Origin of the sequence: Mucilaginibacter sp., assembly GCF_039925265.1 — a bacterium.
GTDB lineage: Bacteria > Bacteroidota > Bacteroidia > Sphingobacteriales > Sphingobacteriaceae > Mucilaginibacter.
The window spans coordinates 114,097-171,767 of record NZ_JBDSZG010000032.1; the positions used below are offsets into that span (position 1 = coordinate 114,097).

The 57,671-nt window shown below is 44.8% G+C and carries 58 protein-coding genes (2 of these 58 only partly in view); 30 read left to right on the forward strand and 28 right to left on the reverse strand.

Annotated elements, in window-relative coordinates:
• Both ABIX36_RS14910 and dapA read left to right on the forward strand, forming a co-directional pair.
• On the forward strand, positions 1-157 hold the end of the coding sequence (locus ABIX36_RS14910) for a GNAT family N-acetyltransferase (protein ID WP_348082957.1). 383 nt of this gene lie to the left of the window's left edge; the window shows 157 of its 540 coding nt (coding positions 384-540); its start codon lies off the left edge, out of view; its stop codon occupies positions 155-157.
• A gap of 162 nt (positions 158-319) precedes the next feature.
• On the forward strand, positions 320-1,198 hold the full coding sequence (gene dapA, locus ABIX36_RS14915) for a 4-hydroxy-tetrahydrodipicolinate synthase (protein WP_348082958.1): 879 nt from the start codon (positions 320-322) through the stop codon (positions 1,196-1,198).
• 229 nt (positions 1,199-1,427) lie between these two features.
• Here the strand turns inward: dapA and ABIX36_RS14920 are convergent, their stop codons facing one another.
• The 15 genes from ABIX36_RS14920 to mraZ all read right to left on the reverse strand — a co-directional run bounded on the left by ABIX36_RS14920 (position 1,428) and on the right by mraZ (position 20,083).
• Positions 1,428-1,604, reverse strand: coding sequence for a histone H1 (locus ABIX36_RS14920; protein WP_128531787.1), 177 nt, complete (start codon positions 1,602-1,604; stop codon positions 1,428-1,430).
• A gap of 350 nt (positions 1,605-1,954) precedes the next feature.
• Complete coding sequence (locus ABIX36_RS14925; protein WP_348082959.1) at positions 1,955-3,199, reverse strand: pyridoxal phosphate-dependent aminotransferase family protein; 1,245 nt, start codon at positions 3,197-3,199, stop codon at positions 1,955-1,957.
• Positions 3,200-3,429: 230 nt separating this feature from the next.
• On the reverse strand, positions 3,430-5,046 hold the full coding sequence (gene ftsZ, locus ABIX36_RS14930) for a cell division protein FtsZ (protein ID WP_348082960.1): 1,617 nt from the start codon (positions 5,044-5,046) through the stop codon (positions 3,430-3,432).
• Positions 5,047-5,210: 164 nt separating this feature from the next.
• Positions 5,211-6,557, reverse strand: a complete 1,347-nt coding sequence (gene ftsA, locus ABIX36_RS14935; protein WP_348082961.1) for a cell division protein FtsA — start codon at positions 6,555-6,557, stop codon at positions 5,211-5,213.
• A 4-nt stretch (positions 6,558-6,561) separates the two neighbouring features.
• Complete coding sequence (locus ABIX36_RS14940; protein WP_348082962.1) at positions 6,562-7,797, reverse strand: cell division protein FtsQ; 1,236 nt, start codon at positions 7,795-7,797, stop codon at positions 6,562-6,564.
• On the reverse strand, positions 7,790-9,145 hold the full coding sequence (gene murC / locus ABIX36_RS14945) for a UDP-N-acetylmuramate--L-alanine ligase (protein ID WP_128531791.1): 1,356 nt from the start codon (positions 9,143-9,145) through the stop codon (positions 7,790-7,792). The genes ABIX36_RS14940 and murC overlap by 8 nt, the downstream gene beginning before the upstream one ends.
• 92 nt (positions 9,146-9,237) lie before the next feature.
• Positions 9,238-10,392, reverse strand: a complete 1,155-nt coding sequence (murG, locus tag ABIX36_RS14950) for an undecaprenyldiphospho-muramoylpentapeptide beta-N-acetylglucosaminyltransferase (RefSeq protein ID WP_348082963.1) — start codon at positions 10,390-10,392, stop codon at positions 9,238-9,240.
• 152 nt (positions 10,393-10,544) lie between these two features.
• Positions 10,545-11,747, reverse strand: a complete 1,203-nt coding sequence (locus tag ABIX36_RS14955) for an FtsW/RodA/SpoVE family cell cycle protein (RefSeq protein ID WP_348082964.1) — start codon at positions 11,745-11,747, stop codon at positions 10,545-10,547.
• 109 nt (positions 11,748-11,856) lie between these two features.
• Complete coding sequence (gene murD / locus ABIX36_RS14960) at positions 11,857-13,251, reverse strand: UDP-N-acetylmuramoyl-L-alanine--D-glutamate ligase (RefSeq protein ID WP_348082965.1); 1,395 nt, start codon at positions 13,249-13,251, stop codon at positions 11,857-11,859.
• 69 nt (positions 13,252-13,320) lie between these two features.
• Positions 13,321-14,562, reverse strand: a complete 1,242-nt coding sequence (gene mraY / locus ABIX36_RS14965) for a phospho-N-acetylmuramoyl-pentapeptide-transferase (RefSeq protein WP_348082966.1) — start codon at positions 14,560-14,562, stop codon at positions 13,321-13,323.
• 195 nt (positions 14,563-14,757) lie between these two features.
• Complete coding sequence (locus ABIX36_RS14970; RefSeq protein WP_348082967.1) at positions 14,758-16,221, reverse strand: UDP-N-acetylmuramoyl-L-alanyl-D-glutamate--2,6-diaminopimelate ligase; 1,464 nt, start codon at positions 16,219-16,221, stop codon at positions 14,758-14,760.
• A complete protein-coding gene (locus ABIX36_RS14975; protein ID WP_348082968.1) occupies positions 16,218-18,320 on the reverse strand; it encodes a penicillin-binding protein in 2,103 nt (700 codons plus the stop codon). The genes ABIX36_RS14970 and ABIX36_RS14975 overlap by 4 nt, the downstream gene beginning before the upstream one ends.
• Complete coding sequence (locus tag ABIX36_RS14980; RefSeq protein WP_348082969.1) at positions 18,317-18,730, reverse strand: FtsL-like putative cell division protein; 414 nt, start codon at positions 18,728-18,730, stop codon at positions 18,317-18,319. Before ABIX36_RS14980 ends, ABIX36_RS14975 begins: the two co-directional genes overlap by 4 nt.
• On the reverse strand, positions 18,727-19,629 hold the full coding sequence (gene rsmH / locus ABIX36_RS14985) for a 16S rRNA (cytosine(1402)-N(4))-methyltransferase RsmH (RefSeq protein ID WP_348082970.1): 903 nt from the start codon (positions 19,627-19,629) through the stop codon (positions 18,727-18,729). The genes ABIX36_RS14980 and rsmH overlap by 4 nt, the downstream gene beginning before the upstream one ends.
• Entirely contained in the window at positions 19,622-20,083 is a 462-nt protein-coding gene (mraZ, locus tag ABIX36_RS14990) for a division/cell wall cluster transcriptional repressor MraZ (protein WP_348082971.1), read from the reverse strand. The genes rsmH and mraZ overlap by 8 nt, the downstream gene beginning before the upstream one ends.
• Positions 20,084-20,218: 135 nt before the next feature.
• Here mraZ and ABIX36_RS14995 point away from each other — a divergent pair, with 135 nt between their 5' ends.
• Both ABIX36_RS14995 and purU read left to right on the forward strand, forming a co-directional pair.
• Positions 20,219-20,662, forward strand: a complete 444-nt coding sequence (locus tag ABIX36_RS14995) for a hypothetical protein (RefSeq protein ID WP_348082972.1) — start codon at positions 20,219-20,221, stop codon at positions 20,660-20,662.
• Positions 20,663-21,177: 515 nt separating this feature from the next.
• Complete coding sequence (gene purU, locus ABIX36_RS15000) at positions 21,178-22,002, forward strand: formyltetrahydrofolate deformylase (protein ID WP_348082973.1); 825 nt, start codon at positions 21,178-21,180, stop codon at positions 22,000-22,002.
• 157 nt (positions 22,003-22,159) lie between these two features.
• Here the strand turns inward: purU and ABIX36_RS15005 are convergent, their stop codons facing one another.
• The 3 genes from ABIX36_RS15005 to ABIX36_RS15015 form a co-directional block, all read right to left on the reverse strand.
• A complete protein-coding gene (locus tag ABIX36_RS15005) occupies positions 22,160-22,594 on the reverse strand; it encodes a hypothetical protein (protein WP_348082974.1) in 435 nt (144 codons plus the stop codon).
• Positions 22,595-22,651: 57 nt separating this feature from the next.
• The gene (locus ABIX36_RS15010; RefSeq protein WP_348082975.1) at positions 22,652-23,074 is read right to left on the reverse strand and encodes a hypothetical protein; all 423 of its coding nucleotides are present in this window, start codon (positions 23,072-23,074) and stop codon (positions 22,652-22,654) included.
• Positions 23,075-23,142: 68 nt separating this feature from the next.
• Positions 23,143-23,565: a VOC family protein gene (locus ABIX36_RS15015; protein WP_348082976.1), complete on the reverse strand. Its 423-nt coding sequence runs from the start codon at positions 23,563-23,565 to the stop codon at positions 23,143-23,145.
• 58 nt (positions 23,566-23,623) lie between these two features.
• Between ABIX36_RS15015 and ABIX36_RS15020 the strand changes: the two genes are divergently transcribed.
• A complete protein-coding gene (locus tag ABIX36_RS15020) occupies positions 23,624-23,989 on the forward strand; it encodes a DUF1304 domain-containing protein (protein WP_348082977.1) in 366 nt (121 codons plus the stop codon).
• 1 nt (position 23,990) lies between these two features.
• Here ABIX36_RS15020 and ABIX36_RS15025 read toward each other — a convergent pair whose 3' ends face one another.
• The 10 genes from ABIX36_RS15025 to ABIX36_RS15070 form a co-directional block, all read right to left on the reverse strand.
• Positions 23,991-25,076: an acyltransferase gene (locus ABIX36_RS15025; RefSeq protein WP_348082978.1), complete on the reverse strand. Its 1,086-nt coding sequence runs from the start codon at positions 25,074-25,076 to the stop codon at positions 23,991-23,993.
• A gap of 93 nt (positions 25,077-25,169) precedes the next feature.
• Entirely contained in the window at positions 25,170-25,547 is a 378-nt protein-coding gene (locus ABIX36_RS15030; protein WP_348082979.1) for a DUF2314 domain-containing protein, read from the reverse strand.
• Positions 25,548-25,630: 83 nt separating this feature from the next.
• Positions 25,631-27,487: a CocE/NonD family hydrolase gene (locus ABIX36_RS15035; RefSeq protein ID WP_348082980.1), complete on the reverse strand. Its 1,857-nt coding sequence runs from the start codon at positions 27,485-27,487 to the stop codon at positions 25,631-25,633.
• 140 nt (positions 27,488-27,627) lie between these two features.
• The gene (locus ABIX36_RS15040) at positions 27,628-28,167 is read right to left on the reverse strand and encodes a hypothetical protein (protein WP_348082981.1); all 540 of its coding nucleotides are present in this window, start codon (positions 28,165-28,167) and stop codon (positions 27,628-27,630) included.
• A gap of 38 nt (positions 28,168-28,205) precedes the next feature.
• A complete protein-coding gene (locus ABIX36_RS15045; protein WP_348082982.1) occupies positions 28,206-28,673 on the reverse strand; it encodes a DUF2314 domain-containing protein in 468 nt (155 codons plus the stop codon).
• 72 nt (positions 28,674-28,745) lie between these two features.
• Positions 28,746-29,936 carry a phosphoglycerate kinase gene (locus ABIX36_RS15050; RefSeq protein ID WP_348082983.1) on the reverse strand — a complete coding sequence of 397 codons (1,191 nt, stop codon included), beginning with the start codon at positions 29,934-29,936 and terminating at the stop codon, positions 28,746-28,748.
• Between the two features lie 97 nt (positions 29,937-30,033).
• Complete coding sequence (locus tag ABIX36_RS15055; protein WP_348082984.1) at positions 30,034-30,468, reverse strand: GNAT family N-acetyltransferase; 435 nt, start codon at positions 30,466-30,468, stop codon at positions 30,034-30,036.
• Positions 30,465-31,463, reverse strand: coding sequence for a type I glyceraldehyde-3-phosphate dehydrogenase (gene gap, locus ABIX36_RS15060; protein WP_348082985.1), 999 nt, complete (start codon positions 31,461-31,463; stop codon positions 30,465-30,467). Before gap ends, ABIX36_RS15055 begins: the two co-directional genes overlap by 4 nt.
• Positions 31,464-31,527: 64 nt before the next feature.
• A complete protein-coding gene (locus tag ABIX36_RS15065; RefSeq protein ID WP_348082986.1) occupies positions 31,528-32,559 on the reverse strand; it encodes an MraY family glycosyltransferase in 1,032 nt (343 codons plus the stop codon).
• A 133-nt stretch (positions 32,560-32,692) separates the two neighbouring features.
• Positions 32,693-33,439 carry a glycosyltransferase family 2 protein gene (locus ABIX36_RS15070; protein ID WP_348082987.1) on the reverse strand — a complete coding sequence of 249 codons (747 nt, stop codon included), beginning with the start codon at positions 33,437-33,439 and terminating at the stop codon, positions 32,693-32,695.
• 165 nt (positions 33,440-33,604) lie between these two features.
• Between ABIX36_RS15070 and ABIX36_RS15075 the strand changes: the two genes are divergently transcribed.
• The 25 genes from ABIX36_RS15075 to ABIX36_RS15195 form a co-directional block, all read left to right on the forward strand.
• Positions 33,605-34,321: a polysaccharide biosynthesis/export family protein gene (locus ABIX36_RS15075; protein ID WP_348082988.1), complete on the forward strand. Its 717-nt coding sequence runs from the start codon at positions 33,605-33,607 to the stop codon at positions 34,319-34,321.
• Positions 34,322-36,748: a polysaccharide biosynthesis tyrosine autokinase gene (locus ABIX36_RS15080; protein ID WP_348082989.1), complete on the forward strand. Its 2,427-nt coding sequence runs from the start codon at positions 34,322-34,324 to the stop codon at positions 36,746-36,748.
• A gap of 16 nt (positions 36,749-36,764) precedes the next feature.
• On the forward strand, positions 36,765-37,280 hold the full coding sequence (locus ABIX36_RS15085; RefSeq protein WP_348082990.1) for a UpxY family transcription antiterminator: 516 nt from the start codon (positions 36,765-36,767) through the stop codon (positions 37,278-37,280).
• 124 nt (positions 37,281-37,404) lie between these two features.
• Positions 37,405-39,189 (forward strand): asparagine synthase (glutamine-hydrolyzing), encoded by a 1,785-nt coding sequence (gene asnB, locus ABIX36_RS15090; RefSeq protein WP_348082991.1) that lies wholly within the window; start codon positions 37,405-37,407, stop codon positions 39,187-39,189.
• Positions 39,182-40,324: a glycosyltransferase family 4 protein gene (locus ABIX36_RS15095; protein ID WP_348082992.1), complete on the forward strand. Its 1,143-nt coding sequence runs from the start codon at positions 39,182-39,184 to the stop codon at positions 40,322-40,324. The genes asnB and ABIX36_RS15095 overlap by 8 nt, the downstream gene beginning before the upstream one ends.
• Positions 40,317-41,603, forward strand: coding sequence for an ABC transporter ATP-binding protein (locus ABIX36_RS15100; protein WP_348082993.1), 1,287 nt, complete (start codon positions 40,317-40,319; stop codon positions 41,601-41,603). Before ABIX36_RS15095 ends, ABIX36_RS15100 begins: the two co-directional genes overlap by 8 nt.
• A complete protein-coding gene (locus ABIX36_RS15105; RefSeq protein WP_348082994.1) occupies positions 41,584-41,994 on the forward strand; it encodes an FdtA/QdtA family cupin domain-containing protein in 411 nt (136 codons plus the stop codon). Before ABIX36_RS15100 ends, ABIX36_RS15105 begins: the two co-directional genes overlap by 20 nt.
• Positions 41,984-42,409, forward strand: coding sequence for an FdtA/QdtA family cupin domain-containing protein (locus ABIX36_RS15110; protein ID WP_348082995.1), 426 nt, complete (start codon positions 41,984-41,986; stop codon positions 42,407-42,409). The genes ABIX36_RS15105 and ABIX36_RS15110 overlap by 11 nt, the downstream gene beginning before the upstream one ends.
• On the forward strand, positions 42,409-42,936 hold the full coding sequence (locus ABIX36_RS15115; protein WP_348082996.1) for a GNAT family N-acetyltransferase: 528 nt from the start codon (positions 42,409-42,411) through the stop codon (positions 42,934-42,936). Before ABIX36_RS15110 ends, ABIX36_RS15115 begins: the two co-directional genes overlap by 1 nt.
• Positions 42,937-42,946: 10 nt before the next feature.
• A complete protein-coding gene (locus ABIX36_RS15120) occupies positions 42,947-43,180 on the forward strand; it encodes an acyl carrier protein (protein WP_348082997.1) in 234 nt (77 codons plus the stop codon).
• Positions 43,181-43,191: 11 nt separating this feature from the next.
• Positions 43,192-44,241: a ketoacyl-ACP synthase III gene (locus ABIX36_RS15125; RefSeq protein ID WP_348082998.1), complete on the forward strand. Its 1,050-nt coding sequence runs from the start codon at positions 43,192-43,194 to the stop codon at positions 44,239-44,241.
• Entirely contained in the window at positions 44,234-44,980 is a 747-nt protein-coding gene (locus tag ABIX36_RS15130; RefSeq protein WP_348082999.1) for an SDR family oxidoreductase, read from the forward strand. The genes ABIX36_RS15125 and ABIX36_RS15130 overlap by 8 nt, the downstream gene beginning before the upstream one ends.
• A gap of 1 nt (position 44,981) precedes the next feature.
• Positions 44,982-45,980, forward strand: a complete 999-nt coding sequence (locus tag ABIX36_RS15135; protein ID WP_348083000.1) for a ketoacyl-ACP synthase III — start codon at positions 44,982-44,984, stop codon at positions 45,978-45,980.
• Positions 45,980-47,092, forward strand: coding sequence for a DegT/DnrJ/EryC1/StrS family aminotransferase (locus tag ABIX36_RS15140; RefSeq protein WP_348083001.1), 1,113 nt, complete (start codon positions 45,980-45,982; stop codon positions 47,090-47,092). Before ABIX36_RS15135 ends, ABIX36_RS15140 begins: the two co-directional genes overlap by 1 nt.
• Positions 47,085-47,624, forward strand: a complete 540-nt coding sequence (locus ABIX36_RS15145; RefSeq protein WP_348083002.1) for a hypothetical protein — start codon at positions 47,085-47,087, stop codon at positions 47,622-47,624. Before ABIX36_RS15140 ends, ABIX36_RS15145 begins: the two co-directional genes overlap by 8 nt.
• Positions 47,621-48,175 carry a hypothetical protein gene (locus ABIX36_RS15150; RefSeq protein ID WP_348083003.1) on the forward strand — a complete coding sequence of 185 codons (555 nt, stop codon included), beginning with the start codon at positions 47,621-47,623 and terminating at the stop codon, positions 48,173-48,175. Before ABIX36_RS15145 ends, ABIX36_RS15150 begins: the two co-directional genes overlap by 4 nt.
• A gap of 294 nt (positions 48,176-48,469) precedes the next feature.
• Positions 48,470-49,312 carry a glycosyltransferase family 4 protein gene (locus ABIX36_RS15155; RefSeq protein WP_348083004.1) on the forward strand — a complete coding sequence of 281 codons (843 nt, stop codon included), beginning with the start codon at positions 48,470-48,472 and terminating at the stop codon, positions 49,310-49,312.
• A gap of 15 nt (positions 49,313-49,327) precedes the next feature.
• On the forward strand, positions 49,328-50,338 hold the full coding sequence (locus ABIX36_RS15160) for a glycosyltransferase (RefSeq protein WP_348083005.1): 1,011 nt from the start codon (positions 49,328-49,330) through the stop codon (positions 50,336-50,338).
• Positions 50,335-51,294, forward strand: coding sequence for a nucleotide-diphospho-sugar transferase (locus ABIX36_RS15165; protein WP_348083006.1), 960 nt, complete (start codon positions 50,335-50,337; stop codon positions 51,292-51,294). Before ABIX36_RS15160 ends, ABIX36_RS15165 begins: the two co-directional genes overlap by 4 nt.
• 20 nt (positions 51,295-51,314) lie before the next feature.
• A complete protein-coding gene (locus tag ABIX36_RS15170) occupies positions 51,315-52,457 on the forward strand; it encodes a glycosyltransferase family 9 protein (RefSeq protein WP_348083007.1) in 1,143 nt (380 codons plus the stop codon).
• 53 nt (positions 52,458-52,510) lie between these two features.
• A complete protein-coding gene (locus ABIX36_RS15175; protein ID WP_348083008.1) occupies positions 52,511-53,368 on the forward strand; it encodes a glycosyltransferase family 2 protein in 858 nt (285 codons plus the stop codon).
• On the forward strand, positions 53,368-54,756 hold the full coding sequence (locus ABIX36_RS15180; RefSeq protein ID WP_348083009.1) for an MBOAT family O-acyltransferase: 1,389 nt from the start codon (positions 53,368-53,370) through the stop codon (positions 54,754-54,756). Before ABIX36_RS15175 ends, ABIX36_RS15180 begins: the two co-directional genes overlap by 1 nt.
• A complete protein-coding gene (locus tag ABIX36_RS15185) occupies positions 54,756-55,832 on the forward strand; it encodes a hypothetical protein (RefSeq protein WP_348083010.1) in 1,077 nt (358 codons plus the stop codon). The genes ABIX36_RS15180 and ABIX36_RS15185 overlap by 1 nt, the downstream gene beginning before the upstream one ends.
• An 18-nt stretch (positions 55,833-55,850) precedes the next feature.
• The gene (locus tag ABIX36_RS15190) at positions 55,851-56,759 is read left to right on the forward strand and encodes an FkbM family methyltransferase (protein WP_348083011.1); all 909 of its coding nucleotides are present in this window, start codon (positions 55,851-55,853) and stop codon (positions 56,757-56,759) included.
• 13 nt (positions 56,760-56,772) lie between these two features.
• Positions 56,773-57,671, forward strand: the 5' portion of a protein-coding gene (locus ABIX36_RS15195; RefSeq protein ID WP_348083012.1) for an FkbM family methyltransferase. Its footprint extends 13 nt past the window's final position; only the first 899 of its 912 coding nucleotides appear in the window; the start codon lies at positions 56,773-56,775; the stop codon falls past the right edge of the window.

Sequence of the window (57,671 nt, forward strand, 5' to 3'; positions counted from 1 at the left end):
GCTATTTCATATCGCGACCACCAATATCCGGTCGCAAAAGGCTACTGAAAAAATTGGGGCAAGCAAAGTAGGCGAGGTAAATTTTGACCATTATGGTACAAAGTTGCTACATTACGAGTACCGGTTAACAAAGGCAGAGTATTATAAGCAGGCTTAGACAAGCTTTTTCTTTGGTATTCATCTGCACATCTGAAATTTGCACATCTGCACATCCTATCGTAGCTACACGTCGCGTCCCCATCTGAAATCTGCACATTTGTACATCTTCCCCCTCTCCATATCCGCACATTTACTATCTTAGCATCCTTTTATTAAAGCTATGAACAGATTTTACGGGACAGGGGTGGCAATGGTAACTCCTTTTCAGGCCGACGGGCAGGTAGATTATCCTGCACTCGAAAGGCTTATCGACCACCTTATTGGGGGTGGTGTTGAATATTTAGTATCGTTAGGTACAACCGGCGAAAGCGCTACTCTGAATAAGGACGAGAAGAAGCAGGTTTTTGCCTTTACCGCCAAAACCGTAAATAAACGCGTGACCCTAATTGCGGGTATAGCAGGTAATAACACTTTAGAGGTTGTTGCCGAAATTAAAGCATTTGATACTACCGGTTACGATGCCATACTATCGGCCAGTCCGCATTATAATAAACCAACCCAGGAGGGAATTTATCAGCATTATAAGGCCATAGCAGAGGCATCGCCCCTGCCGGTTATTTTATATAACGTACCCAGCCGCACGGGTAGCAGCGTAAGCGCTGAAACCACTGTTAGGCTTGCAAAGGATTTCGCGAACATTATAGGCATCAAAGAAGCGTCGGGCAATTTCGACCTGATGAATCAACTGATGCGCGATAAGCCTGCGAATTTCCTGCTGATCTCGGGGGATGATCCTATTACCCTGCCTATGATAGCCATGGGTGCTGTTGGTGTAATATCGGTTACCGGCAATGCGCTACCAAAACAAGTATCGGATACAGTAAGACTATGCCTGCAAGGCGATTTTAAAGCCGCGCAAGCCGGCCACTATGGTTTAATTGAATTTACCAGGCTTATGTTTAGCGAAGGCAGCCCGGCCGGTGTAAAATCGGCCCTGAAAACGCTTGGCGTTTGCGGCGATACTTTGCGCCTGCCGCTGGTGCCGGTGAGCGACGCGACTGTTGATAAGATTAGAGAACAAATGGAGTTGATTGGATAAAAAGGTCATTTTTTTAGCCACCACGTAAAATGACGAAGTCCCCCAAACCATCCTTTTACTGTTCACGACCTGCAGGTGAACACCGTTAACATTTGCACACCGCTCATAATCAGTAGTTTGAAAATTCCGCGTTGGTGTCAATATAGCGCCACCAACTTTGTTAAACAAAAAACCCGGCGTAATTACACCGGGTTTTTTAATGAAGTAAACAATTTTATCCCGGGGGAGATTACTCTTTGTTTTTAGCTTCCTGAACCTCCAAACGAATAGCCTGGGCTAAGTTCTTAAGGTCCTGCATACCTTTACGAACACGAGTGCCTGCCGCGCTGTTACCCTTGTTATAAAATTTGTCGGCATCAGCTTCGAGGGATGCAACCAGCTCTTTTACTTCAGTAAATTTTTTCATTGTGAACTTCTTTTAAATTTTGAGGTTTATTGTTTTAATTAAAGCTAATCTAAAAGGATTTTTTTTAAATAAAAACTTTTAAAGTATAAAAATAGCGCCTTAAAAGTGGTTTTTTTCCACAATTTTATCGCGCAACGATTGCAAAATAAGATAAAGATCACATCAAAAAAAAGCCGGCCCTTGGTTATTAGTTAAAAAATCCGGCCTGCAATTAACCAAAAAATAATTAAATTACCCAACACCATATTCTTCTAAGCGCGCTGGCGAATCCCATCTAAATTATATAAAACAAGAGGCCCCGCAGAACTACGGGGCCTCTTAAATATACAGGGCTAAATAGGGCGTTATGCTTACGCTATAGCCATTTTATTCTCTTTGTAATAACCAGCTTTCAATTTCTCCGCAACTTCGCTGAATGCATCCAGCGTACGCTCCACATCGGCCAGGGTATGCACGGCGGTAGGGATCAAACGCAATTCTATCAAACCTTTAGGTATAACCGGGTAAACTACGATAGAGCAAAAAATGCTATAGTTCTCGCGCAGGTCCATGGTAAGGCTGGTGGCTTCGTTCAGTTCGCCTTTCAGGAAAACCGGGGTCACCATGGTATCGGTGATACCGATATCGAAGCCATGTTCTACCAACCCACTTTGCAGGGCCCGGGCTATTACCCACAGCTGCTCGCGCAGTTCGGGGTTTGATTTCAGCAATTCAAAACGCTTTTTTAGGCCCAGCACCATTGGCATAGGCAATGCCTTTGCAAAGGTTTGCGAGCGCATGTTATAGCGCAGGTAATTGATGATCTCGTTATCAGACGCTACAAAAGCGCCAATGCCTGCCATTGATTTGGCGAAGGTGCCAAAGTATACATCCACACCTTCAATACAATCCTGCTCCTCGTGCGTGCCGGCACCGGTTGGGCCCATGGTACCAAAACCATGCGCGTCATCAATTAGCAAACGGAAGTTATATTTTTCTTTAAGCGCAATAATCTCTTTAAGTTTACCCTGCGCACCCGACATGCCGAAAACCCCTTCGGTGATCAGCAGGATACCGCCACCGGTTTGCTCGGTAAGCTTTGTGGCGCGTTCCAGCTGTTTTTCGCAGCTTTCTATATCGTTATGCTGGTATACAAAACGCTTGCCCATGTGCAGGCGAACGCCGTCTACAATACAGGCGTGAGATTCGGCATCGTAAACAACAACGTCGTTACGGTCTACCAATGCATCTATTATCGATACCATGCCCTGGTAGCCATAGTTCAGTAAAAAAGCTGCATCCTTGCCCACAAACTCAGCAAGGTTATTTTCCAGCTCTTCGTGGTGTTTGGTGTTACCGCTCATCATACGGGCACCCATTGGGTAGGCCATGCCGTAATCAGCAGCGGCTTGCGCATCGGCCTGGCGAACTTCGGGATGGTTGGCCAAACCAAGGTAATTATTAAGGCTCCAAACCAAGTGCTCTTTGCCATTGAACATCATGTGCGGATGTATCTCCCCCTCCAGGCGCGGAAACGAAAAATACCCGTGCGACCATTTCTGATGCTGCCCTATAGGGCCGCCCATGTTTTTATTTATTTTATCAAACAGATCCAAATTGCAAATCCTTTAATGGTAATTATATTTTATTGCAAATATACCCATAAAACGCCCCCTATCAAACGTTATTACTTTTTATGATAGTTTATAACGAAGGGGTTCATGGATGATGGTTCATTGTTCATAGCGAAGAATTATGGTGGATTATTGGGAAAGGCTGGAAAAGGAAAAAGGCCCGAATATCGAGCCTCTTTCCTTATTATGAACTATGATCCATGAACCAAAGACTAATCTACGTTATCGTGCAGGAAAGAATTGTTGTTCTTTATTTCTGTTTTGCCGTCGCTATCGGTCATTAAAGAGAATCGTGAGATCTGGCTTTCGTCAGACTGCGGGGTTTGCTGCAGCGCTACTTCCTTACGTTTGTAAGCGGGTACGTTCTCCATCTCCTGGATGTTGCCGTTACGCAGTTTCATGCTCAGGTCCTTTAAGCGCATGATGCGCTCGCGCGATTTACGCAGCTGCTCCTCTATCGATTCGTCAGTTTTGTTTTCGTCGGCGTTTACAATAGGTTCAGGCTCTGGCTCTGGTTTCCTTTCTTCCATAACAGGCGGCGGGGTAAAATCCATCACCGTTTCGGTTATTTTAAAGGTAAAGCCCGAATCATCCTGTGGCTCATCGGCAATTTCTTCCGGCTCTTCTTCGGTTAGGTTAAAACGTACAACTTCGCGCTGCTCGGCTTTATCCTGCTCTTCTGCTTTCGCAAACAGATCGAACAAGCCGGTTTGCTTAGGTGCGTCCTTCATTTTCATGAAAGGCTGGCCTGCCATTTCAGCATCAGGTTTTACAGCATTGATAAACTCGTTTACCGGCTTCACCATTGGCGCAGGCTCGGGCATTAACATGCTCACTACCTTTTTGTTGCTATGCTCTTTTTCGCGCTCGTCCTTGGTTTGGAAACCGGTTGCAATAATGGTAACCGATAAAGCTTCGCCCAAGTTATCATCCTTACAATTACCCCATATCAGGTCGGCAGCCAAACCGGCTTCTTCCTGTATGTAATCGGTAATTATGGTCACTTCATCCATGGTCACTTCGTTTTCGCCCGAAGTAATATTTAACAGGATGTAGCGTGCGCCTTCAATTTCGTTATCCTTTAACAACGGAGACGCCAAAGCACCTTCAACCGCTTTTAATGCGCGGTTCTCGCCATCGGCAGTACAGCTCCCCATTATGGATACGCCACTGTCTTTCATAACGGTACGCACATCCTTAAAATCCACGTTGATATAACCCGGCAGCGTGATGATCTCGGCAATGCCTTTCGCGGCAGTTGTTAAAATATCATCGGCCTGGCCAAATGCCGAACTCATGGTTAAGTTACCAAAGATCTGGCGCAGCCTGTCGTTAGAGATCACCAGGAACGAATCCACATATTTCTTCAGTTCTTCCATACCCTCTTCGGCCTGCATACGGCGGCGTTTGCCTTCGAATGAGAACGGCGTGGTGATGATGCCTACTGTTAAAATATCCAGTTCGCGCGCGGCTTTGGCAATAATAGGGCTTGCGCCCGTACCGGTACCACCGCCCATACCTGCTGTAATAAACAGCATTTTGGTATTAGAGCCGAGCATCTGTTTAATGTCGTCGATATTCTCGATTGCCGAGTTTTTGCCTACTTCGGGTATTGAGCCCGCGCCCATACCTTCGGTTAAGCTTGCGCCCAATTGTACCTTATTGGGGATGGGGCTAAGCTCCAATGCCTGCGCATCGGTGTTACATATAATGAAGTCGACACCCTTGATACCTTGCCTGTACATGTGGTTAACAGCGTTGCCGCCACCACCGCCAACACCAATTACCTTGATGATCGCCGATTTTTCCTTTAACATCTCAAACTGCATAATCCTTGTTTTTCAGTTGTTTGTGGATTGATGATTAGATAGAATTCCTTAATGTAATGATAGGGGTTTTTCCACAGGGTTTTTCCACAAATGTGCACAATGTGGAAAAGTTAATTATTGTGAATAAAAATTAACTCACTTAGGTAAACCCTCAGGCGCCCTGCCTATTTCAAAAAGTCCTCGTCTTTTATATCATCCTTAATAAATTTCTTACCTGATTCTAATATTTTGCCCAGCAGACCAAATTTGCGGTCGTCGGTATACTTCGCTTTTTCTATTTTGGCTGCTACCGGTGCTGCCTGCGTAATGCTGTTGTACTCCATCTTCTGGATCCCTTTTATCAGCAGGCCTATGCCTGTCGCGAAGGTTGGGCTTTGCAGTTCCTCATATATATTCTTTGGCAGGCTTTCGTTTTTGGCAAGGTGTTCGTTAGGGTAACCTATGCGGCAATCTAACCCGGTTACAAACTCTATCAGCTGGGTTAAGTGCTTTAACTGGGCACCACCACCTGTTACTACTATACCACCAATCAGTTTCTTTTCGTAGCCGGATGATTTTATTTCATAGTAAACATGCTCTATGATCTCTTCCATACGGGCCTGTATCACAAAGGCCAGGTTTTTAACCGAGATCTCTTTTGGTTCGCGGCCGCGTAAACCCGGTACACAAACTATTTCGTTCTCTTTATTCTCCTCTGCCAGTGCCGAACCAAACCTTACTTTTAGTTGCTCTGCGATGTTGCGCATAACCGAGCAGCCTTCGCGGATGTCTTCGGTAACGCTGTTACCACCGAATGGAATAACTGCGGTATGGCGAATGATGCCTTCGTGGAAGATAGCCACATCGGTAGTACCACCACCAATATCAACCAATACAATGCCGGCCTCTTTTTCCTCGTCGCTCAAAACCGATTCCGAAGATGCCAATGGCTCCAGGATCAGTTCCTGGCTTTCCAGCTGTGCCTTGGTAACACACTTTACAATGTTTTTAATTGCCGTAACCTGGCCAGAGATGATGTGGAAGTTTGCTTCCAAACGCACGCCTGCCATGCCAATCGGGTCTTTGATACCCGGCTCGCTGTCTACCGTAAATTCCTGCGGCAACACGTGGATGATCTCCTCGCCCGGGGGCATCACCAGGTTGTACATGTCCTCAACCAGTTTATCTATATCCTTACGGCCAATTTCGGTGTTCAGGTCCTTACGGGTTATCAGCCCGCGGTGTTGTAAGCTTTTTATATGCTGCCCCGCAATACCCACGTTCACTATCCTTATCTCCACGTTTGATTGCGCGCCGGCCACATCTACTGCCTGGGTAATACCCTGCACCGTTTTATCGATGTTTGATACCACGCCGCGCGTAACCCCCGCCGATTCGGCTTTGCCTATACCCAGCACTTCAATTTTGCCGTTTTTACTGCGGCGACCAACAATAGCACAAATTTTAGTAGTGCCAATATCCAGCCCCACTACAATTGGCGAACTTTTTTCTTGCGTTGAACTTTTGTCCATATTGTTATTTTTTAATAGATGTCTTTTTATCGGTTTTCTTCTCTGCGGCTTTCTTTACCACCGGTTTGCTTGTTGCCGGTTTCTTGTCTGCCTTTTTTTTGTTCTCTGCCGGCTTATCCGCTTTTGTTGTGGCGGGCTTACGTGCCGGCTTTTTACTTGCCACGTAACTGGCAATTACGTCCTCCGCTGCCGGGGGCGTATGTGCAACGGGTTTTGGCGTTACCGGTTTTGGCGTTACGGCCCGGTGTACAACAGGCTTTGGTTCCGCTGTTTTATGTTCTGCCGGCTTTACCGCAACAGGTTTAGCTTCGGCAGGTTTTTCGTCTGTAACGTTATCCGCCTTGTTAACGATGGATTCTGTAATAACCGGTTCGCTTTTTACCCTGTTCATTCGCACTGCACGTACAGAGTCTTCTGCGGCGCGTTTGGCCTTTTCCTTTACCGTATTCAGGGAATCTACCAGGGTTTGGTTTTTAACGCCTATTACCTGGTTGTTGTATTTAATGTTGATGACTTTATAAGCATCCCAACCTACCATAGGCAAAGCCTTTTGGTAAAATGCTTTGAGGTTGCCAAAGCGCAGTTCCAGTGAATCTGCCGTTCCCAGTAAGATCCGTTGGTTACCTACCCGGGGGATCAGCTCTATCTCATGATCTTTGTTAATATAGATCTGTGCTATCTGCGCATCCCAAAGCGAATCGTTACGGATAAAATCGGCCGTTTTGAAAAGGTCTCGGGCTAATGCGGTGTGCAGCGAATCTACCTTGTTGGCAAAAAGCTCATCTATAAAACCGTTGGCTGCAATTACCCTCGCGGTAAAGTTTTGCGATAGCGGCATCTTTAAACCATGCTGATCAACGTAAAAATCCTGGTCGAAACGGTTCATCACCCTTAATATGGGCTGGCGCTGGCTTACTTCAACCTGTATCACACCATCCATATCGGCATAAACCTTGGCAAACTCAATAAAAGGGTTGTTTTTCAGTTTTGTTTCCAGGTCGTGCAGGTCTATAGTTTCTATACGGCGGCCAATAAGCGTATGGCTGTCCATTTGCAAAATATGGTCAACCTCCTGCCTGTCTATAAAGTAATGACTACCCGGTATGTAAACCTTAATGGCCGAGCAAACCACCTCATTTTTTTTAATGGATATGAAACTCATCAGCACCACCAAACCGGCCAGGCTGAGTGTCCAGCCTAATCCAATTAACAATGGTTTCCAAATACGTTTCTTAAACATGTTGTAATATCTCTCTTAATGGGTTTACCAATGTATCTATATCGCCTGCGCCTACGGTCAACAACAGCTCAGGTCTTTCATTTTTGATGATACCGAGACTCTCCTGTTTGCCTACAAGGCGCTTGTTTTCCAGTTTCATCAGGTTCAGCACCATATTGCTGTCTACACCCGGTATTGGCAGCTCGCGGGCCGGGTAAATCTCCAGCATCAAAAGCTCATCGGCCATATCCAGCACTTCGGCAAAGCCGTCCACAAAATCGCGGGTGCGGGTAAATAAATGCGGCTGAAACATCACCGTTAACTTCTTATCCGGGTAGAGCCTTTTTACCGATGTAATGGCCGCCCGCAATTCTTCGGGGTGGTGAGCATAATCATCAATATAAATATGCCCTTCGTTTTTTACAATGTATTCGAACCTGCGCTTTACGCCTTTAAACGAACCCAAGGCTTCGCGGATGGCATCGCCCGAGATCTCTAACCTTAACGATGCTTCGATAGCGGCTACCGCGTTCTCTATATTGTGCAAACCCGCTATACCCATCCTGATGTTTGGGATGGCGGTTGAACCGTTATCAAAATCGAAATGGAAGTTGCCCTCTTCGATACGGATGTTACTGCCCATCGCGCCGGCTTCGCCGTTTACGGTGTAGGTAAAACCTTCGGCCAGCGGCAGGCCCTTTTTATAGATGAGCACACCGCCCGGCTTTATCTGCGAAGCAAACAACCTGAACGATTCTTCGAGGTGCGAGTGGTCTCCATAGATATCCAAATGATCGGCATCCATAGAGGTGATAATGGCGGTATCCGGACTCAGCGTTAAAAACGACCTGTCGTACTCGTCTGCCTCAACTACTACAATATCGTTTTTTCCATACAGCACATTGGTGTTGTAGTTGGATGAAATACCACCCAAAAAAGCCGAGCAATCTTTGCCCGAATCTTTCAGGATATGCGCTATCATGCACGAGGTAGTGGTTTTACCATGGGTACCTGCCACCGCTATGGTGAACATGCCCCTGCTGATGATCCCCAATACCTGCGAGCGTTTCTGCAGATCGAACGCTTTGGTTTTAAAATAATTCAGAATTTGAGAATCCTTGGGGATGGCCGGCGTATAGATCACCAATGTGCCGTCGCAAGGCTGCTGAAAACTCATGGGGATCCAATCCAGCCTGTCCTCAAATACTACCCGGATACCTTCGTTATGCAGGGCATCGGTTAAGGGGGTGCTGGTTTTATCGTATCCACATACAACACAACCCAAATGATGGAAATAGCGCGCAAGGCCGCTCATGCCTATGCCGCCTATGCCTACCAGGTAAACCCGCTGTATGTTTTTTAATTCCATTGTCTTATTTCTTTAAAAACCTCTATTCTCCAATCAACTATTCACTAACCATAAAAAAGGCTATCCCCGCGTTCTACGGGGATTAGCCAGATCTAATTGTTGTTTGTTATTTGGATAACCTCTTTCGCGATAACCTCATCGGCATTTGGCATGGCCAGCCTGCCAATTTTATCGCTTAATTTCTTTTGTAAACTTTTATTGTTCAACAGTTCTAATGCTTTATCAACCAGTTTTGCTTCGGCATCGCGGTCGGCCACAAACGCGGCGGCATCTTCTGTTACCAGGGCCAAGGCGTTTTTGGTTTGGTGATCCTCCGCCACGTTTGGCGATGGCACCAGTATCACCGGTTTTTTGATCACACACAATTCGGCAATAGTGCCCGCACCGGCGCGAGAAATGATAACATCCGCAGCGGCAAAGGCCAGATCCATACGGTTTAAAAATTCTACTACGCAAATGTTTGGGTGAATATTATCGCCCAGTTGCTCTTTAATGCCTTTGTAATAAAACTTACCCGTTTGCCAGATCACCTGTACATCAGCCTTGATAATTTTATCGAGCCCGGCCATGATGCTTTTATTTAGAGTGCCGGCACCGAGGCTGCCACCAGTGACCAGTATCGTTTTTTTGCGGGATGAAAGCTTATACAACTCCAGCGCCTGCATGTGCTTGCCCGCAATATCTACCGATTCCTTACGGATAGGGTTGCCGGTTTTGATAATGCGTTCTGCCGGGAAAAATTTGTCCATGCCATCAAAGGCAACACATATCTTTTTGGCTTTTTTACCCAGCCATTTATTGGTGATACCCGCGTAAGAGTTTTGCTCCTGTATTAAAGTTGGGATGCCCATAACCGAAGCCGCGTACAATAACGGACCCGAAGCATAACCACCCACGCCTACACAGGCATCGGGCTTAAAATCTTTAATGATCTTAACGGCCTTGCGCACGCTACTGATCAATTTTATTGGGAACATCAGGTTCTTCATGATGGATTTACGCTGGAGCCCCTGTATATCCAACCCAATAATTTCGTAACCGGCAGCCGGAACTTTTTCCATTTCCATACGGCCGCTGGCACCAACAAATAATATTTCGGCGGCAGGGTTTAGCTTTTTCAAGGCATTGGCAATAGCAATAGCCGGGAAGATATGCCCCCCTGTACCGCCGCCGCTAATGATGACGCGGAGCCCCCCAGCCCCCTGAAGGGGGAGCTTTTGATTAGTACCGTTGCCTTGCGTTTTCATTTTTTTGGATTCCACCGATTATTTTTTGTGATTTCACAGATTACTCTGATGATTTCAACGATTTTATTTTGATCCTTTTCTTTTATTCCCTGTCTCTAATTGTCCCCCCTTCTAACTTCTGCTCCCCCTTCAGGGGACTGGGGGGGCTTCCACTACGCTTCCCTTATCTCTCCTACTACCACTTTCTTTGGTTCATCAATATCGCGGCTTACGGATAATATAATACCGAAAGCGATACTGGTAAACAATATGGATGTACCGCCCATACTCACCAATGGTAACGACACACCGGTTACCGGGCCTAAACCCACGGCCACCGCCATGTTGGCAAATGCCTGTATGGTTAAGCTAAAACTTAAGCCTGCCGCCAGCAGCGCGCCAAAGGCTTTCGGGGCCTTGGTTACTATTTTTATGCATCGGTACAGCAGGAACAGGTATATGCTGATCACTACGATACCGCCAAACAGGCCGTACTCTTCTACTATAATGGCGAAGATCTCATCGGAGAACGCCTCCGGCAGATAGTTACGCTCGGTACTGCGGCCCGGTCCTTTACCAAAGAAGCCGCCCGTTGCAATGGCAATTTTGGCGTGATTCCCCTGGAAAAGTTTGTCCTTATCGGCCAGTTCGGGGTGAAAGAACGCCTTTACCCTGGATATGTGTGTTGCACGTCGAGACCCTAAGAACAGCATCGCCGTTAATAAGAACATCCCTGCTACGCAAACAACGGCTATCTGCTTTATGCTGATACGCCCCATAATAAGCAGCAAAATGCTTACGCCAAACAGCATCAAACCGGTTGATAAGTTGGCCGGCCCAATGAGCGCGAATATCACACACACCGACCCCATGATAGGGATGAAGGAATTTTTTACATCCTTTATATTTTCCTGCTTACGCGATAATATGCGCGCCAAATAGGTGATCAGTGCCAGCTTGGCCAGATCGGAAGTTTGGAAGCTAAGCCCCGTACCCGGTATAGCCAACCACCTGCTTGCGTGGTTAATGTGCGACCCAAAGAACAAGGTGAACAACAGCAACGGTATGGTAACGATCATCAGTATTTTAGAGATGCCGGCATAGTAACGATAATCCAGCCTGTGCGAAATGTACATCAATATAATACCTGCAATGATCATGAACATGTGCTTCATCAAAATAGACTCCACCCCCACGCCCCTGGTGTACGCCAGCGTACCAATTGAACTATATACCGCCAGCATAGAGATCATCGACAGCATAATGACGATAAGCCATATCCAGCGGTCTCCCTTTACGTTACTGAGTATAGCGCTCAGCCCCCCAGCCCCCTGAAGGGGGAGTTTTTGATTTGCTTGATTGCCTGTGGTATCCATTACCTCTTCCTGTTACTTTACGCTTTATCTTTCTTCCAATTTTATAAATCCGAAATCGAAAATCCGAAATCCGAATTTTGTTCCCCCTTCAGGGGGTTAGGGGGCTCCCCTACAGCTCCTTCACCGCGTCCTTAAACTGCCTGCCCCGGTCTTCGTAGTTCTTAAACAGGTCGAAACTTGCGCAGGCCGGTGATAGCAATACGGTATCTCCTTTTTCTGCTAAGTGGTATGCTATTTGGGCAGCTTCTGATGCCGAGCCGGTGTTTACAATTATTTCGGTATCATCTTCAAAAGCATCGTGGATGCGTTTATTGTCTTTACCTAAACATACAATGGCCTTTACCTTTTGCCTGACCAGCTCCTTAAGCATACTGTAATCGTTGCCTTTGTCTACACCACCTAAGATCAAAACAACAGGGCTGCTCATGCTTTCCAGCGCGTACCAGGTAGAGTTTACATTGGTAGCTTTGGAATCGTTGATGAAGGCAATGCCCGAAATTTTGGCAACAAACTCCAAACGGTGTTCTATATTGCGGAAATTCCCCATGCTTTCGCGCATTGTTTCGTTGCGCAACTCCAGCACTTTTGCTACAATACCCGATGCCATTGAATTGTAAAGGTTGTGTTTACCCTGCAGGGCCAGTTCGGTGATAGACATTTGAAAATGTTGTTGGTGTATGTTTATGACAATATTGTCCTTATCGAGATATGCTCCCGTTTCAATCGTTTTTTCTATGGAGAACGGCATCTGCTGCGCGGCTATGGTTTTACCCTCCATTACTTTCAGTGTTTCGGCATCGTCTGCGCAGTAGATGTAATAGTCTGCCGCGGTCTGGTTCTGCGTTATCCTGAACTTGGATGCCGCGTAATTCTCCAGCTTGTAATCGTACCTGTCCAGGTGGTCGGGTGTGATGTTTAACAGCACACTTATATCCGCCTTAAATTGGTACATGTTATCCAGCATAAAGCTGCTTATCTCCAGCACATAGTATTCAAAGCTCTCGGTGGCAACCTGGTAAGCAAAGCTTTTGCCTATGTTCCCTGCCAGCCCAACATTCAAACCACCATTCTTCAGAATATGGTAAGTAAGGCTTGCGGTAGTTGTTTTACCGTTACTGCCTGTGATGCAGATCATCTTAGCATCGGTATACCTCCCTGCAAACTCTATCTCGGATATCACCGGGATGTTCGCCTCTACCAGTTTCTTCACTACAGGCGCCTTATCGGGTATGCCCGGGCTTTTAACTACCTCAACCGCGCTTAAGAGCTCCTCGTAAGTATGGCCACCCTCTTCAAAGCGAATGTTCCAGTCCTGTAGTTGCTTTTTGTAGTTATCCGCTATCGCCCCAAAATCCGAAACAAAAACATCATAGCCCTTCTGCTGGGCCAGGTACGCCGCCCCAACACCGCTTTCGCCAGCGCCGAGGATAGCAAGGCGCAGAGCCCCCCCCGCCCCCTGAAGGGGGAGCTTTTGATTGGCTGGGTTGTTGTTCGGCGTTTGCATTGTTCTTTTATCCTTTGTCTTTCAATCCTTATTCTAATCCTACTCCCCCTTCAGGGGGTCGGGGGGCCTCTAACGAAGTTTCAGCGTTATCACCGTTATAATGGCCAGCATGATACAGATGATATAAAACCTCGTTACGATCTTGCTTTCGTGGAAGCCCTTCTTTTGGTAATGGTGATGCAACGGTGCCATTAAAAACACCCTGCGGCCTTCGCCGAAACGTTTCTTTGTCCACTTAAACCAGCCGACCTGTATAATTACCGACATGTTCTCTACCACAAAAATTCCACACAGCACAGGTATTAACAATTCCTTACGTATCATGATAGCGAATACCGCTATGATCCCGCCAATGGCCAAACTGCCCGTATCGCCCATAAATACCTGGGCAGGGTAAGAGTTGTACCATAAAAAGCCAACGCATGCACCAACAAACGCGCCGGCAAAAATTACCAGCTCTCCTGAGTTGGGGATATACATGATATTGAGATAGTCGGCTATCAGCGTATTACCGGACACATAGGCCAATATGGCCAGCGTAAGCCCGATAATGGCCGACGTCCCCGTCGCCAGTCCATCTATCCCGTCCGTTAGGTTTGCCCCGTTGGATATGAACGTAATAATGATGATGGTAAAGAACATAAATACCACCAACGCGTAATGCTCGTAACCCGGACCAATAAATTTCAGCACCTTGCCGTAATCAAACTCATTGTTCTTGTAGAATGGCATGGTGGTTTTTGTACTTTTAATATCCTGCGTAAGTACCTGCTTATCGCCACGCATGTGAAAATCAACCGGCACATCATATTTAACCGGCAGCTTTACTTCCTGGCGCATGGTAATGCCGCTGTTGAAGTACATAGTATACCCGATGAACACTGCCAACCCAACCTGCCCGGTTATTTTAAACCGGCCTGCCAGGCCTTCTTTGTTCTTTTTGAATACCTTGATATAATCGTCCAGAAAACCGATAGCACCCAACCAAATAGTGGTTACCAGCATCATAATGATGTAGATGTTATCCAGCCGTGCGAACAGCAGCGTTGGTATAAGTATCCCTGCTAAAATGATGATACCGCCCATAGTAGGCGTACCCGATTTTTGCATCTGCCCTTCCAAACCCAGGTTACGCACCGTTTCGCCAACTTGTTTAAAGCGCAGGTAATCTATCAGCCTGCGGCCATAAACCGTAGTAACCAATAACGATACAATTACCGCCATAGCCATCCTGAACGTGAGGTATTGAAATACCCCCGCTCCCGGGATACTGTAATTTTTATTTAAATAGCTAAACAGGTAATATAACATGCGCGTCGCTTGATGTGCAGATATGCCGATGTGCGGATGTGCGGATGAAGGAAATATTATCTCCCAACTACAGTCCCCGATATGCTTATTTGCGGTTTATGTTTAAATTATCGTTGTTTATATTAATCGGTTATTCTCTATTCTCAATTTTCTTCTTTTCTCATCTGCACATCTGCATATCCCCGCATCTGCACATCAAGAGCTCATCTCCTTAAATTGAGCTAAAATCTCTTCCATATCATCAAAATGGTTCTTCACGCCGTTGATGTCCTGGTATTTTTCGTGGCCCTTGCCTGCCAGCAGAATAATATCTCCGGGCTGGGCAAACATGCAGGCGGTTTTTATAGCTTCTCTTCTATCCGCAATGCTCACGGTATGTCTTTTAAACGCCGGGTCGATGCCTGCTTCCATATCCTTAATGATCTGGGCCGGGTCTTCGGTACGCGGGTTGTCTGATGTCAGGATCACCTTATCGCTCCATTCGCTGGCCACTTTTGCCATTATGGGGCGCTTGGTTTTATCCCGGTCGCCACCGCAGCCTATCACGGTAATTACCTTTTCTTTTCCCTTGCGAATATCGTGTATGGTGCTCAATACGTTTTGTACAGCATCCGGCGTGTGGGCGTAATCTACAATGCCTATCACCTTGTTTGGCGCTACAATGTATTCAAAGCGCCCCTCGGCACCGGTTAGTTTGCTTAGGCTTACCAGCACTTTGCTCCTGTCCTGCTCCAGCAATAAAGCCGCAGCGTAAACTGCCAGCAGGTTGTAAGCGTTAAAGGTGCCTACCAGCTTAAACCAAACTTCGTCGTTATCTATATTTAAAAGCAAGCCACCAAACTGGTTCTCAATTATGCGTGCCCGGTAATCGGCCATGCTTTTCAGGCCATAGCTTTTCTTATGTGCCGATGTATTTTGCAGCATAACGTTGCCATTCTTATCGTCGCTATTAGTTAGTGCGAAAGCGCTCTTTGGCAGATTATCAAAAAATGTCTTTTTCGCCTTCAGGTAGCTATCAAACGTTTTATGGTAGTCGAGGTGATCGTGCGTTAAATTCGAGAAGATACCTCCCGAAAACTTCAGCCCTTCTATGCGGTATTGTGCTATAGCATGCGAGCTTACTTCCATAAAGCAGTAATCGCAGCCTTCATCAACCATACTGCTCAGCAACTCGTTCAGCGCAACCGGGTCTGGCGTGGTATGGGTACTTGGGATAACCCGGCCGTTCACCTGGTTCTCCACCGTAGAAAGCAGCCCGCATTTATAGCCCATATCCCTAAACAGCTTATAAAGCAGTGTAGCAATAGTAGTTTTACCATTAGTGCCGGTAACCCCTACCAGTTTTAAGTTTGATGACGGGTTCTCGTAAAAATTAGCAGCAAGCGTACCCAGGGCTTTTGCCGAGTTGTTCACCATTAAAAAATCAACCTCCGTAGCGGTATGGGCAGGGAGCTCCTCGCAAATAACCGCTACAGCGCCATCTTTCATGGCCTGTTCTATATAATCGTGCCCGTCTACAACGGTGCCTTTTAAAGCTACGAACAACGCACCCGGCACTACTTTGCGCGAGTCGAACACTACGGCAGATATCTCCACATCGGCACTACCCTGTAATTCGGTAAATGCTACCCCTTCCAACAAATCGCTCAAATATCTCATTGCAGTTCTATTGTTATTTTAGACCCTTTTGGTATTTGGCTGCCCCCTGTAACCGACTGGCTGTTAACCGAGCCGCTTCCACGTACCGCAACTTTATAGCCCGCGTTACCCAAAACATATAGCGCATCGCTCAAGCCCATCCCGGTAACATTTGGCACCGTGCCGGCCTTCACTTTATTTTCCTCAAAAGCAATCCCGTTGCTGGTGTCTACGCCATTTGCAACCGCATTTAGCGATGCATACAACGGCTTAACGCCCAATTGCCCGTAAACCTGTTTCAAGGCCCTGGTGTTGCCCTGTTTAGTTTGCGGTAAAGTTGTATTGCCAACATAACGCACCGGCGGATGCTCTATCCCCAGGCTGCTGGCGTAAACTTTTTCGCAGATCTCTTTAAATGCCGGCCCTGCTGTTGAAGCAGCGTAGTAGCCGTTCTTAGGGTCGTTTATAACAACGATGAGCGAATACTTTGGATGATCTGCCGGGAAATACCCACAGAACGACGACTGGTACTGTTTTTTGCCTTTATAACCATTACGGCCATCAGCTACCTGCGCGGTACCCGTTTTACCGGCTATCCTAAACAGGCTGCTTTTTACATTGGTTTTACCGGTACCTTCGCTCACAACGCCTTCCAGCATCTCCTGCATTTTTTTCAGCGTAACAGCCGAGCACATTTTGGGGTTGATGGTACGCGCTTCAAAACGTTCAATGGTGTTACCCAATCGCCTTATTTCTTTTACAAAAATTGGCGATATGTACTTGCCGTTATTAGCAATAGCGTTGTAAAACGACAGCATTTTAAGCGGCGTTAACTGCATCTCGTAACCATAGGCCATTTGCGGTAAGGTCATATACTTGTTCCAACTCGCGTTCTTCGGGTTTTTCACCACGGGCTGCGCTTCACCGGGAATTTGCAGGCCAAACTTCTCGTTAAGGTGCCAGCTATACAGGTGATTGGTAAACTTAGCCTGGTTGTTGGTATAGTACCTGTTCACCAATGAGGCCACCGCAGCATTAGACGATTCCTCGAACGCCCGTTTTACGCTCACCGTACCGATACTCCCGTGCGAATCTTTTATAATATGGCTGTTGCCCGGGATCTTATAATTTTCGGTACTCACCAGGTTATTGGTATCTACCATTTTATCTTCCAGCAGCGCCATGTACGATGCCACCTTGAAGGTAGAACCCGGATCCTGGTTGCCGGCGATAGCATAGTTGAATTTCTCTTTAAATGAACCATCAGGCATTTTGGTATAGTTGGCCACCGCGCGGATCTCACCGGTAGCTACCTCCATTAAAATAACCGTACCGTGGTCGGCATCGCTTGTTACCAACTGCTTTTCGAGGGCGCTTTGCGCGATGTCCTGGAAATTAATATCGATGGTTGAAATAATATCCGCGCCTTCTTTTGGTGCTATATCATCGTCTTCATTCACAGGGATCCAAACGCCACCGGCAAGGCGCTGCTCTAAGCGTTTACCACTTTCGCCGTTGATATAGCTGGTGTAAGCCCCTTCCAGCCCTACGCCGTTTTTCACATTCTCGTTTTTGTAACCAATGGTACGCGCGGCCAGCGACTTAAATGGCAGGATGCGCTTATTTTGCGGCTCAACAATTAACCCGCCTTTGTATTTACCCAGGTTAAATACCGGGAACTTGCGGATATCCGCCAATTCGCGATAGCTCACTTTGCGCCTGATGAGTTGGTAACGGGACCGTTCTTTTCTCGCCTCGCGGAAGATCCTTGAATATTCTTTAGCTGGCCTGTCCTTAAAATAATTGGCCATCACCATCGATAATGAATCTATCTTCTCATCAAACACTTTGTCATCGGCAATGCCTGCCGCGGTCATATCCAAATGCAGATCGTACTCCGGCACCGAGGTGGCCAGCAAACTACCATCCGAGGAGAAAATATTCCCCCTCGCGGCCTCTACCGTTTTATACCTTGTGGAGTTTTCCTGCGCCATTGCTTTCCACTTGTCGCCCTGTGCTAATTGCACGCGGCACAGCTGAAAAATTACCGCACCCGCAAACAGGAGTATCAACCCAAAAGCCAGGTATACCCTTAGCAATATGTTAGTTCTTATACTCATTTCTGTTCACCCTCCTTTACTACAATTTTTTGCGGTGGCTGCTCCGGCGACCTGATCCCTAATGAATCCTCTTCCGCGCGTTTTGCCACTTCGGTTAACGTACTTTTAAATGCCAGTTCGGCCTTACTGCTTTTATACTCCCAGCTCAGCTCTTTTACCTGCTTGCCTACTTTATCAATATCGCGTATGTTATTATCAGATACGTGCCTCAACCCTATATACACCATGCACAAAAAGGCGATGTAAAAAACAAAGGGTAACGCGCGTGTAACATCCTCAGAAGTAACCACCCCGTTTTTTAAGAATTGCGTTAAAAAGTTATCGGGGAGGCCTTTTGATGGTTTCTCCTCTACAATAAGCTCCTGTTCGGCTTCTTCTTCCTGAATTTCTGTACGGAAACGGTTACTCATTTTTTTACAGCTATTCTCAATTTAGCGCTACGCGCCCTGTTATTTCCAACTATCTCTTCTGCCGATGCTACGATGGCTCCGCGGCTTACCGCATCAAACGGCCTGTTATTGTTACCATAAAGGTCCTTCTCCACCTCGCCGCTGAATTTGCCCTTGGCGATGAAATTCTTCACCAGCCTATCCTCCAGCGAATGATAAGACATTACCACCAGCCTGCCGCCAACCGCCAGCACTTCTGCCGATTGCACCAAAAAATCTTTCAGAGCTTCCAGTTCCTGGTTCACCTCTATCCTAAGCGCCTGGAAAACCTGCGCAAGGTATTTATTCTCCTTCCCCTTCGGGATGCGGTTGCTTATCGCGTTCTTCAGATCGGCCACGGTAACAATCGGGCCGTTAAGCCTTGCGGTCACAATAGTATTAGCCAGCGATTTAGCGTTCTGAATTTCGCCATACATCCCAAAAATGCGGTGCAGATCTGCTTCGCTATAGGTGTTTACCACTTCTTTAGCGCTCAGGTCGCTTTGCTGATTCATCCGCATATCCAGCTCCGCATCAAAACGGATAGAAAAACCACGTTCCGCCTGGTCAAACTGGTAACTGGATACACCCAAATCTGCCAGGATCCCGTCCACCGGAATTGCGCCATGCAAACGGCTGAAATTTTTCAGGTACCTGAAGTTTTGATCGATGAAAGTAAAGCGTTCATCATCAATCATATTTTGCTGTGCATCGGCATCCTGGTCAAAAGCAAGCAATTGCCCTTCTTCGCCAAGGTGTTTCATGATCTCGCGCGAGTGCCCACCACCGCCAAAAGTTACATCCACATAGGTGCCGTTCGGCTTAATAGCTAAGCCTTCAATACACTCGTGCAGCATAACGGGGGTATGGTAATTACTCATTTACTCGTTTTTTATTACCCATTACTTCTTCGGCCAGTTCAGCAAAATCCTCGGGCTCGTTGGCTATCATTTTCTTGTGCGCCACGCTATCCCAAACCTCAATTTTGTTCAGCATACAGGTAAGCACTATCTCGCTGCCAATGCCGGCATGCTCAAACAAATTTTTTGGAAGATTAACCCTCCCCGCGCTATCCGGTATCATTACTGTGGCACCGGCGGTAAAATACCGCACAAACTGTATGGCTTTCCTGTCGAATTCGTTAAGTTTGCTTAGTTCATCCAATTTTTTGTCCCATTCTTTTTTGGTGTATATAACCAGGTAATTCTCGAGGCCACGATTGATCACAAGACCCTCAGAGTCAGCTTCGGGAAGCTGCTTTTTGAGGCCCGCGGGGATCATCATCCGCCCCTTGGCATCCAGTTTACATTCGTATTCACCTGTTAAATAGGACATTCGTATTGGTTAACATTTTTAGTAATGTAAAAGTATAGGTTTTCTCCACTTTTTAACACTTTTTCCCACCAAAAAGTTTTCAACATTTTTTGGCCCGTTTTTTTCTATATTCGATTTCTGAAAACCTGGCCTTAAATGAATAAGAAACTAATACTAAGCTTGTTAGCAATTACACTGCTTACTACGTGCAAAAAAGAAAAAACAACTGAAATTGCTGTGGTTGGCACCTACAGTTTACATACGTGGGGACTCGGCACAGGCGCCACTTATAGTATCGAAAACACACCGTGCCTTGCAGATAATATGTTGATTTTAAGAGCAGATAATAGCTCCTTGGCGTTTTATAAAGGCACCTCGCCTTGCCAACCCACTTCGGCGCTCACCGTTGGCAGCAGAGATACCACCACAACTACCTGGCAGGTAAAACAGGGTAAATTCTACTTCAACAATAAACAAAAAGGCGAAATAACCACGGTAGATGGAACATTACAGATTACTATCCGCGACACTATAACAACGCCGGGTGGCGGTGGCGGAATAATTGTAGCTGTTTTTAAAAAGCAAATAGCGCCATTTTAACATTCCGGTGGTAGAGAGTGGGCGAATTTTGGGACGGATAATTTTGAAAGGCTTTTGAAAGAAATAACCTGAAAAAGTCCACGATGGTGGTAGGATGTGGGAGAAATTTGGCGAAAGCCTTTTTTGATTAAGAAGTTCAAGGGCTTTGTTGTTCATTCACATGATTTGCGTAGGCCGAAGTGCTCAACTTCGGTGTTCGAAACAAAGTGCAAATGTCCGCGTCGCGAGTTGACTCACCCCGCGGCACTTCGTGCGCGACCCTCTCTGCTTCGCAAAGAGGTTTAAAAAAACAAAAAGTTATGAGTTCATCCTCTTTCCGCTTGCGGAGAGAGGGTCGACAAGCGATAGCGTAGTCGGGGTGAGTCAAATATGCGAGCGTTAAGACACGAAAACAAAGGTTTCGAACACCCGGAGTATTTACCTGCCAATTATTACCCGATTAATTCTAAAAATTCGCTTAATTCGGGTACTGATAGATTAAGGGCGGGAGAAATTTAAATTAGAGTAATTTTCAGATGATCATAGTAATACAATGTGCCGACAGGATTGGGCTTGTGGCGGGCATTTCGGGTTTGCTTTCGCAAAAGCAATTCAATATTATTTCCATGCAGGAGCACGTAGACAAGGGCGAGCAGCTTTTTTTTATGCGCATTGAAGTGGATAAAACAAACGGTACCGCCCAGCTGGAAAAAGACCTGCTGCAAATACTGCCCGAAAGGGCCATAGTAAAAATAAACCCAGATATCGAAAAAAAAGTTATTGTGCTGGTAACCAAAGAGTACCATTGCCTGGCCGATATACTGGTGCGCAATTATTTTAACACGCTGGGCGCAACCGTACAATGTGTAATTGGTAACCACGCCACCCTGCAGGATATTTGCCGCCGGTTTGATATCCCTTTTTACCCGGTACTGTTTGAGGGCGATAATAAAGCTTTTGAAGAGAATCTTTTGGAGATAATTGGGCGGTACGAATACGACTACATAGTACTGGCTAAATTTATGCGGATCCTCTCGGCAGATTTTGTGGGGCATTTCGGCAAAAGGATCATCAATATCCACCACTCGTTTTTACCGGCTTTTGCAGGCGCCAGCCCCTATCGGCAGGCACACGAACGGGGTGTAAAGCTCATTGGCGCCACAGCGCATTATGTAACCGATCAGTTGGACGAGGGCCCCATCATCGCACAGCAAATTATCCCTGCAAACCACTCGCATACGGTGCAGGATATGGTGAAGGCCGGCAAAGAAATTGAGACCGCCGTATTAGCCAAAGCCCTTAAGCTGGTGTTTGACGACCGGGTATTTGTTTACAAAAATAAAACGGTGGTGCTGGAGTAGATGGAGCAGAAAAGCAATAAACAGTCAATTTTCTAAAACTCAAAAACAGGTATGAAAAGGCGCGCAAAAGGCGCGTTTTTTGCCGTTTTTTTTGATGAAAAAGCGCAAATTTCAGCAACTTTTTTGACGAAAAATTAGGCGTTTTACCCCTTTTACGCTATTCAAACACGATATCATCCGAGCCGGAGACCTTGCTCACATGGCAGTTACAACCGCCCGAAATTTTTATAATAGCCGACACGGTTTTATTGGTGACGGCGTTGGTGGCCGTAATTTTCAGGTCATCGCCATCGGTAGAGAGTTGCTTTTTATTGGCGTCGGTTACGAAAACGTACCTGCCTGCCTGGTTAACCATACTGCTCATCCCCTCGGCTAAAATAGCGGTGTTATTACGCTGGTTTACCACTTTTACATCTTTTACTGTTACAGCCTTACCTGCCTTATCAACAAAGTTTACGCTGAGCGTTACAAATTGCATGGTACACATTTGCCCGGTGGGGCAACCGCCGCCATTAATTTTTTTGCTGCACGCCGCAAAGCTGGTTACTACAGCTAAAAATGCTATCAGTTTGATGAGAGGGGTACGTATCATAAGTTTCGGCTTTTACGGGTAACGCAAAACCGCGGCAATTGTTGGCATTATTGCTTACTATTCAAACACTATCTTATCCGGGCCCGCTATTTTACTGATGTGGCAATCACATCCGCCCGATATTTTTATAATAGCCGAAACCGTTTTATTGGTTGTCGTGCTGGTTGCTGTAACCTTAACATCATCGCCATTGGTAGAAAATTCATCTTTGTTGCTATCGGTAGCGATGTAGTGCATATTGGGCGAGAAGCCCGGATCTATCGTATTCTTAGGCACAATCGCCTTACCTGTACGCTGGTTTATAATGGTGAGGTCTTTTACAGTAACGTTATCACCATTTTTATCGGTAAACATTACCCCCAACGACCTAAATTCCTGGGTGCAAAGCTGCTGGGCATCACAGCCGGAATTTTTATTCTCTTTACAGCCGGCAAAACCAATGGCGATAAGGCAGAACAGGGAGGTTATTTTATTGATCATAACGTATGTTGTTTTTATCCTATAACGCTACTCAACACACAAGTGTAACAGCTTACCTTTATTAATTTTTACAGCACCTGGTTAAACTCCAATCGTTCGCCATCGGGGCCGGTAATGTTGAAATATTTGCAGCCCCGCTCCCAAAATTGCAGAAATACGGGCGCTGGCTCTATAATATTAAAGCCTGCTTGTTTGATGATGGTATAAGTAGCATTAATATCAGAAACATCGAAAGCAACGTGATCTATGTGCCCGTTTCCGCGCGTTTTTATTTCGGCCAGTTCGGGCTCGGGCAGTTGGTAAAGCTCTATTATCATACTGTCCTGCTTCATCATTACACAAGTTCCGCGTTGCCTTTCGGAACCAAAACCGGCCCGCATCACGTTAGCAAACCCAAGTCGCTCGTAAAAGGCCTGCGAGTTATTGATATTGGTTACCGGGATGCCAATGTGCTGAATGGCGTTGATGGTGAGGTTTGTAGTTTTTTGCATAATGGCAGAATAAAAGGATATGCTGATTTTTTGTAATTTAGAAAAATAGACCAAATACATGAAACTTATTGCCCAGATAATAATAGCCTTAATCGCCGTTGAGCATATCTACATCCTATGGATTGAGATGTTCGCCTGGACCACCAAAGGCAAGGCCACCTTTAAATCCTTCCCGGAACATTTGTTTGAACCTACCAAAGCATTAGCCGCCAACCAGGGTCTGTACAATGGCTTTTTATCCGCCGGATTGATCTGGTCGCTGTTTATAAGCGATCCCACATGGGCTAAAAATGTGGCTACGTTCTTTTTGGGCTGTGTTGTAGTGGCGGGGCTATACGGCGGGCTTACAGCCAACAAGGGCATATTAGTGAAACAAATGCTGCCTGCCGTTCTCGCTTTGATTGCGGTGCTGGTGTGGATGTAAGCTAAACTTTATTAAGATTCCCTAACCGGCTAATTAACCGTTTGCCCATCTCCTGGAAAGGGATCTCAATTATTTTATAGGTGATATAAGCTAAAGGTGTGCTGATAGCCAGTATCACACAAAACCTTGCGGCCACATCGCCTACAGGGTTGGGGCTGTAAACGTTAAAGTGGTATTTAACCAGTAAATTGGCTACCAGTAAATGAATAAGGTATAAACTGTAGCTGATACGGCCTATCCAAACGGTTGCTTTGTTCACCAATAGCTTTAAAGGCAATTCCGACAAGCCATACGCGATAATAGCAAATGCAATTGCAAACAGGTAATGCGACTTAAATAGATTGCCACCCAACAGTTGAATGATTATAAAAGCCGCTATATAGCAGCAGCACCTAATTAATTTAGCCCCGTCTTCCGTGTTCAACGGTGTTTGCTTCAGGTGAAACAGGCATACCCCCATCAAAAACACCGGCAATTGCGAAATGATATTCTCGTAAGTGTAAACACCCCATAAAATGCCATCGTTAATAAGTGGGTGCCTAAACATGAGCGCGGTAACTATTTTGGCTAACACCATACAGGCAAGCGTAACGTTGATGGCGCTGTAAACCGACTTGATCCGGAAAAACAGCACCGGGAAGATGAGGTAAAATAAAACTTCTATTCCTACCGACCAGCCGCCCGGTACCGTTGAGTTTACCCAGTTTGGGTTTAATCCGTGTACAAAAAACAAGTTGGCTATAACCGATGATACCGGGGGCGCGTTTATTTTGATCAGTAAGATTACCCCGATGATAAAAATGTACAGCGGCGCTATCCTAAAAAAGCGCCTAATAAAATAGTTGCGCACGGGTTTCTGCTCGGTTTTTAATTTACTATTGAGCGAGAGGCAAAGTGTAAACGCACTCATCAAAAAAAACAAGGTAACGCCTTTATCACCGTTCGCTAAAATGGTATCTAAAACAGGTGGCAAACCATAGCTGCTTATCCCCGCGAAATAAGGATGCGAGTGGTGCATGATCACCAGCAATATGGCAACTCCACGCAACGCGTCGATGTATGCGAACCTCTTAGAGTCAGGTATCATTAATGTTCATTTCCAATCGGGATGGAAATATAAACCTTATTAAGCAATTTCATACAGAAGTAATGAACTTCTGCCAATGAAAGTATCATAACACTATTCTTTTTTGCCGTCTAAATACTTTGCCGAAAATGAGCCGGCGAGTAATTGGCCTTTGGTATTATAAACCGCCCAGTCTTCTATATCTTTTTGGTTGATTGTAAGCTGTTGCCCTGTTTTTATATTTTTAAGTTTGAAGGGCGAATCGATAAATATGGCTTTAAATGTACCGCTGCCATAGGAATACACCTGCGACCACATATGCTCGTGCTCACCCTTCTCAGCGAAGTCTGATTTAACAACCAACTGGTAATGATCTGCATCACGCCCGAATTTCTTTACCTGGTTTATAAATTCCTGCAAGTGCTTTTGCGCGGTGTCCTTCAACGCCAAAAACACTTTATCTCCGCTTTTAAGATTAACAGACTGGTACAAAGTATCATTTTTAACTTTTCGCTGTTGGCATAACGCAATCGGCCCGCAGAATATGATTAAAAGCAACAGGCAATTTTTCATCATTACATTACCCTCACCTTTAAAAAGCTTGGATGCGCTTTTGAGCTATACACCCGGTGAGTTTCTTTCTTGAAATCGATGTCTTTAGCTTTCAAAATGTCCTGGAACTGCTGGGTGTTGCGGTCGATCAGCGGGAACCAGGTGCTTTGGATCTGGATCATAATGCGGTGGCCCTTTTTAAAGGTGTGCAATACATCCTGCAGTTCAAAGTTTACCGGGGTTACCTTACCGGGTACAAATGGCTCGGGTTTTTCAAAACTGTTGCGGAATTTACCGCGAATAGGTTCGCTGCGTACCATTTGCTCATACCCAGCCATGTTTACCTCTTTGGCGGTGAACTGGTTATTAGTGGCGGTATCGGGGTAAACATCAAGCACTTTCACTATCAGGTCGGCATCGGTGCCGGTGGTACTGAATTTAAGGTTCGCCCAAATGTTGCCGGCTATGGTTACATCCTTGTCTAATACTTCGGTTTTATAAGTAAGTACATCAGCGCGTTTCTCTGCGAAGCGGTTGTCGGCAGTCATATACTCGCGCTTCATGTCAAAATCTGTACCATCTATAAATGGCACCGGGTTCATCGGGTCTGATACGTATTCTTTATAATCATCCGTAGCCGCGGTTGGCGCGCTGAAAGATAATTTGCCGCCCGGCAGCAGGTAAAGGTTTTTCTCTTCGGCCTCTTTTGGCGGCCAGGTATTATAGCTTTTCCATTGGTTTACGCCTGTTTGGAAAGTAGAAACCTTCGGTATATCCAGTGGCGTACCTTTTAAGTAGTGACTAAAGAAAGCGAACTCAATTTTATCGCGGTAATATGGCCCGGTTGGCCCGCCAAAGCTCACATCGCCCAGGTGATCGCCATTACCCCGTGCCCATCCGCCGTGCACCCATGGGCCCATAGCAAAGTAAACAGGCGTGGTTGGATTTTTTTGAGCTAAGGTTTTATAGGTGTTTATAGCGCCGTACAGGTCCTCGGCATCGTACCAGCCACCTGTTACTAATACTGCGGTCTTAATATCGTGCAGGTGGGTTAATACGTTACGGTCTTTCCAATGCTGGTCGTAATTAGGGTGATCCATCATTTCGTTCCACAGGCGGATAGTATCTTTAAAATACTTATCGTTGGTGTTCTTCATCGATCCCATTTCCAAAAAGAACTTGTATCCATCGTTAGTGCCGGGATTAAAACGGCCGCCACGGCGTTGGGTGGGTTTATCATCCTGCCTGTTGGTAAAGCCCGGGTAGAAACCAAAGTTGGCTACTAAAAAAAACGCGCCGTTATGAAAGGCGTCATCGCGCCACAGATCGGCAATGGGTGCCTGCGGCGAGGCGGCAACCAATGCAGGGTGACGGCTCAGCAAAGCCGTAGTGGTATAAAAGCCCGGATACGATATGCCCCACACCCCTACTTTACCATTGTTGTTCGGCAGGTTTTTGATCAGCCAGTCTATAGTATCATAGGTATCGGTACCTTCGTCTACGTCGTTATTGGTTTTGTGTACCTCCTTTTCGGGGGTCATTTCTTCGTAGATCCCCTCGCTCATCCAGCGGCCACGCACATCCTGGTAAACAAATATGTAACCATCCTTTAAAAACTGCGGCGATGGGCCAAGGCTGCTCTTGTATTTATCAACCCCATAAGGCGCAACGCTGTAGCAGGTGCGGTCCATCATAATGGGGTGCTTTTTAGTTTGGTCTTTAGGTATATATACCGATGTGAAAAGCTTTTTACCATCGCGCATGGGCACTTCGTATTCAAACTTGGTGTAGTTATCTTTTATATAAGCGGCATCACCTTGGGCGTAGGAGGCAAAAGCTGAAAGGATAAAGCAGAAAGCGACAAAGAGGACTTTTTTCATTGGGATGAATGATTAACGCTTTAAAAGTACGTATAAAAATAAAAAAGCCCCGTGTTTTAGGGGCTGATACAAATATGTTACGTTTGGTTTGTTAGCCCCGGTGAACTGCGAGCCGCACCGTTTTCCCGATGAGTAAATTTTTACTTCCAGCGCCAGTCCAGTTCCTTAGTTACCTCCATTTCGGGGTTCTGAAATATATCAAGCAAATCCTCCACAAAGGAATCAGTAGCCACCGCCGACTTAGGAATAACGAGCGCATCGCCTGTATTTAAGCGAACGAAGTAATGGGTGCCTATCTCATTTATTTCAGATACTTCGCTGGTGTTGATCTTACTCTCGCCGGTTACGTCTTTTGTTTGGATGATATCCTGTTGGAAATCAATTATACATTCTTTGCCTATCCTGTTGCTAAGTTTATCTAACAGGAATTTACGGTAGTGCTTTTTGTAAGCGTAGCGCTGGTAAAACGGATAAAAAATGAGGCTTATCACACCGGCGGCGGCAAAGTAATAGCAATAAAAAGTATTCAGATCCTTAAACAAAAAGCCAATGATAAAGAAGCACCCCGATACAACCAACCAGGACCGCAAACGGTTAGCCTTACTCCTACTATTTTTTGATGCTGAGTAAAGCAAATGGGTTAGAAAATCATCTTCGGTTAGTGCAACTTTCACTATCATTAACTTGTTTATTTTAATTAAGGTGATGAAACAAAACCTTACTCGCCGGCTTTCTTTTTGCTACGCAGATATTTATCAGAAAAATTACCAAGATCCTTATTATGCAGGTAATCGTATACGGCCCAATCTTCCACATCGCTTTGCTTGATTAGCACGGCATCGCCGGGGTGGATGTTCTTTAAATACAGGGCCGAATCTGCAAAGATCCCGGTAAACTTTCCATCGGTATATTTATAAACTACGCTCCACATGTGCTCGTGCTCCTTTCCATCCACAAAATCAGATTTTACCAGGAAACGGTAATTGCTATCCAACGCGTGCGGCTTCAGGCTATCAATAAAGGTATTGATCTTAGCCTGCGCGGTGTCTTTCAGCGCCAGGAATTGCTCGTCGTCTGTTTTTAAATTAACCGACTGAACAGTGCCGGCCTTTTCCTTATCCGCGTTGTTGCATGCACCGGCCGCCAAAAGAAGCAGTACGGGCGCCAATAACCATTTCTTTGCCATACCCATAAAATTGTGTGTTGAAACAAAAAAGGCAACCATTTACGTGATTGCCTTTGTATATCGAAAATTTGCTTAGTCGTTTATCGCTTTTACACCCGGTAATTCTTTACCTTCCATATATTCCAGTAAAGCACCGCCACCGGTAGATACATAGCTCACATCGTCGATCATATCAAACTTAGCTACTGCAGCAGCGGAATCGCCACCACCTATTAGTGAGAATGCACCGTTATCTGTTGCTTTGGCAACTGCTTCGGCAATGGCTTTAGTACCTATCAGGAATTTTTCCATCTCGAAAACACCCATCGGGCCGTTCCAAAGGATAGTTTTTGATTCCTCTACCACCTTGCTGAATATCTTAACAGTTTCGGGGCCGATATCCAAACCCATCCAGTTGTCAGGTATTTCGCCGGTTTTTGCTACATCAGTATTCGCATCGTTGCCAAATTTATCGGCAATAACATTATCAACAGGTAATAACAGGTTAACGCCTTTTTCTTTTGCTTTTTTAACCAGGCTCAATGCCAGGTCAAGTTTGTCTGCTTCTACCAATGAAGTACCTATGTTGCCACCATCTGCTTTGGCAAATGTGTAGGCCATACCACCACCAATAATAAGATTATCTACCTTATCAAGCAGTTTTTCTATCAGTTCTATCTTATCGGATACCTTGGAGCCGCCCATAATTGCGGTAAATGGTTTTGCAGCGCCGTTCAATATCTTTTCGGCATTGGTTAATTCGGCAGCCATCAGGTAGCCAAAGTATTTTGCCTCAGGGAAAAACTGCGCTATTACCGCGGTAGAAGCGTGTGCACGGTGAGCGGTACCAAATGCATCATTCACATATATATCGCCCAATTTGGAAAGCTTTTCGGCAAATTCCACATTTCCTTTTTCTTCTTCTTTGTAAAAGCGCAAGTTCTCTAATAATAAAACTTCGCCTTTATCAAGGGCTTTAGCTTTTTCAACGGCTTCGGCACCTATGCAGTCATCAGCAAACTGTACCTGCTGACCTAATAGATCTGAAAGATGCGGCACAATGTGCTTTAACGAAAATTCTTCGGTGGGGCCATTTTTTGGCCTGCCCAGGTGAGACATCAATATAACGGCACCGCCATCGGTTAAAATCTTTTTGATGGTTGGTAAGGCGGCGGTCATCCGGTTATCATCGGTAATGTTATAGTCTTTATCCAGGGGGACGTTGAAATCTACACGGATAAGGGCCTTTTTACCGTTGAAAGTTATCTGATCTACTGTTTTCATATGTTAAAGTATGATTGTTGAATGGGGCGCAAATTGAACAAATTTATTAGAAATGCCAACGCTAAAGTTAAAAAGGTGCATGTTTTAGCTTAAAACTTCATTGTATCTTAACATACATTACATAATGCGGCCCTATGCCGGGCACATCAAATACCGGCGAGATCACTTCAAAACCGGTACCCATATAAAAGGCCACGGCTACTTTGCGCGCGTTGCACCACATGTAATTAACCTTTTGCCCACGCAGGTAAGTAATAGCGAAATTAACCAGCCGGTTGCCTATTCCTTTGCCCCGATGAGCAGGTGCAGTAGCCATTCCGCGCAGCTGGTAAGCTTTACCCGGATAGCCTTCATAGTTTTGATGATGAAAAGATGCGATGCAAGCCAGCTCCTCTTCCACATAATAACCCAAATGGAAAGCCCCTTCGGAGTCATCATTTGGAAAACGGCATTCGTCAAGCGTCAACTTACCTTCGCGTAAAACCTCGTTACGCAGTGGCAGCACATCATCGGCGGTGATAAACTTTATCATTTAGAGAGCAGATTTATTTTTTCTACCAGGTCTGCCAGGCGACTGGAGTACCCCATTTCGTTATCGTACCAGCCAACCACTTTCACCAGCCCTCCAACTACCGATGTGAGTTGCGCATCAAAAATGCAGCTGTGCGGGTTATCCAAAATATCTGTGGATACAATGGGATCTTCGGTATACTCCAGTATGGTCTTCATCGGACCATCCGCAGCAATTTTGAACGCGGTGTTTATTTCGGCTACGGTAGGGATAGTTTTTAAACTGCAGGTAAAATCAGTTAACGAGCCGTTCAACACAGGCACACGGATGCCGGCACCGCCCAGCCGCCCTTCGAGGTGCGGGAAAATATTGGTGATAGCTTTTGCAGCACCTGTTGTTGTTGGTATGATGGAAGCCGATGCCGCCCTTGCCCTGCGGAGATCTTTATGCGGCGCATCGTGCAGGTTCTGGTCGCCCGTCATGGAGTGCACAGTAGTAATATAGCCGTCGGTTATCGCCCAGTTATCGTCCAGTATTTTGACCATAGCTGCCACGTTATTGGTGGTACAGGATGCATTAGAAAGGATTGGCGATGTAAGGTCAACGGTGTCATCATTAACACCTAATACCACTGTAGGCACGCTTTTATCAGCAGGCGGGGCAGAAATAATCACCTGCCTCGCCCCGGCTGTAAGGTGTTTGCCCGCCTCTTCGGCAGAGATGAATTTGCCTGTAGATTCTATTACCAGGTCGATGCCGAGTGCTTTCCATGGCAAGTTTGCAGGATCTTTTTCCTGGTAAACTTTTATAGGCTGGCTATTAACAACCAGGCTGTCTCCGGATGATGTAACAGTGCCTTTAAACCCGCGGTGTACAGAATCGTACTTAAAAAGATGGGCGAGCGTTTGAGTATCAGCCAGGTCGTTTATAGCTACAACTTCTATGTTTTCTTTCAGGAGTATGGTGCGTAAAAAAACACGCCCAATACGACCAAACCCGTTTATTGCGATCCTCATAATTAAACATTAAGAGTGCAAAACTAAATAAAATTAAAGTTGAGAAAAGTTGGGTAAAGTCATTTTACGCAAACATGTTGCGGAAGGCAAAGCCATCGCGTTCTTTACTGCGCAGGCAAATAGTGATGCCCCAGTTAAAGACAAGTGAGTTGATAAAGATGAGCGCCATTAAACCAAAATTACCTAATTGACTAAATAAAAGGACCATAACAATAGTTATGATATTGATGCTCACTAAGATCAATGTAGCTTGTACGTGCGTAAAACCCAACCTCAGTACACGGTGATGGATGTGGTTACGATCTGCAGTAAAGGGTGAAATACCCTTCGAAATACGGAGAATAAACACCCGCAAAGTATCAAATATTGGGCCGATAAGAATGGCGAAGGTTAAAGCAGGGGCAGAAAGAATCGCTGGTTGGTTATGGCCTGTAAACTTATTTGCCTCTATAAATTTTACGGCCATAATAGCAGATATCAAACCGATTAGCAAGGAGCCGGTATCGCCCATAAATATTTTTGCAGGCGTAAAATTATAACGCAAAAAGCCAATTACAGCACCCACTATGGCCAGCGAAATTGCCGCCAGTTCATAGTGCTTCATATATATGAACAATATAGTGAATGTGCCATTCACCACAATGCAGGTAGTGCCCGCGAGACCGTCTATACCATCTATCAGGTTAAATGCATTCACAATGAGCATAATAAATAGTATAGATACAATAGCGCTCACCACATAGCTAATTTCGTAAACCCCAAAAATGCCATACATGCTGGTAAAACGTATATCGCCTAATAAAACCAATATGGCAGCTACAAAAAACTGTATCAAAAACTTTGTGCTTGAATTAACACCCGAAAGATCATCCTTTAAGCCCATGGCAAATAACACAATGCTGGACGTTAGCAGGTAGCTCACCGGCAAGTTTTTATCTATCATGCTAAAAAGAAGCAGCGTTATGGTAAAGCTGGCAAAAATAGCCACGCCGCCTAATCGTGGGATACCGTGGTCATGCTGTTTACGAAAATGGCCAACATCATCATATAAGTGCCGGGTACGGGCAACATGTAAAATTGATGGAATAGATAGCAATGTTATAAGAACTGATAACAGTACTATAAAAATGTAGTATATATAATATGTATTTAAATATGCAGACATTTATATAGTTGTGAGGGGGCACATATATTTTGCATTACTGCAAATTTAATATTTTTTTTAAAACTTAAAAAAATTGCTTCAACTTACTTAACAATTTATATAACAGCGCGATTGGCGGGAAGCGCACACCATTTTTATACATCGCTTTCATGTCCAAAAATAATACTTTGGTACGCCCTCGATAGTTATTGTTACTAACACCGCCAATAAACATGTTAATAACTACCCTTTCAAGGTAAAAAACTGAGGCTTTCCTTAAATGAATAAACCTCAGCATCAATTCATAGTCGGCAGCGGTGCCAAAATCAAGGCTGTAATCGCCGTACTCCCTGTATAACGTAAGTTTGCAATAAAAGGTTGGGTGTGGCGGCATCCAGCCTAAATTAAACATCCCGGGAGTATACGCTCCCGACCTCCACTTACGTAAAATATTCCCATTAGGTCTTAAATAATTTAAGTCGGCATAAATTATATCGGTATTGTTTTGAGTAAACGCCAGGGCAATATCGCTCAGCACGGTTTCGTAAGCAAAAAAATCATCGGCATTAAGCATGCCTACCACATCGCCGGTGGCTAAAGCAATACCTTTGTTCATGGCGTCATATATCCCTTTATCGGGTTCAGAAACCACACGTTGGATTTGGTCCTTGTATTTGTCAATGATACCAGGCGTGGCATCAGAAGAGCCGCCATCTATAATAATGTATTCTATATTACTGTAATACTGGGTAATAACCGACTGGATGCATCTTTCGATAGTACTTTCGGCATTATAGCAAACCGTAATTATGGATATTTTTAATTCATGCACGTTGGAAAAATACAGTTATTTAAACGCAAATTATGTATTTTTGAAATCGCAGCCTAATATATTAATAACATTGGCAGTACAGTAGAAGTTATGCGTGTTGTATATTTGATTTTTATAATTGCTATAGTAATTTTTACAAGCTCATGCTCCTACAAGCAAAGCAACGTGCTTTTTAAAAATGGAAGCGTTGCTAACCAAAACAGCGACACTTCACATCGCCAGCCTGCTGCCGCGCAAGGCCCTTACCGCATACAGCCGCGGGATATATTACAAATACGCAACCTGCAAAGCCTTAAATACATTGTAGACGAATCGCCTTCATCAACAACCACCGGCGGAGGAGGAACCGCATCGTCACAAGGCCAAACCTACGAAGTTGAGGATGATGGCACCGTTGCACTGCCACTTATTGGGCATGTACCCGTTGGCGGGCTATCGCGGAGGGAAGCGTCGCGTAAAATAGAGGGACTTTACCGTAAAGAATTACTTAAAGACCCTATCATCGAACTAAAAATTACCAATTTAAAGGTAACCATATTTGGCGAGGTAGGTGCCCAGGGCAATTTCCCCTTATTAAAAGATAACACTACCCTGGTAGAAATGCTTGGCCAGGCAGGCGGACTGAACCCAAATGCAAACGAAAAAAACATCAAGATCATTCGTGGTACTGGTGCCGATAAAACAATTTTTGAGATAGATCTGGGGAATGTAAGCGCTATATCAGACCCGCGCGCGGTGCTGCAAAACGGAGATATAATTTACGTTTCTAAAAACAAACATGCCTTACGGAATGAAAATGCACAGAACCTAAGCACCACTGTACAGCCGATAACCTTGTTGCTGAGCACAGTTTTACTCATCTTTACGCTTAAGCGGCTTTAAATGGAAGAAACGGAACATAATAGCCAAAAGAAATTACCTAACCAGGAAATTGACTATTTTAAGATCGGAAAGATACTCATAAGCCGTTGGTATTGGGTTGCCGGCTCCTTATTGGTTTGTATGCTATGGTCGTACATATACTTATGGTATACCCCCAAAATATACTCTACCGGCGGCTATATGAAACTGGAGGAGAAGAAATCGGAAATTGCCGACATCTCTAATATCCTCAACAGCTCAGACCGGGGGCCATCCAAGGTGCAGGCCGAGATATCTGTTTTGCAGAGCCACACCGTTATCCTCAATGCTGTAAAAGACCTTAATTACCCCATAAGCTTTTACGTAGAGGGGCGCATACGTACCAGCGAATTGTACCCGCAAAAGCCGCTTAGTATTGAGAAGCTACAGTTTGATACCGTAAACTTTTACCGAGATGTTATATCCTTTAAGCCGGTAAACAGCAACAGCTTTAACCTCACCTATAAAATTGGCGGTAAAGATGTTTCTAAAAACTATGCCTACAATGCTGCCGTAAGCATAGGGCCTACCGCCTTTGTAATAAGGCCATCGGGCGATATAAACAAAAAAGCGGTATTCCTTTTTAAATTTAACGCACCTGAAGATCTTGTAGGGCGGGTACGCGGAGGCTTGCGTGCAGGCGAAACGGTAAAAAATTCCAATGTACTGGGCCTCCAGATAACCGATGCCAATCCCCAGTTTGCCGCAGACGTGTTAAACGCCGTGATGACCGAATACCTTATTTACGATCGTAGCCGAAAAACACAATCGGCTACGCAAATGATAAACTTTATTGATGACCAATTAAAGTACCTTTCAACTGAGGTTAAGGGCTCCGAAAAATCCATCCAGAATTTCAAGCAAAAAAACAAACTAATGGATGTTAGCGCGGCGGCTGAGGTCGCCCTCTCGAAAGCAAAGGATATTGAAACGCAGCAATCTATTTTAAAACTGCAATTAATCGCCATAGAAGATGTTAAACAAAAGATAATTAAGGAAAAAAATAACGTAAACCTCAATTTTGATGCCGGCGGTGGCCAGATAGACGCCGGGCTTACAGCACTAATAACCAAATTGGATGGTTACCTAACCCAACGCACCGAGTTATCAAAAACCTTTACCTACAACTCGCAAACTATACAGGACATTAACAAGTCTATTTTAGAGATCAAGAATACAGCCATCAGCATTTTAAACGCCAACTCATCAAACATACAGCGCACATTAAATTACCTGGCAGGGCAAATAACCCAGGTGAACCAGCAAATAGCGGTGATGCCGGTTGCAGAGCGCGACCTGATAAGCCTCAAACGCGATTTCGAGATAAATGAAAAGGTATACTCTTTTTTATCTGAAAAAAAGCTGGAGGCGCAGATAACCCGATCGGGCATTTTGCCTGGGGCTACTATTATTGAACAGGCACAGCCAAACTATTCGCCCGTGGCACCCAATGAGCACGATATCCACCGCACCGCCATTATCTTCGGGGTGATAATAGGCCTGGGCTTTATTATATTAATAAGGACACTAAACCCGTTCATTTACGATAAAGAAACCATAGAGAGTCTTACCTCCGTACCTATCATTGGCGTTATTCGCAAATTCCCCGACGCTATTGACGAGGATAACACACAGGTGTTAGCCATCAGCAAGCCCAAATCCATCTTTGCCGAATCGGTACGGTCGGTACGTACCAACTTAAACTTCATCGCATCAGAAAAGCAAAGCAAGATCATTTGTATCACCTCAGAAGTTGCAGGCGAGGGTAAATCATTTGTGGCGGTGAATTTATCAAGCACATTATCACTAATCGATAAAAAAGTGATACTGATAGCCGGAGATTTGCGCCGCTCTAAACTGCATAAAACCTTTAAAGTACCAAACGATAATGGGCTTAGCAATTACCTGGCGCACCAAACATCGTTAGATGATATTATTCTCCACTCCGGGCAGGAGAACCTCGATTTTATTATCTCGGGCCCGGTACCGCCAAACCCGTCAGAGTTGCTGCATACCGAACGGATGAAAGAACTTATAAACACTCTTAAATTAAAGTACGATATTATTATGATAGATACCGCGCCTATTGGCCTGGTTTCTGATGCGATACCACTGATACGCATGAGCGATATCAACATTTTTGTTATCCGCTCGGGCAAATCAAAATACTACTCGGCAACTATACCGCAGCGTATAGCGCAGGAGTACCACCTGGATAACACAGTAATTGTGCTTAACGCTTTTGCCGAAGACCTGTTGCACTCCAGGTACTACACCACCAGGTTTACCGGCGATTACAGCAACAGGTATTACTACTACTCAGATTATAGCGGCGGGTACGAAGCATCCGGCTATTATATAGATGATGAGAAGAACAAATGGTGGAATTTAAAACGTTGGCTTAAATAATTGGGGTTTAACAGGTATGGCTTTAGATAACGATACCGGGAAGCTGAAATGGTACCCGGTATATACTAACCCGCGTGCAGAGAAAAAAGCTTATATCACACTTACAAATAAAGGCATTGAAGCCTACCTGCCGTTGCAAAAGCGCTTAAAACAATGGAGCGACAGAAAAAAATGGGTGGAAGAGCCGCTGATAAAATCTTACATATTTGTGCGCATTGCAGATAATGCTTTAGCCGAGGTGCTGATGACCAAGGGTATTTCCCGCTTTATTTATTTCTCGGGCCGGATAACCGCCATGCCCGATAAACAGGTAGAGGAACTTAAATTATTGATGGCAAGTTCATACGAACTTGAAGTAACAGAAGAGGATTTACAAACCGGCGAAAAAATTAAAATAAAAGCCGGCCCCTTAAAAGGTTTAACTGGCGAAATGATTGCGTACCGGTCGCAAAAACAATTATTATTACGGTTGGAGAGTCTTGGCTGCTCTATTATCGTAAATGTGGCAGCATCTTTTGTAAACAGGTTTTAAAATCACTAAAAAGCAAAATTCAATATCTTTTCAGTCATTATTGAATTTAATATAAAATTGATTATCAATAAGTTAAACATAAAAAGTGTGACTTACGGGGCGAAGCTGTGCCTAAACACATAATATGTGCAGAATAGCCGGTGTAGTATCTGATAAGTTAGCCGCAGCCGAAGTACGCAAACTGGTTGCTACCATGTGCAATGTAATGCAGCATGGCGGGCCGGATGACGCCGGTGTATACCAGCAAGCCGGCGAAACCTTAACACTGGGCCATCGCCGCCTTTCTATTATAGACCTGAGTAAGAAGGGGCACCAGCCTATGGCAGATGTTGCTCAAAAATCCTGGATAACCTTCAATGGTGAGATATACAATTACCGCGAATTAAAACAACAGCTACAACAGCTGGGTGCCAAATTTGCATCAGAAACAGATACCGAAGTTATTTTACAGGCCTACCTGCATTGGGGCACGGCATCATTTGATAAGCTTAGGGGCATGTTTGCCTTCGCGCTATACGATACGATTAAGGGCGAGATATTTTTAGTGCGCGATTCCAACGGCATAAAACCTTTATACTACGCTATCGAAAATGCGCAGCTGGCTTTCGCATCAGAAATTAGGGCTTTTAAAGCAGCAGGCGTTTCCTGCGAGGAAGACAGCCGCTGGCCGGTATGGCTGCTGGCCTACGGCCACATACCCGAACCGTACACCACGCTGAAAAATGTATTGAGCCTGCCCAAGGGGCATTATTTAGGCTGGCAAAAAAACGGTGCATATACTATCGAAAAATATGTATCCGACAAGCCTTTTAATATTATTACCGATTTGGATGCCGCCCAAACAGGCATACACAACCACCTGCAAAACGCGGTAAAAAGGCAACTGATAGCCGACGCGCCTATAGGTGTATTTTTAAGCGGCGGGATAGATTCGTCTATCATATCGCTGCTGGCCAATCAAAATAAGCAGCAGCAGCTTAAAACAATCTCCATATACTTCGACGATAAAAACTACGACGAAAGCCAATATCAAAATGCCGTTTTAAGTAAAATAGAAGGGGAAAACTTTAAGCACCTGGTAAAGCAGCAGGATTTTGAAGACAGCCTTCCACATATTATTGATGCGATGGATATTCCAACTACCGATGGCATAAACTCGTGGTTTATTAGCAAGTACGCCCACGATGATGGTTTAAAAGCGGTGTTATCCGGCATTGGCGCCGATGAGCTTTATGGCGGCTACCCATCATTCAGCCGTATAAAGTTGCTCGCTTACCTCAAAACCATACCCAAAGCACTGCTTGCCAAAGGCGACATACTCGCTTTTAACAACTATAAGCGTATCACTTACCTGGCATACGACCACCCCGCTGCCGATTATTTGTTTTTGCGCGGTCTGTTCCCGCCGAGCGATATCGCCAAAATAATGGATATCAGCGAGCAGGAACTGAAAAGCACCCTGTTCGGAACCAATAGCTTTCCGCAACTCAATAAGTACGATAAGTTGCACGCATCGTGGTTCGAAACAAACATGTACATGCAAAACCAGTTGCTGCGCGATACGGATGTAATGAGCATGACACATGGGTTGGAAGTACGCGTGCCATTTTTGGATGAAGACTTTCTGCATTACACACAACAAATAGCCCCTGGGCTACGATTTAGCAATAGCCGCCCAAAAAAAATACTGGTAGACAGCTTTAAAACCCTACTGCCCGAAACGGTATGGAACAGACCTAAAATGGGCTTTACCTTCCCGTTGCAACAATGGATGAAAAACAACAAGCTCATTGGCGACGAAAGTTTTTATAGCGGAAAGTTTGCGAAAACCATAGTCGGTAAGTTTAAAAACGATCAGGCACATTGGTCTAAAATTTACGCGCTTTACCAAATACAAAAGCATGCCTAAAAAAGTATCGCTTTTAGCCTTACAAACGTTCAGCGCCACAGGCGGCATACAAAAAATGGTGCGCACCCTGGCGCATTCGCTGCACGCCATATGCCGCGAAAATAATTGGGAGATGCAGCTTTCGTCCCTTTACGATAGCGCCAGCGACCTGCTGCCGCAATACATCCCGGCAGAAAATTACAAAGGGTTTGATAAAAATAAGGTTGGTATTATACTATCAACCCTGTTGGGCGCAAAAAAAGGCGATACCATCATTTTAAGCCATATAAACTTTGCCATATTAGGTGTATTGGTAAAGCTGTTAAAACCGGGGTGTACGGTAATGCTGGTAGCACATGGCATCGAAGTGTGGCGCCCATTAACCCCGCTAAAAAGATCGTTACTTGAGCATTGCGATAAAATACTTTGCGTAAGCCAGTTCACCAAAGATAAAATGATAACCCTGCACAATGCCGACAGGCAAAAATGTGTGGTGCTGAATAACGCTATCGACCCTTTTATAGAACTGCCTAAGGTTTTTGCCAAACCGCAAAACCTTCTAAACAGGTACGGGCTGACTGCCGAAAACCCGGTAGTTTTTACGCTTACCCGGCTGGCATCCACCGAAAAATATAAAGGGTACGAAAATGTGATCGTGGCTATGGGGACTTTGAAAAAAAAATTCCAGGGTATAAAATATATCCTATCGGGAAAATACGATAGCCAGGAAGAGATGCGTGTTAAAGCTCTCATCAAAAAACATGATGTTGCAGATAATGTAATACTTACCGGCTTTGTGGAAGAAGCCGAATTGGCCGGCCACTTTTTATTAGCCGACTTGTTTGTGCTGCCAAGTAAAAAAGAGGGCTTCGGCATTGTATTTATAGAGGCATTAGCCTGCGGCCTGCCCGTAATATGCGGCAACGCCGATGGCAGCATAGATGCCATACGCCAAGGCGAACTTGGCAAAGCTATAGACCCGGATAACATCAAAGAGCTGGAAAAACAAATTACAGAAAATTTAACACATCCGCTTGCTTTAAGCGAACGCAAACGCCTGCAGGATAAATGCCTGCAATATTTTAACGAGGGCGCATATATCAATAACCTGAAAGTATTACTTTGTAATACACCTTTAACCCATCCCGATGCCTAAGGTTATCGAAGTAGAAAATTTATCCAAAGCATACCAATTGGGCGCATACGGCACGGGTACCTTATCAAAGGATCTGGAACGATACTGGGCTCGCCTGCGTGGTAAAGAAGACCCTTTTTTAACGATAGGCGAACTGAACGACCGAACCACCAAAAGCACCAGCAATGTGGTTTGGAGCTTAAAGGATATTGATTTCAAAATAGAGCAAGGCAGCGCAGTTGGCGTAATAGGCCGCAACGGTGCAGGCAAAAGCACATTGCTTAAAATATTAAGCAGAACCACTTCCCCAACCACCGGCACTGTAAAAATGAAAGGCCGCGTAGCCAGTCTATTGGAAGTTGGTACCGGCTTCCACCCGGAGCTTACGGGTACCGAGAACATTTACCTCAACGGTGCCATACTGGGTATGCGCAAAGCCGAGATAAAAAAGAAATTTGATGAGATAGTTGATTTCTCGGGTGTGGAGCGCTATATAGATACACCGGTAAAACGCTATTCATCTGGCATGTACGTGCGGCTGGCATTTGCAGTGGCCGCCCACCTCGAATCGGAGATCCTGATCATCGACGAAGTGCTTGCCGTTGGCGATTCGGAGTTTCAAAAGAAATGCCTGGGCAAAATTGGCCAGGTAAGCAAAGGCGAAGGCCGCACGGTGCTATTTGTAAGCCACAATATGGCGGCCATTAAAACATTGTGTACACAAGGCATCGTATTAACCAACGGGCAGTTAACCTTCACCGGGAAACAGTTGGAGGCGGTAAGCTATTACCAGCTAAATAACGACCTCCCCTCCCATTTCGAACACAGGGAATTGATTGATACCGCTCCAGGTAACGAAAACATCCGCATAAAAAGTTTTAAGGTAGAGCCCATAAAGGGGGATGTAATATTTATATCAACTGGTGCTACCTTCACCCTTGTTTTTTACAACCACAAGGCAAACATCAACCTCGATGCAACCTTTGAGCTGAAAAATGATGACGAGGTTATAGTATTCCACCGCGGGGTGTTGCTTAGCACCAATAACGATTCGAAGCAAGGCGTTTATACGGTAACCGGCACCTTGCCGCCCGACTTGCTGAACGCCGGCAGGTATTCCTTCAAGCTTATTTTTGGTGAAAACCAGCGCTACGAGCTTTTTGTAGTTGATGAGTTCATCCGATTCGAAGTGTTGAACGAAAGTTCGGGCAGCAACAGTTTTTTAATACCCGGCGTAATATCGCCAAACCTTCATTACGACGTAGACTTTGCGCCACTTGATGCTTATGCAGGCACCTGAGATCATACAACTTCCCAAGATATTGGATGACCGGGGCAACCTGTCGTTTATTGAAGAGTGTAATCATATCCCTTTTAAAATTGAACGTACCTACTGGATCTATGATGTACCCGGCGGCGAATGCCGCGGCGGACATGCATACAGCGACCTGCAGGAATTTATAGTGGCACTTAGCGGTAGTTTTGATGTGGTGTTGCACGATGGCGAAAAGGAACTTCGCTTCCACCTCAACCGTTCGTACTATGGTTTATATATACCCAAAATGATGTGGCGCGAACTGGAAAACTTCTCCACCAATTCCCTTGCCCTCATCCTGGCCGATCAAAAATATTCGGAGGATGCTTACATTCGCGATTTTGACGAATTTGTACAAAAAGCAAATGACCAATAGCCGCAACTCAACCGTTTTCGATTGTAATATTATGCAGCTGCCCCGCATCCATAACCGGGCAGGGAATATTACGCCGGTAGAGAACAATATCCATATCCCCTTCGCGGTAAAACGTATTTATTATTTATACGATATCCCGGGAGGTGAATCGCGCGCGGCGCATGGGCACAAGCAACTGGAACAAGTTATCATTGCTGCCAGCGGAAGTTTTGATATTCACCTGGACGATGGCATTAACATCAAAACCATCCAACTCAACAGGCCTTATATTGGGTTGCATATCCAGCCGGGCATCTGGCGCGATATCTCCAATTTCTCATCAGGTGCCATATGCCTTGTGCTGGCATCGGATCTGTATGATGAGGATGATTATTTACGGGATCATGAAGGTTTTAAAGCATACAAAGCTATCTGATGCAATTCCCGGTAAGTAAATACGGCTTTGTATTTAGGATGGTAGAAGAAAGCGATGCCGAATTTATTTTGAGCCTGCGTACCAACGATAAATTAGCAAAGCACTTATCCCCTACCGAAGGTGATTTGGATGGGCAAATAGCCTGGATAAAAAGCTACAAGCAACGGGAGGCCAGGGGTGAGGAATACTATTTTTTGTTTGAGAGCCAAACCGGCCAAGGCCTTGGCGTAATAAGGCTTTATAATTTTGAGGGTGATAGTTACACCGCTGGCAGCTGGTTGACAAACCCCGGCGCCGATGAAATGACCGCCTTTGCATCTGATGCTTTTGCTATGGACCTGGCTTTTGATGAGTTGGGCTTTAGCAAATGTTTGATAGATGTGCGCAAGCAAAACGTAAAGGTGTTACGCTACCACAAGCGCTTTTTTAAACAGATAGCAGAAGATGCCGACAACATTTACATGGAAATGGATAGGGATGGCTTTCAGCGGAAGCATCAATTCTTAAACAGCATTTTACAGCCTTAAACTACAACAAATGGATATCGAAAAATTTGTGCAGGAATTTGCAAACCAGTTTGATATGGTACCGGCAGAAGAATTCACCCCCGAAACGCATTTTAAAGAAAACGAAGAATGGGATTCGATGACGGCACTATCTATAATTGCCATGGCCGACGATAGTTACAACGTAAGGCTCACCGGCGATGATATCCGTACCTCGGTAACCGTACAGGATATTTTTGATATCGTGGTATCAAAAGTTAAATAATAATGGCGTTTTTGGAGATAAGAAACGTGGCAATAAAAGGGGTAGCAGCCTGTGTACCGGCAACGGTAGAGGAAAATGCTGCCATCCCAAACCACGATGCTGCCAACCTGCAAAAACTTATCAAAACCACAGGTGTAGAACGCAGGCACATTGCCGGCAACAACATCTGTACATCCGACCTTTGCCTGCAAGCCGCCGAAAAATTGATTGCGGACCTGGGTTGGGACAAAAACGAAATTGACGGGTTGATATTTGCTACCCAATCTCCGGATTATATCTTACCCGCTACATCGGCCATTTTACAACACAGGCTGGGCCTATCAGAAAACTGTTTAACGCTCGATCTTTCCATCGGATGCTCGGGCTATGTGTATGGTATGAGCACTTTAGCCAGCTACATGCAGGGCGGCATGGTAAAAAAAGCATTGTTACTGGTGGGGGATACCATATCAAAAATGTGCTCACCTACCGACCAAAGTACTTACCCCCTATTCGGCGATTGCGGTACCTGCACCGCGCTGGAATACGTAGATGGTGCCGAAAGCATAAAGTTTCACCTGGCCAGCGATGGCAGCGGATATAAAGCTATTATAGTAAATGATGGCGGTTACCGCAACCCTTTCTCTGAGTTATCTTTAATGCCTGCACAGGTTGATACAGGCATAAACCGTAACAACCTGCAGCTGGCTTTAGATGGCATGGATGTATTCTCCTTCGGTATTTCAAAAGCACCGGAGAGCGTTAACCAATTGCTTAGTAAATTCGATATAGATAAAGAAAAGGTGGATTACTTTTTCTTCCACCAGGCCAATCTGATGATGAACGAACGCATCCGCAAAAAACTGCAACTAACAGAGGACAAGGTACCGTACTCTTTAAAAAATTTTGGCAATACCAGCAGCGCTACCATACCACTAACCATGGTTACCCAGGCAGCCGGCAATTTGCAAAACGGTACAAATAACATCATTGCCTGCGGTTTTGGGGTGGGTTTATCATGGGCAACCATGTATTGCCAAACCAGGAATCTTACCATACCGGCACTTATTACCTATGAATAACCCATTTTCTTTAGCGGATAAAACCATACTGGTAACCGGGGCATCGTCCGGCATAGGTAGGCAGGTGGCTGTGTCTACAGCAGAAATGGGCGCGAAGGTAAACCTTACCGGCAGAAATACCGAACGGCTACAGGAAACTTCAACCCAATTAACAGGCGAAGGCCACCAGCTACACATAGCCGACCTTACCCTCGAAACAGAATTAGACACCCTGGTAAATGCCTTACCAGCTTTAGACGGGCTGGTGCTTTCATCGGGCATTGTACAAACACTTCCGTTTAAATTTGTTACGGGTAGCGCTCTGGATGATATGATGCAGGCCAACTTTTACGCCCCGGTATTATTACTGAACAAACTGCTCCGCAAAAAGAAACTGAACATGGGTTGCTCTGTAGTATTTATCTCTTCCATTGCCGGGAATTTTATAGGCATGAAGGGAAATTCGATGTACGGCGCGTCAAAGGGTGCCATAAACGCCATGCAAAAAGTAATAGCGCTTGAATTGGCGGGGCAAAAAATCAGGGTAAACAATGTATCGCCGGGCATGGTAAAAACCGCTATGCTGAATGCTACCACGGCGTTCTCCAAAGAACAATTGGAAGAAGACGAAAAGAAATACCCCTTGGGATACGGCGAGGCCGAAGATGTGGCCAACGCCGTAATTTATTTATTAGCAGATGCCAGCAAATGGGTAACCGGTATCTCCTTAGTACTTGATGGAGGTTTCACCATCCAATAATATGGACGCGTTCATCAAAGCTATATCCTATTACCTACCTCAGCAAGAACTAAGCAACCAGCAACTGGCGGCCCTGTTCCCCGAATGGGGCGTAGAAAAAATAGCCAACAAAATTGGTGTAGAAACCCGTCATATAGCTGCCGAAGATGAGTTTGCATCAGACATGGCAATAGCGGCAGCAAAAAAGCTTTTCGCAGAATACAGCATTGCCCCGGCCTATATCGATTTTATATTATACTGCACCCAAAGTCCCGATTATTTTTTGCCAACCACCGCCTGTATCTTACAGGATAAACTGGGCATACCCACCAAAGCGGGCGCGCTGGATTTCAACCTTGGCTGCTCAGGCTATGTTTACGGGCTTGCTTTGGCCAAGGGGCTTATCGCAGCAGGTATAGCTAAAAACATCCTGCTGATAACATCAGAAACCTACTCTAAATTCATCCATAAAAACGATAAAGGCAACCGCACAATTTTTGGCGATGCCGCGGCAGCTACCCTTATAAGCACTGATGGCTTCGCCAGTATAGGTGAATTTGTTTTGGGTACCGATGGTACCGGCGCAGAAAACTTGATGGTAAAACAAGGTGCCATCCGCCATCCGGCAAAAGTGAGGGTTACTTCCGAAGATAGCGAAGAGCAGGCTGGCGAGCATTTGTACATGAACGGGCCGGAGATATTTTCGTTCACCTCTAACGCGGTGCCTGGTTTGGTCGAAGAAACGCTCCTGAAAAACGAGGTTTTAAAATCGGATATCGGGCAGTTTATATTTCACCAGGCTAATAGTTACATGCTTGGCCACCTGCGCAAAAAACTACACATAGCCGAAGATAGCTTTTACATCAATATGGGGAAGTTTGCCAATACGGTATCATCAACCATTCCCATCGCTTTGGCTGAAGCCCTGAAGGAGAAACAACATGATGCAGGTACCCAGTGGCTGCTTGCAGGTTTCGGCGTTGGCTACTCCTGGGGGGCAACGGTAATCACATTTAACTAATGCAGCAAAAAGGCGTACCATTCTTTTCTTTCGATCATACCAGCAGTCTCATCAGGGCTGAGATAAAACAGGCGTTCAATGATTTCTTCGAATCGCAATGGTATATCCTCGGCAATAAACTAACCGAGTTTGAAACAGAATACGCGCGGTTCAACAAAACCCAATATTGCATTGGCGTTGCCAACGGGTTGGATGCCTTACATATTGCACTAAAAACGCTAAACATTGGCCCTGGCGACGAAGTAATTGTACCCTCCAATACCTTTGTGGCTACCTGGCTGGCCGCATCATACACTGGCACTACCATTGTACCGGTAGAGCCCGACGAGGCTACCTATAATATCGACCCAACAAAAATAGAAGCAGCCATTACTGCTAAAACAAAGGCGATTATCCCGGTACATTTATACGGCCAGCCTTGCGAAATGGACAGGATAATGGCGATAGCAGGCAGGCACAACCTGTTTGTGGTAGAAGATAACGCCCAGGCACATAGTGCCACCTACAACGGAAAACTGACTGGCAGTTTCGGCAATATCAACGCTACAAGCTTTTACCCTACCAAAAACTTTGGGGCCTTGGGCGATGCCGGCGCTTTAACTACCGACAACGGAGCATTGGATAAAAAAGCCCGCTTATTACGCAATTACGGTTCTGCAGAAAAATACCAGCACGAGGTCGTCGGTTTTAATTCCAGGCTGGACGAAGTGCAGGCGGCTTTCCTATCAGTAAAACTAAAATACCTCGATATTTTAACTAAGCAACGGAAGGATATCGCTGCCATATATAATCAAAACCTTAAAAGTATTGACGATATAATATTACCCTACACAGCGCCATTGGCAGGGCATGTTTACCATATATACGCCATACACACGTCAAAACGGGATGCACTACAGCAATATTTGAAGGATAAAGGGATAGGCACGCTTATCCACTACCCTACACCACCGCATTTACAGCAGGCTTACCAAAACCTCGGCTACAAAAAAGGCGATTTCCCTATTGCCGAAAAACTTGCCGAAACTACACTGAGCCTGCCACTTTTCCCGGGTATGGAAACCGGACAAATAGAAGAAGTTATTAGCGCCATACGTTCATTTTATGAATGAGGTACTCATTGTAAGCGACCACCTGCTAATGGCCGGTGCAGAAAAACTGATATACGAACTTGCTTATTTTGCCGGACAAAACAACACAAAAGTCACGGTTCTTATTGTAAACAATTACAACACCGAGTATTACGACGCGGTTTTTAAAGAGATGGGCATTAAGGTAGTGCGTACCACATTGCTCGGCACCAAAAAACTACGCAACCCGGTAAACATTAACCGGGCAATATATTGGCAGCAAAGGCTTAAACGGTTTGCAAACAAGTATTACAAAAGTGTGCATATCATCGGCTTATACAACTTGGATAAAACCATCCATGGCATCAAGCATAAGAACCGCTTTTTTTGGCATGTAAACAATGCCATACAGTACCCGCAAAGCATATATCCTTTTAATCCGGCACATTTTGCCGACCCAAACGATACGGTACTCTGCATAAACCCTTACCAGCTAACCGAACTGAACGAACAGTACGGCGACGCTATTAAATGCAAAATTGAGGTGTTTAAACTCTTTTTAGCAAGCGTATGATACAGATAAACGTTGTTGCCCGGATAAGTGAAGACAAAAATGCTTTTTTCGATCTGATATTTGCGGCGCACCAACTGGCCAATCAGGATATAAATGATGTACACATCTTGTTTATAGGCGATATATTAAGCGAGGCCCTGCATCGTTCAATGGTAAAACTTATCGATTTGTTTGATTTGGCAGGCAGAGTGAAGTTCACGGAAAAGTCGATACGTTTTGCCGACCTCGATGAGGAAGTGAAAGATGGCTATTTTATAAATTTCACCATAGGTAACTTCATGGGCTTTTCGGGCATAGAGAGTATTAATATGGGCCTTAAAACCTTATTTTACAACCCTGTTAAAACCCTATCCACGCAAACCGTTCCCTCGCCCTCGTTAGCTCGCGATATGCCGTCGCTTGTTGCCCTGTTAGCCCGTATAAGCAACAACCAAGGTGAAATGGATAAACTAATAGCCACGGATAATTTAAAAATGAAAGCGGACTTTTTGCTGATGAGCGACGATAAAGCATTCTTGAAATCGGTATTAATACCAACGCAATCAAATTAAAACCATAGCAGCATCGCCCGCACCAAAAAACATATCGTTATTGCCAAACTCTTCGATTCGGGAGGAAGCAACGCACACTTTAAAACACTTATTGATTACCTCGGCGCAGAAAACACCATAGTGGTTTTAGAAAACAGCAGCGAACTTATATTTTTGCAGAACCTGGTTACCGGCAACTTGTGTAAAACAAAAGTTGCGCCCTGGCTGGAGGGGTATGTAGAGACGCATTACTGTTTTACAACCAATTTAAAAAACGTTTTGTCCGTTTTGAGGTCGGCATTAAGCATTTTTTTAATGAGTTTGAGTAATGGCTTTGCCGATATCACCATCAACGCGGTGGATCCCGAAAGGCACTTGTACTTGTTTTGGCTGCCATTTATAAAAGTGCGGTACATTTTACATACCGAACCATTGCCCGTGTTTAACAAATACACAAGTCCAACCTGCAATACTCGGCTTGGCAAATCAAAAAGTATTATTACTGTATCCAATAGCATGAGGCTGGCCATTTACCAAAACTGGTTAATAACCCCCAAAATGCAAAAGCATATACTGGTTATTCATAACAGCATTACGGAACCCCGCTTAAACGGCCAAATGCGCAAAGTACCTGGAAATACACAATATGTAACAACGCTTGGGCATGTAAGTATGCGCAAAAACCCATATTTTTGGCTGGAGGTGGCAAAAGAGGTTACCGGCACACGGTCCGATGTGGAATTTTTATGGCTGGGTAATGGAGAATTATTGGGCCATTTTCAGGATTTAACGCAAAGTATGCCCCGAATTAGCTTTTTAGGATTGATAAACGATACACAAGCATACCTCGAGAAAACCGATATTTATTACCAGCCCAGCATCATTGAGCCGCAAGGCATAGCAGTGCTGGAGGCTATGTATAATAGTTTGCCTTGCATTGTATCTAACGCAGGGGGATTACCGGAATCGGTTGAAAATGGCGTTAACGGCATAGTTGCCTCCTCGACGGATGTCGCTGATAATGTAAACGCCATTACTACGTTGCTAGCCAGTGATGAAACAAGAAGCACCTACGGCAGAAAAGCTTACCTAAGGTACTTGAAATTGTTTTCGCCGGCGATTTTTAAATTAAAAATGGATGTTATTTATAATAATTAATAAAACGATAGCGCTTTGGTTTTAGGAGTTTCAGTAATTATATGTTGCTATAACAGTGCAGAACGTTTACCCGAAACGCTAAAGCATTTAGCAAACCAACAGGTAGCGGCAGAAATACCCTGGGAGGTTATTGTAGTTGACAACGCATCAACCGATGATACCGCAGAGGTTGCAAAACAAGAGTGGGCAGAGTATAAGGTTGCCGCTGATTTTTATGTGCTGGATGAGCGGCAGCCCGGTAAAACCTTTGCCTTTGATAAAGGTGTTGCCCAGGCAAATTACGAGTATATAATTATTTGCGATGATGATAACTGGCTCTTTGCAGATTATGTTGAAAGGGCCTTTAAAGCGATGCAGGCAAACCTTAAAATTGGCGCGTTAGGCGGCTGTGGTATATTTGAGCCCGAACAGCCGGTAAATGTTGATATATTGCCGTACGAAATATCTTATGTAAACGGGCCACAAACTTGGGCCGCCACTGACCATTGGGTTTATGGGGCTGGATCCATATATCGCCGGAGTTTGTTTATCCGCTTAAAGGACATGGGCTGGCAACAGATAACCACGGGCCGCATTGGCAATAAACTAATAAGCGGCGAAGACGTTGAAATATGTTTTGCGATATATCTGCTTGGCTACGACATCATTGCCAATGATGAACTTAAATTTAAACACTTTGTGCCAAAAAAAAGGCAAAATATACAATATATAAGCAACTTAAAATACTGGCAGGGTTACACCAATGTATTGCTTATGAGTTATTTCTTTATTTTAAACGAAGATAGCCGCTCTTTAAATAAAGTATTGAACAGTTGGCTGTTTGGCATTACTAAAAGCGTTGCCTATCAATTTGTAAAAGCGTTTGTGAATAACCTTTCCATGCAAAAAAAAACTGATATTGAAAAGGCATTTGCAGTACGTTTAAACACTGGTGCCTTTAATGCATTGATAAAGCAACGCTACCAGGTGGTAAATCATCATAACCATCTTTTGGGCTTATTAAGATCGGCCACAATTACCCAGTGAGTTTCTCTACCCCTATATTGCTGCTGATCTTTAACAGGCCAGAACTTACCGAAAAGGTATTCGTCGAAATAAAAAAGCAACGCCCCCAATATTTATACATAGCGGCGGATGGCCCGCGGATTAATAAAGAAAACGAAGTTGAGAAATGCCGGGCCACAAGACAGGTAGTATTAGATAATATTGATTGGACCTGCCAGGTTAAAACCCTGTTTAGGGACGAGAATATTGGCTGCGGAAAGGCCGTATCTGAAGCTATTACCTGGTTTTTTGATAATGTAGAACAAGGCATTATTTTGGAAGATGACTGCTTACCTAGTAGCAGCTTTTTTAGCTTCTGCGAGGAGTTGTTAAACAAATATCACGATAATAGCCAGGTGATGCATATTGGCGGCAGCAACTTTCAGGACAAGAACGTCGCCGGGGAAAACAGTTATTACTTTAGCAATTACATCCATATTTGGGGTTGGGCAACTTGGCGCCGAGCATGGCAAAAATATGAGTTTAACCTACAGGGTAACGACCCCCAGCTTGCCTATATGCTTAAATACAAGTTTAGCAACGGTATTGAACGGCACTTTTGGCAACATAGCTTCGAAACAATGGCCAACCATTTAATAGATACCTGGGATACCCAATGGGTGCATTGCTTTTTTAAACACAACGGCATTGGTATTACCACCGCACAAAACCTGATATCCAACATCGGGTGTGGACCCGATGCAACGCATACTATACATTTCAACCCAATAATTTCGGAGTTGCCGGTAACGGAAATAGAGATAATAACGCACCCGAAAAAGATAACGATAAATAAACGGGCAGACCGTACCTCCTATAGAAAACTATACCAATTTGACAATACCAAGTTCAACAGGATAAAATTTCGTATAGGCAAAATGTTGCCATTTATAAAATCTGCCTACCTCAGCCTCAAAGCGGTTAATAAAAAACTTTGACTCACCGGCAGGTAAAACCTATGAAAAGGCTTAATTTTCTCGTAATTCGCCTAGTAATACCCACAATACTCAAAGCTCTATTTACACTTTTTCCACGTCGAGAAAAAACGCTTTTAATTATCAAAAACGATGGCATAGGCGATTATATCCTGTTTCGAAACTGTTTTCAGTTTTTGAAACGTTCCGAAAAATATAAAGGCTACAAAATTTATGTTTTAGCTAATATGAGTTCAAAAGAGCTGGCTTTGCACTTGGACACTGACACAGTAAGCCGATTTTTTTGGTATGCCGATGGCTTTTTTTTGAAATGGGACTTAATAAGCCTTTTGCTTGCACTGCAGCGGCTACGCCCCCAGAGTGTTTTTTACACCAATTATTCGCGCCGATATCAAACAGATTGGTTGGTTAATAAAATAGTTGCAAAGCATAAAATAGGTATAGATGGGGACACCGTTAATGAAATGGCAGAGGAAAAAACTAAGTCTGATAGGTTTTATACCCAATTGCTTAAAACCACGCATCATCCCCAACATGAATTTGTCCGCAACAGGCAAATGTGCGAGGCCCTAACCGGCGAAGCCTGCAATATTACAAAGCCTTATATCGATACACAAAAACTTAATAGTACGCAACATAACAGCGTAGTAATGTTTATTGGCGGCAGCACTTCAGATAAACGCTGGCCCGTATACCACGTTGCAGAATTTTGCAAAACGGTTATTAGTAAACAGCGAACGAACATAATTTTGGCGGGCGGCTTAAACGATGTGTCCGATGCCGAAAAAATACAAGAGTTGGTTGCCTGGCCTCAATTGTCGTCCAAAGTTGGCCTTTTATCGTTAACAGAATTGGCCGGTTTACTGGCAGGGGCAAGCCTGCTGGTATCAAACGATACAATGGCTGTACACCTTGCAGTGGCGGTTGATATACCTGTTGTTTGCATTGCAAAAGGCGATTTATTTGCTAGGTTTGCGCCTTATCCTGGCGATATTTATCTCAAACTATCAACGGTAATGCCAACTAATTTTATCCCGAATAAAGATAGCTTCCACTCATGGTCATCTGCCAAAATTTTGGATGTTGATGTGGCCGAGATTTATCACGCAGCACAGACGTTTTTAATAAAACAGCCTACATCAATTAATTGGACCTCCCCAGCTTAAACCTATACAAACAAACTTTTATAGCTAAAGAGCTAAAGTACCCAATTCCAGCTGTGCCGGTTACAGATGGTGGGCTATTAAATATTCTACCGCCGCCACTTCCCGGTAAAACCGCTTGGCCCTGGACGGAACAAATAGACCCGGAGAGATACAACAGTCGTCCAAACTGGCCTAAACTTACAATCGTTTCTCCATCCTATAACCAAGGAGATTTTCTAGAGGAAACCATACGGTCTGTTCTTTTGCAAAACTATCCTAACCTGGAGTATATTGTGATGGATGGCGGAAGTACTGATGGCACAAAAGAAATTCTGGAGAAATACGCTCCCTGGATAAGCTACCAGCAAAGCAGACGCGACAATGGGCAGTCGCAGGCTATCAACATGGGTTTTAGCTTGGCAAGCGGAGATTATTACGCCTGGATAAATAGCGACGATTATTACCTTAAAGATATTTTTCACCTCGTAGTTAGCAAATTTTTGTCGTCAGGAGTGGATTTTGTTTACGGTTACGTAGTGGATTTTAATGTGGCGCAAAATAAGTCCACCTTAATTAAAGTGCCGCCCTTTCCCGATTATTTTATTAAAATACCAACATTGGCGCAGTCTTCCTGCTTCTGGAGCAAAAGCATCCATCAGCCGCTGTGGGAAGAACTCCATTGCGCGCTTGATTATGAGCTTTGGCTTCGGCTGGTAAAAGGCAATAAACGCGCGCGTATAAAACAACCGCTTTCGGTGGCCCAGGTGCATGGTGAGGCCAAAACCTCTGACCCAAAAATGAAAGCACAATGGCATCAAGACCACCTAAAAATATGGTCGGCAGAGGGGCATGGGCCGGTGCCCGAGTGGAGCAGGGTAGTATTTTTGAATAAGATTCGGATGAAGTTCCTGCGCCTGTTTAATATTATTTAGTGCTTTTCAATTCACTTCTTTTCCTCCTTTTCTTTTTAATAGTCACTATAGGCTATTACCTTATTCCCGGCAAATTCAGGTGGGTATGGCTGCTGTTGGCAAGCTGCTATTTTTACATGTACTTCAAGCCGGTATATGTACTCATCATATTTTTCACCATTGTAGTGGATTATATTGCGGGCATATTAATAGAAAATGCAAGCGGACCAAAACGGCGCTTGTTCCTAATCATCAGCATAGCGGCGAACGTTGGTGTGTTAGCCTTTTATAAATATTTCGATTTCCTGGCGCAAAACATCAATGTGCTATCTGCACTGGTAAAAGGCCCGCAGATACCTCTAATAGATATCATTTTACCTATCGGGCTGTCGTTCCACACCTTTCAGGCCATGAGTTATACGATAGAGGTGTACCGCGGCAACCAAAAAGCCGAACGCCATTTAGGCATATATGCCTTGTATGTGATGTTTTACCCGCAAATGGTGGCAGGCCCAATTGAGCGGCCGCAACACATTTTGCCGCAACTGCACCGCACTTATCAATTCGAGAAGGGTACTTTTATAACGGGCATATTTTTAATGCTGGTTGGCCTGTTTAAAAAGGTGGTAATTGCAGATCGCCTTGGGCTTTATGTAGATCCTGTTTTTTCCGATCCGCATCACCACTCAGCGCTCGACCTACTTTTTGCCACCTATTTCTTCGCTATTCAAATCTATTGCGATTTTAGCGGATACTCTGATATGGCCATCGGAGCGGCGTTAACGTTGGGCATACAACTGATGCGCAATTTCAACATGCCATACCTGGCCAAAAACATATCTGAGTTTTGGGCGCGCTGGCATATCTCGCTATCCACCTGGTTTCGCGATTATGTGTACATCCCGCTTGGCGGCAGCCGAGTAAGTTTTACTATCACCTGCCTTAATGTGCTGGTAGTTTTTATGATAAGCGGGCTTTGGCATGGTGCCAACTGGAAGTATTTAGTTTGGGGCCTTATACACGGCACCTTATTAATCATCTACCAGCTATCAAAAAAACTCAAAATAAAACTAAATGGCTTTGTATGGCTAAAATGGCTTATCACGTTTAATTTGGTTTGCCTGACATGGATATTTTTCAGGGCCAATTCCATTACCGATGCAGCCTACATTTTGGGCAAACTATTTACAGGCGGCAGTTACACTTACACAGCAGGCGGTATTATGCAGCTGCGCGAAGTTTTTTATTGCGCGTTCATCATCCTTGCTCTTATTATTGGTGAATGGTATTTACGGAACTCAGTAGAGTTCTCCAACAGAAAAAAAATTGCAACTGCCCTTGCACTTGGTTTTGCCTGCTATTTTTTGGGCATATTTAACGAGGCGCAGTTTATCTACTTCCAGTTTTAATGCGTAAAGTAATTGGCATAGGTATTTTACTATTAAGCGCGGCAGTGTTGCTCACGGCCATGAACCAGGCGTTCATCAACCGGGTAAAGCAAGACCGCTATTTCGACCACCTTAATCCTGGCGATAATCAAAACTCTTTGTATCATCGCGTTTTTATCCGGTCGGATAGGTGGCGCAATGGCGACCTTTACGGCCTTAGCTACTTGCCTCAATACAAGTTTGCGTTAGAGCCTTTTAAGCAATACAATCGTGCCGGGAACGAGCCCATTACCAATAGGGTTCTATATATTATTGGAGATAGTTTCCTGGCAGATAAAACGCTGAGCGGGGCATTTGAGGGTTTTGATAAGGTGATATTTATAGATCGCAGGTCGCCGGTTGAGCAAATGGCACTGGACGCCACCAAGCAAAACTACATGCTGCTGGAGTTTGCCGAAAGAAACCTTAATGGCCTTATGCTAACAGAGGCCGATAAACAGGCCTGGCAAAAAAACAGCGCGGCAAAGGCAAATACATTTAAACCCGTGTCGTTACCGGATAGACTGAATAATATCATCTTCAACAAAGATCTGAGCCGCAATGCCGAGCTATTGCTTTTTGATGATAAAATATTTACACCCTTTAAAGAGGCTAAAGCGTGGCTGAATTACGCCCTGTTTGGCCGGGTTGCCAAAGAAGTGGCCGTAAGTACCGATAAAAAACGGCTGTTGCTCAACGTTTCTGTAGATACCGCGAGCGTACAATCTGCCTTTATCCCGATATCTGATAAGGAAGTGGGCGAAATTAGCCGCCAGCTAAGCTTATGTCAGGCATATTACACATCCATAGGGTTTAAAAAAGTATTCTTGGGCGTGGTGCCCAACGCGGTTTCGGTGTATGATGATAAACGGATGCCTTATAACCATTTGCTGCAACGCGTTGAAAAACAAAGCACATTGCCGGTGATCAGTGTATACCAGGATTATAAAACCGCCGGGCAAAATTTGTTTTATCTTAGTGATGCACACTGGAACCCGTTCGGCCTGGATTTGTGGGTAAAAAAAACCAACGAGGTATTACAACAAAATTTAAAATAGAAACCCGCCTTTAGCTACATGGTAAAGCAAATAGCAAAATTCATATTCAATAGCTTAGGTTACTCCTTAGTAAAAAAGGCAAAACCGCAAACCAAAGGCTTTTCCATAATAAAGGTGGGCAAGTTTGATATCCAGATACGCAACGATAACGGGCTGCGGTACGATTATGTTTACTGCAAACAGTACGGCCAGCAGCTTACGCGTTTAACGGCATTGCTCAAAACCCAATATCCCGATATGCAAGCTGTGGATATTGGTGCCAACATTGGCGACTCTGCCGCGCTGATAAAATCCGGGGCGGATGTACCGGTGATCTGTATTGAGGGCGACGAAAGCCTGGTAGATATATTCGCCAAAAACACCACGCAATTCAAAGGTATCAGCCTGGTAAAAACATTTTTATCAGATGAGGTGGGTGAGCAGAATTGCGAATACACTAAGGAAGGGCATAACTTAACCATCAAGCCATCTGGTGGCTCGGCATCATCGGTGCTTACAAAGTTCTCCAGCATAGATAACCTGTACGCAGCATCGCTACTCAACAATAACTGTAAATTAATGAAAGTGGATACCGAGGGTTTCGACCTGAAGATCCTTCGCGGCGGCACCTATTTTATGCAACAGGTAAAGCCTGTGCTGTTGTTTGAGTTTAACCGCGAAAACCTGGCCAATGTAGAAACCGATGCCTTTAGCATCTTCCCCTCGCTGTTAAACCAGGGCTACAGTAAAATATTGTTTTATGAAAACAACGGCACGTTTATGTTCTCTGCCGACCTTGCTAATCAGCATTTTATAAAGCAGGTGTATAACTATGTAGATGGCAAAACATCCGTGGTGCCTTACCTGGATATTATCGCTTTTAGTGCCGGTGATGATGTTTTGGCGGATGCTTTTATTGACATTGAAGAAAAAAACAGGACAACCTAATAAATACCCCGCCATGTTAAACAACCTCGTAAAAGCTACATTCAACGCTTTAGGCTTCAACATCACCCGTAAAATTACCCGTGATCCCAACAAAAGCACCGTTGTAAAAGTTGGCAAGTTTGATATCACTATAAACGGAAAAAGCTGGCTGGACTCCTGCTATTTATATTCTAAAGATTATGGCGCGCAGCTTACGAGGTTGGCCGCTGTTTTAAACAAAAACTTTAGTTCATTAAAGGCTATTGATATTGGTGCCAACCAGGGCGATTCAGTTGCGTTGATCAAATCAGGCGCCGATGTACCCGTAATTTGTGTTGAAGGCGATAGTAACCTGGTTGAGCAGTTTAACTTTAACACGGCGCAATTTGCCAATGTTACGCTGATAAAAACCTTCCTGACCGATGCCGAGGTAGAAATGGAGTGCACCTATACCAATGTAGGCCATAACTTAACCATAATGCCGGCCACAGGCGCAGCTTCGGCGGTATCAACAAAGTTCCTTAGTGTAGATTTTCTTTATAAAACCGGGGTGCTGGATGCATCGTGTAAATTGCTTAAAGTTGATACCGAAGGCTTCGACCTTAAAATATTACGGGGAAGCGCTAAGTTTTTAGCCGATGTAAAACCCGCTATTTTATTTGAGTTTAATAAGCATAACCTGGCCGATAAAGAAGCCGATCCCTATAGCATTTTTGCATGGCTGGAGAACCTTGGTTACAACCAGATATTGTTTTACGAGAGCGATGGCAGATTCATGTTCTCCTCAAACCTTGCCAACTACCAACTGATGAAACAGATGTTTGATTACGTTGACGGCAAAAACTCCAAGATATATTACCTGGATATTGTTGTCTTTCATTCCGCCGATGACGCCGTTGCCAACGAATTTATCAACGGCGAGGAAGTCCACCG

Coding starts and splice junctions, on each gene's coding strand:
- murD (WP_348082965.1), bottom strand. CDS start 13,251: ATGCAAACGCCGAACAACAACCCAGCCAATCAAAAGCTCCCCCTTCAG.
- ABIX36_RS15120 (WP_348082997.1), top strand. CDS start 42,947: ATGGATATCGAAAAATTTGTGCAGGAATTTGCAAACCAGTTTGATATG.
- dapA (WP_348082958.1), top strand. CDS start 320: ATGAACAGATTTTACGGGACAGGGGTGGCAATGGTAACTCCTTTTCAG.
- ABIX36_RS15020 (WP_348082977.1), top strand. CDS start 23,624: ATGAAACTTATTGCCCAGATAATAATAGCCTTAATCGCCGTTGAGCAT.
- ABIX36_RS15085 (WP_348082990.1), top strand. CDS start 36,765: ATGGCTTTAGATAACGATACCGGGAAGCTGAAATGGTACCCGGTATAT.
- ABIX36_RS14970 (WP_348082967.1), bottom strand. CDS start 16,221: ATGAGATATTTGAGCGATTTGTTGGAAGGGGTAGCATTTACCGAATTA.
- murC (WP_128531791.1), bottom strand. CDS start 9,145: ATGGAATTAAAAAACATACAGCGGGTTTACCTGGTAGGCATAGGCGGC.
- ABIX36_RS14920 (WP_128531787.1), bottom strand. CDS start 1,604: ATGAAAAAATTTACTGAAGTAAAAGAGCTGGTTGCATCCCTCGAAGCT.
- ABIX36_RS15100 (WP_348082993.1), top strand. CDS start 40,317: ATGCCTAAGGTTATCGAAGTAGAAAATTTATCCAAAGCATACCAATTG.
- murG (WP_348082963.1), bottom strand. CDS start 10,392: ATGAAAACGCAAGGCAACGGTACTAATCAAAAGCTCCCCCTTCAGGGG.
- ABIX36_RS15190 (WP_348083011.1), top strand. CDS start 55,851: ATGGTAAAGCAAATAGCAAAATTCATATTCAATAGCTTAGGTTACTCC.
- ABIX36_RS15015 (WP_348082976.1), bottom strand. CDS start 23,565: ATGCAAAAAACTACAAACCTCACCATCAACGCCATTCAGCACATTGGC.
- ABIX36_RS15185 (WP_348083010.1), top strand. CDS start 54,756: ATGCGTAAAGTAATTGGCATAGGTATTTTACTATTAAGCGCGGCAGTG.
- ABIX36_RS15095 (WP_348082992.1), top strand. CDS start 39,182: ATGCCTAAAAAAGTATCGCTTTTAGCCTTACAAACGTTCAGCGCCACA.
- ABIX36_RS15130 (WP_348082999.1), top strand. CDS start 44,234: ATGAATAACCCATTTTCTTTAGCGGATAAAACCATACTGGTAACCGGG.
- mraZ (WP_348082971.1), bottom strand. CDS start 20,083: ATGTCCTATTTAACAGGTGAATACGAATGTAAACTGGATGCCAAGGGG.
- ABIX36_RS15055 (WP_348082984.1), bottom strand. CDS start 30,468: ATGATAAAGTTTATCACCGCCGATGATGTGCTGCCACTGCGTAACGAG.
- ftsZ (WP_348082960.1), bottom strand. CDS start 5,046: ATGCAGTTTGAGATGTTAAAGGAAAAATCGGCGATCATCAAGGTAATT.
- ABIX36_RS14975 (WP_348082968.1), bottom strand. CDS start 18,320: ATGAGTATAAGAACTAACATATTGCTAAGGGTATACCTGGCTTTTGGG.
- ABIX36_RS15135 (WP_348083000.1), top strand. CDS start 44,982: ATGGACGCGTTCATCAAAGCTATATCCTATTACCTACCTCAGCAAGAA.
- ABIX36_RS15010 (WP_348082975.1), bottom strand. CDS start 23,074: ATGATCAATAAAATAACCTCCCTGTTCTGCCTTATCGCCATTGGTTTT.
- ABIX36_RS15080 (WP_348082989.1), top strand. CDS start 34,322: ATGGAAGAAACGGAACATAATAGCCAAAAGAAATTACCTAACCAGGAA.
- ABIX36_RS14980 (WP_348082969.1), bottom strand. CDS start 18,730: ATGAGTAACCGTTTCCGTACAGAAATTCAGGAAGAAGAAGCCGAACAG.
- ABIX36_RS15035 (WP_348082980.1), bottom strand. CDS start 27,487: ATGAAAAAAGTCCTCTTTGTCGCTTTCTGCTTTATCCTTTCAGCTTTT.
- ABIX36_RS15155 (WP_348083004.1), top strand. CDS start 48,470: ATGAGTTTGAGTAATGGCTTTGCCGATATCACCATCAACGCGGTGGAT.
- ABIX36_RS15050 (WP_348082983.1), bottom strand. CDS start 29,936: ATGAAAACAGTAGATCAGATAACTTTCAACGGTAAAAAGGCCCTTATC.
- ABIX36_RS14955 (WP_348082964.1), bottom strand. CDS start 11,747: ATGGATACCACAGGCAATCAAGCAAATCAAAAACTCCCCCTTCAGGGG.
- ABIX36_RS15040 (WP_348082981.1), bottom strand. CDS start 28,167: ATGATAGTGAAAGTTGCACTAACCGAAGATGATTTTCTAACCCATTTG.
- ABIX36_RS15170 (WP_348083007.1), top strand. CDS start 51,315: ATGAAAAGGCTTAATTTTCTCGTAATTCGCCTAGTAATACCCACAATA.
- ABIX36_RS15110 (WP_348082995.1), top strand. CDS start 41,984: ATGACCAATAGCCGCAACTCAACCGTTTTCGATTGTAATATTATGCAG.
- rsmH (WP_348082970.1), bottom strand. CDS start 19,629: ATGAGTAATTACCATACCCCCGTTATGCTGCACGAGTGTATTGAAGGC.
- ABIX36_RS14995 (WP_348082972.1), top strand. CDS start 20,219: ATGAATAAGAAACTAATACTAAGCTTGTTAGCAATTACACTGCTTACT.
- ABIX36_RS15150 (WP_348083003.1), top strand. CDS start 47,621: ATGATACAGATAAACGTTGTTGCCCGGATAAGTGAAGACAAAAATGCT.
- purU (WP_348082973.1), top strand. CDS start 21,178: ATGATCATAGTAATACAATGTGCCGACAGGATTGGGCTTGTGGCGGGC.
- ABIX36_RS15105 (WP_348082994.1), top strand. CDS start 41,584: ATGCTTATGCAGGCACCTGAGATCATACAACTTCCCAAGATATTGGAT.
- ABIX36_RS15115 (WP_348082996.1), top strand. CDS start 42,409: ATGCAATTCCCGGTAAGTAAATACGGCTTTGTATTTAGGATGGTAGAA.
- mraY (WP_348082966.1), bottom strand. CDS start 14,562: ATGTTATATTACCTGTTTAGCTATTTAAATAAAAATTACAGTATCCCG.
- gap (WP_348082985.1), bottom strand. CDS start 31,463: ATGAGGATCGCAATAAACGGGTTTGGTCGTATTGGGCGTGTTTTTTTA.
- ftsA (WP_348082961.1), bottom strand. CDS start 6,557: ATGGACAAAAGTTCAACGCAAGAAAAAAGTTCGCCAATTGTAGTGGGG.
- asnB (WP_348082991.1), top strand. CDS start 37,405: ATGTGCAGAATAGCCGGTGTAGTATCTGATAAGTTAGCCGCAGCCGAA.
- ABIX36_RS15005 (WP_348082974.1), bottom strand. CDS start 22,594: ATGATACGTACCCCTCTCATCAAACTGATAGCATTTTTAGCTGTAGTA.
- ABIX36_RS15025 (WP_348082978.1), bottom strand. CDS start 25,076: ATGATACCTGACTCTAAGAGGTTCGCATACATCGACGCGTTGCGTGGA.
- ABIX36_RS15140 (WP_348083001.1), top strand. CDS start 45,980: ATGCAGCAAAAAGGCGTACCATTCTTTTCTTTCGATCATACCAGCAGT.
- ABIX36_RS15045 (WP_348082982.1), bottom strand. CDS start 28,673: ATGGCAAAGAAATGGTTATTGGCGCCCGTACTGCTTCTTTTGGCGGCC.
- ABIX36_RS14940 (WP_348082962.1), bottom strand. CDS start 7,797: ATGTTTAAGAAACGTATTTGGAAACCATTGTTAATTGGATTAGGCTGG.
- ABIX36_RS15145 (WP_348083002.1), top strand. CDS start 47,085: ATGAATGAGGTACTCATTGTAAGCGACCACCTGCTAATGGCCGGTGCA.